56 protein-coding genes and 1 riboswitch (2 of these 57 running past the window's edge) are annotated in these 57,671 nt (G+C 64.2%); of the genes, 34 read left to right on the top strand and 22 right to left on the bottom strand.

Features of this window, described 5'->3' with window-relative positions:
• Window positions 1-181, bottom strand: partial view of a hypothetical protein gene (locus tag HMI57_RS10865; protein ID WP_171586031.1) — the 5' end (the start) only. The gene continues 1,355 nt to the left of window position 1, outside the view; 181 of the gene's 1,536 nt are visible here — the first part of the coding sequence; its start codon is at window positions 179-181; the stop codon falls past the left edge of the window.
• A gap of 453 nt (window positions 182-634) precedes the next feature.
• On the opposite strand from HMI57_RS10865, the gene HMI57_RS10860 reads away from it, so the two are divergent.
• The 6 genes from HMI57_RS10860 (at window position 635) to rsmD (ending at window position 8,452) form a co-directional block, all read left to right on the top strand.
• Window positions 635-1,291 (top strand): hypothetical protein, encoded by a 657-nt coding sequence (locus tag HMI57_RS10860; protein ID WP_171586030.1) that lies wholly within the window; start codon window positions 635-637, stop codon window positions 1,289-1,291.
• 132 nt (window positions 1,292-1,423) lie between these two features.
• Entirely contained in the window at window positions 1,424-2,623 is a 1,200-nt protein-coding gene (locus HMI57_RS10855; RefSeq protein WP_171586029.1) for a DUF6395 domain-containing protein, read from the top strand.
• A gap of 266 nt (window positions 2,624-2,889) precedes the next feature.
• Entirely contained in the window at window positions 2,890-3,855 is a 966-nt protein-coding gene (locus HMI57_RS10850; RefSeq protein ID WP_171586028.1) for a DAK2 domain-containing protein, read from the top strand.
• Window positions 3,848-6,070, top strand: a complete 2,223-nt coding sequence (locus HMI57_RS10845) for a helicase-related protein (RefSeq protein WP_171586027.1) — start codon at window positions 3,848-3,850, stop codon at window positions 6,068-6,070. The genes HMI57_RS10850 and HMI57_RS10845 overlap by 8 nt, the downstream gene beginning before the upstream one ends.
• 162 nt (window positions 6,071-6,232) lie before the next feature.
• A complete protein-coding gene (locus HMI57_RS10840) occupies window positions 6,233-7,717 on the top strand; it encodes an HNH endonuclease signature motif containing protein (RefSeq protein ID WP_171586026.1) in 1,485 nt (494 codons plus the stop codon).
• Window positions 7,718-7,873: 156 nt separating this feature from the next.
• Window positions 7,874-8,452: a 16S rRNA (guanine(966)-N(2))-methyltransferase RsmD gene (rsmD, locus tag HMI57_RS10835; RefSeq protein WP_171586025.1), complete on the top strand. Its 579-nt coding sequence runs from the start codon at window positions 7,874-7,876 to the stop codon at window positions 8,450-8,452.
• 151 nt (window positions 8,453-8,603) lie between these two features.
• On the opposite strand, the gene HMI57_RS19550 is transcribed toward rsmD, so the two are convergent.
• The 9 genes from HMI57_RS19550 to HMI57_RS10790 form a co-directional block, all read right to left on the bottom strand.
• A complete protein-coding gene (locus HMI57_RS19550) occupies window positions 8,604-9,833 on the bottom strand; it encodes a phosphotransferase (protein WP_171586024.1) in 1,230 nt (409 codons plus the stop codon).
• Window positions 9,830-11,098, bottom strand: a complete 1,269-nt coding sequence (locus HMI57_RS10825) for a phosphotransferase (RefSeq protein WP_171586023.1) — start codon at window positions 11,096-11,098, stop codon at window positions 9,830-9,832. The genes HMI57_RS19550 and HMI57_RS10825 overlap by 4 nt, the downstream gene beginning before the upstream one ends.
• Window positions 11,095-13,008 carry an ABC transporter ATP-binding protein gene (locus HMI57_RS10820; protein ID WP_228721059.1) on the bottom strand — a complete coding sequence of 638 codons (1,914 nt, stop codon included), beginning with the start codon at window positions 13,006-13,008 and terminating at the stop codon, window positions 11,095-11,097. Before HMI57_RS10820 ends, HMI57_RS10825 begins: the two co-directional genes overlap by 4 nt.
• Window positions 13,005-14,138, bottom strand: coding sequence for a glycosyltransferase family 4 protein (locus HMI57_RS10815; RefSeq protein WP_216607353.1), 1,134 nt, complete (start codon window positions 14,136-14,138; stop codon window positions 13,005-13,007). Before HMI57_RS10815 ends, HMI57_RS10820 begins: the two co-directional genes overlap by 4 nt.
• Window positions 14,135-15,433, bottom strand: a complete 1,299-nt coding sequence (locus tag HMI57_RS10810; protein WP_228721058.1) for a glycosyltransferase family 4 protein — start codon at window positions 15,431-15,433, stop codon at window positions 14,135-14,137. The genes HMI57_RS10815 and HMI57_RS10810 overlap by 4 nt, the downstream gene beginning before the upstream one ends.
• The gene (locus HMI57_RS10805; protein ID WP_171586022.1) at window positions 15,420-16,718 is read right to left on the bottom strand and encodes a glycosyltransferase; all 1,299 of its coding nucleotides are present in this window, start codon (window positions 16,716-16,718) and stop codon (window positions 15,420-15,422) included. Before HMI57_RS10805 ends, HMI57_RS10810 begins: the two co-directional genes overlap by 14 nt.
• Window positions 16,719-17,014: 296 nt before the next feature.
• A complete protein-coding gene (locus HMI57_RS10800) occupies window positions 17,015-17,305 on the bottom strand; it encodes a DUF1540 domain-containing protein (RefSeq protein ID WP_171586021.1) in 291 nt (96 codons plus the stop codon).
• A gap of 184 nt (window positions 17,306-17,489) precedes the next feature.
• A complete protein-coding gene (locus tag HMI57_RS10795) occupies window positions 17,490-18,287 on the bottom strand; it encodes a fused MFS/spermidine synthase (RefSeq protein WP_346655191.1) in 798 nt (265 codons plus the stop codon).
• An 11-nt stretch (window positions 18,288-18,298) separates the two neighbouring features.
• On the bottom strand, window positions 18,299-19,537 hold the full coding sequence (locus HMI57_RS10790) for an aminotransferase class I/II-fold pyridoxal phosphate-dependent enzyme (RefSeq protein WP_171586019.1): 1,239 nt from the start codon (window positions 19,535-19,537) through the stop codon (window positions 18,299-18,301).
• A 78-nt stretch (window positions 19,538-19,615) separates the two neighbouring features.
• Between HMI57_RS10790 and coaD the strand changes: the two genes are divergently transcribed.
• A complete protein-coding gene (coaD, locus tag HMI57_RS10785; protein ID WP_171586018.1) occupies window positions 19,616-20,086 on the top strand; it encodes a pantetheine-phosphate adenylyltransferase in 471 nt (156 codons plus the stop codon).
• 54 nt (window positions 20,087-20,140) lie between these two features.
• The gene (locus HMI57_RS10780; RefSeq protein ID WP_171586017.1) at window positions 20,141-20,371 is read left to right on the top strand and encodes a hypothetical protein; all 231 of its coding nucleotides are present in this window, start codon (window positions 20,141-20,143) and stop codon (window positions 20,369-20,371) included.
• On the opposite strand, the gene HMI57_RS10775 is transcribed toward HMI57_RS10780, so the two are convergent.
• The 5 genes from HMI57_RS10775 to HMI57_RS10755 all read right to left on the bottom strand — a co-directional run bounded on the left by HMI57_RS10775 (window position 20,368) and on the right by HMI57_RS10755 (window position 24,063).
• The gene (locus HMI57_RS10775) at window positions 20,368-21,405 is read right to left on the bottom strand and encodes an ABC transporter ATP-binding protein (RefSeq protein WP_171586016.1); all 1,038 of its coding nucleotides are present in this window, start codon (window positions 21,403-21,405) and stop codon (window positions 20,368-20,370) included. The genes HMI57_RS10780 and HMI57_RS10775 overlap by 4 nt on opposite strands.
• On the bottom strand, window positions 21,402-22,211 hold the full coding sequence (locus tag HMI57_RS10770) for an ABC transporter permease (protein ID WP_346655190.1): 810 nt from the start codon (window positions 22,209-22,211) through the stop codon (window positions 21,402-21,404). The genes HMI57_RS10775 and HMI57_RS10770 overlap by 4 nt, the downstream gene beginning before the upstream one ends.
• Window positions 22,208-22,981: a molybdate ABC transporter substrate-binding protein gene (gene modA, locus HMI57_RS10765; RefSeq protein WP_171586015.1), complete on the bottom strand. Its 774-nt coding sequence runs from the start codon at window positions 22,979-22,981 to the stop codon at window positions 22,208-22,210. Before modA ends, HMI57_RS10770 begins: the two co-directional genes overlap by 4 nt.
• Window position 22,982: 1 nt before the next feature.
• On the bottom strand, window positions 22,983-23,387 hold the full coding sequence (locus HMI57_RS10760) for a TOBE domain-containing protein (RefSeq protein WP_171586014.1): 405 nt from the start codon (window positions 23,385-23,387) through the stop codon (window positions 22,983-22,985).
• Window positions 23,388-23,472: 85 nt separating this feature from the next.
• Window positions 23,473-24,063 (bottom strand): YdcF family protein, encoded by a 591-nt coding sequence (locus HMI57_RS10755; RefSeq protein ID WP_171586013.1) that lies wholly within the window; start codon window positions 24,061-24,063, stop codon window positions 23,473-23,475.
• Between the two features lie 268 nt (window positions 24,064-24,331).
• Here HMI57_RS10755 and HMI57_RS10750 point away from each other — a divergent pair, with 268 nt between their 5' ends.
• The 5 genes from HMI57_RS10750 (at window position 24,332) to HMI57_RS10730 (ending at window position 28,438) form a co-directional block, all read left to right on the top strand.
• The gene (locus tag HMI57_RS10750; protein WP_024476177.1) at window positions 24,332-24,898 is read left to right on the top strand and encodes a YceD family protein; all 567 of its coding nucleotides are present in this window, start codon (window positions 24,332-24,334) and stop codon (window positions 24,896-24,898) included.
• A gap of 2 nt (window positions 24,899-24,900) precedes the next feature.
• Complete coding sequence (gene rpmF, locus HMI57_RS10745) at window positions 24,901-25,104, top strand: 50S ribosomal protein L32 (protein WP_024476178.1); 204 nt, start codon at window positions 24,901-24,903, stop codon at window positions 25,102-25,104.
• Window positions 25,105-25,166: 62 nt separating this feature from the next.
• Window positions 25,167-25,994, top strand: a complete 828-nt coding sequence (gene rnc, locus HMI57_RS10740; RefSeq protein ID WP_024476179.1) for a ribonuclease III — start codon at window positions 25,167-25,169, stop codon at window positions 25,992-25,994.
• A 9-nt stretch (window positions 25,995-26,003) separates the two neighbouring features.
• Window positions 26,004-27,071: a bifunctional DNA-formamidopyrimidine glycosylase/DNA-(apurinic or apyrimidinic site) lyase gene (gene mutM / locus HMI57_RS10735; RefSeq protein ID WP_171586012.1), complete on the top strand. Its 1,068-nt coding sequence runs from the start codon at window positions 26,004-26,006 to the stop codon at window positions 27,069-27,071.
• Between the two features lie 324 nt (window positions 27,072-27,395).
• Window positions 27,396-27,562: riboswitch (cyclic di-AMP (ydaO/yuaA leader) on the top strand.
• Between the two features lie 3 nt (window positions 27,563-27,565).
• Window positions 27,566-28,438: a LysM peptidoglycan-binding domain-containing C40 family peptidase gene (locus tag HMI57_RS10730; protein ID WP_171586011.1), complete on the top strand. Its 873-nt coding sequence runs from the start codon at window positions 27,566-27,568 to the stop codon at window positions 28,436-28,438.
• Between the two features lie 126 nt (window positions 28,439-28,564).
• On the opposite strand, the gene HMI57_RS10725 is transcribed toward HMI57_RS10730, so the two are convergent.
• The 4 genes from HMI57_RS10725 to HMI57_RS10710 form a co-directional block, all read right to left on the bottom strand.
• Window positions 28,565-29,731 (bottom strand): glycosyltransferase, encoded by a 1,167-nt coding sequence (locus tag HMI57_RS10725; protein ID WP_171586010.1) that lies wholly within the window; start codon window positions 29,729-29,731, stop codon window positions 28,565-28,567.
• 67 nt (window positions 29,732-29,798) lie between these two features.
• Window positions 29,799-30,770 carry an NAD-dependent epimerase/dehydratase family protein gene (locus HMI57_RS10720; protein ID WP_171586009.1) on the bottom strand — a complete coding sequence of 324 codons (972 nt, stop codon included), beginning with the start codon at window positions 30,768-30,770 and terminating at the stop codon, window positions 29,799-29,801.
• Window positions 30,767-33,502, bottom strand: coding sequence for an alpha/beta fold hydrolase (locus HMI57_RS10715; RefSeq protein WP_171586008.1), 2,736 nt, complete (start codon window positions 33,500-33,502; stop codon window positions 30,767-30,769). Before HMI57_RS10715 ends, HMI57_RS10720 begins: the two co-directional genes overlap by 4 nt.
• Entirely contained in the window at window positions 33,496-34,518 is a 1,023-nt protein-coding gene (locus tag HMI57_RS10710; RefSeq protein WP_171586007.1) for a 3-oxoacyl-ACP synthase III, read from the bottom strand. Before HMI57_RS10710 ends, HMI57_RS10715 begins: the two co-directional genes overlap by 7 nt.
• A 235-nt stretch (window positions 34,519-34,753) precedes the next feature.
• On the opposite strand from HMI57_RS10710, the gene smc reads away from it, so the two are divergent.
• On the top strand, window positions 34,754-38,389 hold the full coding sequence (gene smc, locus HMI57_RS10705; RefSeq protein ID WP_171586006.1) for a chromosome segregation protein SMC: 3,636 nt from the start codon (window positions 34,754-34,756) through the stop codon (window positions 38,387-38,389).
• Here smc and HMI57_RS10700 read toward each other — a convergent pair.
• Entirely contained in the window at window positions 38,386-39,651 is a 1,266-nt protein-coding gene (locus HMI57_RS10700) for an MFS transporter (RefSeq protein ID WP_171586005.1), read from the bottom strand. The genes smc and HMI57_RS10700 overlap by 4 nt on opposite strands.
• 64 nt (window positions 39,652-39,715) lie before the next feature.
• Here HMI57_RS10700 and ftsY point away from each other — a divergent pair, with 64 nt between their 5' ends.
• Window positions 39,716-40,918 (top strand): signal recognition particle-docking protein FtsY, encoded by a 1,203-nt coding sequence (gene ftsY, locus HMI57_RS10695; protein ID WP_171586004.1) that lies wholly within the window; start codon window positions 39,716-39,718, stop codon window positions 40,916-40,918.
• Window positions 40,919-40,994: 76 nt separating this feature from the next.
• Here ftsY and HMI57_RS10690 read toward each other — a convergent pair whose 3' ends face one another.
• Window positions 40,995-42,758 carry a hypothetical protein gene (locus HMI57_RS10690; protein ID WP_171586003.1) on the bottom strand — a complete coding sequence of 588 codons (1,764 nt, stop codon included), beginning with the start codon at window positions 42,756-42,758 and terminating at the stop codon, window positions 40,995-40,997.
• Between the two features lie 283 nt (window positions 42,759-43,041).
• Here HMI57_RS10690 and HMI57_RS10685 point away from each other — a divergent pair, with 283 nt between their 5' ends.
• Window positions 43,042-44,340, top strand: a complete 1,299-nt coding sequence (locus tag HMI57_RS10685; protein ID WP_171586002.1) for an ammonium transporter — start codon at window positions 43,042-43,044, stop codon at window positions 44,338-44,340.
• On the top strand, window positions 44,337-44,675 hold the full coding sequence (locus HMI57_RS10680) for a P-II family nitrogen regulator (RefSeq protein ID WP_019482927.1): 339 nt from the start codon (window positions 44,337-44,339) through the stop codon (window positions 44,673-44,675). The genes HMI57_RS10685 and HMI57_RS10680 overlap by 4 nt, the downstream gene beginning before the upstream one ends.
• Before the next feature lie 115 nt (window positions 44,676-44,790).
• Here the strand turns inward: HMI57_RS10680 and HMI57_RS10675 are convergent, their stop codons facing one another.
• Window positions 44,791-46,311: a glucose-6-phosphate dehydrogenase gene (locus tag HMI57_RS10675; RefSeq protein ID WP_171586001.1), complete on the bottom strand. Its 1,521-nt coding sequence runs from the start codon at window positions 46,309-46,311 to the stop codon at window positions 44,791-44,793.
• A gap of 26 nt (window positions 46,312-46,337) precedes the next feature.
• Between HMI57_RS10675 and ffh the strand changes: the two genes are divergently transcribed.
• The 17 genes from ffh to HMI57_RS10590 form a co-directional block, all read left to right on the top strand.
• Window positions 46,338-47,915, top strand: coding sequence for a signal recognition particle protein (gene ffh, locus HMI57_RS10670; RefSeq protein ID WP_171586000.1), 1,578 nt, complete (start codon window positions 46,338-46,340; stop codon window positions 47,913-47,915).
• Between the two features lie 163 nt (window positions 47,916-48,078).
• Window positions 48,079-48,783: an alpha/beta hydrolase gene (locus HMI57_RS10665; protein ID WP_171586096.1), complete on the top strand. Its 705-nt coding sequence runs from the start codon at window positions 48,079-48,081 to the stop codon at window positions 48,781-48,783.
• A gap of 64 nt (window positions 48,784-48,847) precedes the next feature.
• Complete coding sequence (locus tag HMI57_RS10660; RefSeq protein WP_216607349.1) at window positions 48,848-49,342, top strand: GNAT family N-acetyltransferase; 495 nt, start codon at window positions 48,848-48,850, stop codon at window positions 49,340-49,342.
• A gap of 209 nt (window positions 49,343-49,551) precedes the next feature.
• Window positions 49,552-50,454, top strand: a complete 903-nt coding sequence (locus HMI57_RS10655) for a VOC family protein (protein ID WP_171585999.1) — start codon at window positions 49,552-49,554, stop codon at window positions 50,452-50,454.
• 174 nt (window positions 50,455-50,628) lie between these two features.
• Window positions 50,629-51,048: a 30S ribosomal protein S16 gene (rpsP, locus tag HMI57_RS10650; RefSeq protein ID WP_171586094.1), complete on the top strand. Its 420-nt coding sequence runs from the start codon at window positions 50,629-50,631 to the stop codon at window positions 51,046-51,048.
• A 1-nt stretch (window position 51,049) separates the two neighbouring features.
• A complete protein-coding gene (locus HMI57_RS10645) occupies window positions 51,050-51,295 on the top strand; it encodes an RNA-binding protein (protein ID WP_019482920.1) in 246 nt (81 codons plus the stop codon).
• Between the two features lie 147 nt (window positions 51,296-51,442).
• Window positions 51,443-52,081: a ribosome maturation factor RimM gene (rimM, locus tag HMI57_RS10640; RefSeq protein WP_171585998.1), complete on the top strand. Its 639-nt coding sequence runs from the start codon at window positions 51,443-51,445 to the stop codon at window positions 52,079-52,081.
• A complete protein-coding gene (gene trmD, locus HMI57_RS10635) occupies window positions 52,082-52,903 on the top strand; it encodes a tRNA (guanosine(37)-N1)-methyltransferase TrmD (protein ID WP_171585997.1) in 822 nt (273 codons plus the stop codon).
• Between the two features lie 197 nt (window positions 52,904-53,100).
• Window positions 53,101-53,460, top strand: coding sequence for a 50S ribosomal protein L19 (gene rplS, locus HMI57_RS10630; RefSeq protein WP_171585996.1), 360 nt, complete (start codon window positions 53,101-53,103; stop codon window positions 53,458-53,460).
• 21 nt (window positions 53,461-53,481) lie between these two features.
• Window positions 53,482-54,147, top strand: a complete 666-nt coding sequence (lepB, locus tag HMI57_RS10625; protein ID WP_171585995.1) for a signal peptidase I — start codon at window positions 53,482-53,484, stop codon at window positions 54,145-54,147.
• A 32-nt stretch (window positions 54,148-54,179) separates the two neighbouring features.
• Window positions 54,180-55,007, top strand: a complete 828-nt coding sequence (lepB, locus tag HMI57_RS10620; protein WP_171585994.1) for a signal peptidase I — start codon at window positions 54,180-54,182, stop codon at window positions 55,005-55,007.
• Between the two features lie 5 nt (window positions 55,008-55,012).
• Window positions 55,013-55,726: a ribonuclease HII gene (locus HMI57_RS10615; RefSeq protein ID WP_171585993.1), complete on the top strand. Its 714-nt coding sequence runs from the start codon at window positions 55,013-55,015 to the stop codon at window positions 55,724-55,726.
• A gap of 7 nt (window positions 55,727-55,733) precedes the next feature.
• Window positions 55,734-56,060, top strand: a complete 327-nt coding sequence (locus HMI57_RS10610) for a DUF2469 domain-containing protein (protein WP_019482913.1) — start codon at window positions 55,734-55,736, stop codon at window positions 56,058-56,060.
• A gap of 113 nt (window positions 56,061-56,173) precedes the next feature.
• Complete coding sequence (locus HMI57_RS10605) at window positions 56,174-56,371, top strand: hypothetical protein (RefSeq protein WP_171585992.1); 198 nt, start codon at window positions 56,174-56,176, stop codon at window positions 56,369-56,371.
• 31 nt (window positions 56,372-56,402) lie between these two features.
• Window positions 56,403-56,942: a hypothetical protein gene (locus HMI57_RS10600; protein ID WP_171585991.1), complete on the top strand. Its 540-nt coding sequence runs from the start codon at window positions 56,403-56,405 to the stop codon at window positions 56,940-56,942.
• 51 nt (window positions 56,943-56,993) lie between these two features.
• The gene (locus tag HMI57_RS10595; protein ID WP_171585990.1) at window positions 56,994-57,344 is read left to right on the top strand and encodes a winged helix-turn-helix transcriptional regulator; all 351 of its coding nucleotides are present in this window, start codon (window positions 56,994-56,996) and stop codon (window positions 57,342-57,344) included.
• Window positions 57,341-57,671, top strand: the 5' portion of a protein-coding gene (locus HMI57_RS10590; protein ID WP_171585989.1) for an SRPBCC domain-containing protein. Its footprint extends 176 nt past the window's final position; 331 of the gene's 507 nt are visible here — the first part of the coding sequence; it begins with the start codon at window positions 57,341-57,343; the stop codon falls past the right edge of the window. The genes HMI57_RS10595 and HMI57_RS10590 overlap by 4 nt, the downstream gene beginning before the upstream one ends.

Genomic DNA, 57,671 nt, shown 5'->3' with positions numbered 1-57,671 from the left:
AGTTCTCTGGGCCCAGATCCATATCGTCGAGACAGTCAAATATGAGATCACGCACTGCTTTCTCTATGCGGAAATCCAAGCCATGGCAGAGATAATAGCTATTATGGTTATCGACAGAATCCTGTATCCAGAGAATGGCACCCTTTACGTCGTCTAGAGCTTTGCCGTCAAAGCCATACACGTCTGTACGACCTGGTTGGACTGCAGCGAAAACGACGACAAGGTGCCGTCGGTCTTGTTTAGAGGGGCGAAACCGATACCGAATATCTATATTTTCGCGAGAGAAGATTTTGGACTCGGACAATTCGTTCCTATCAGTTCATGATATGGGATTTACCGTGTCGGTATGCGTTAGCGCGGTGAACGACCGTAGTCCCCACGCCGGTCGATGAGTGGTGGCATTAGGCTATCAAAGTAGTCACTATTTAGCTCCTTCGCTTGCGGAACGTCGTCTGACGGAGTCGTTCCGTCAAGGCCGGCAGCCTAGTTGCTGGGGCTGTAGTCAGGGGCTTATGGCAAGGGCCGCGTGAAGTAGGATTGAACGATGCTGAACAGACCTTTGAAGGTACTTGTGATAGGAAGCTGTCGTGTGTCGCGACCGCTGAGCCACTTTCACAGGTCAGGTGAGGTCAACGTGGTCAACTACGACGAGAACATATGGTTCACCCACAGTTCGGCGGCGGCCAGGCAGGCGGTTGATGTTCTTCAGGGTCGCAAGGTTATCCCGCATGACCTGCGGAAGGCTGCGCTCGAGACACATCTGACCTTCCCAACCGACATGGCCTCCGCTTGCGCTGATGGGAATGACGTGGCGGTTGTCGAGGTGAGCACCCTCCGTCGGCACCACGTCCAGGGGGTGGAGCTGAATGCCCATAAGGTTTACGGAATTGCGGCCGAGAGCGGCGTCGCTGGCCGCTCCGTCGTACAGGGCAATGTGGAGCTTCTGCCTGATGGCCATATCCTGCGGGATATGCAAGTGGCCGTTACTTCGTATGATGACCTGAAGGCAGATTTGGTTTCGATCGCCTCACGGCTCGACTGCCCCGTTCTTGCCGTGGACCACCTATATTCCGAGTTACCAGATGGAAGCCCGGTTCCCGAGCGGCTGGCCCTTACTCAAGCTTTGTCAGGCGTGGCTTCGGAAACCAGCGTCGACTTTCTCTCAACGAAAGCAAAGATTCTCGAGATCGGACTTACTGAAGCCCTAACCGACCAAAATCATTATCGGCCCGGGGTTGAGGCTGATGTCGGTCGCTCCCTGCTGGACCGCATTCGCAGCCTGGTTAACTGAAGGCCTCGAAGTTTTGAACTCAGCGGTGGGCGGCGCCGAAACAAATCACTAGACTGTACTTTTTGATCACACCCTCAGGATGAGTGCGATTAGGTCGCGATCTAGATTCTACTTAAGAGAGAGTTTGCCAGGATGAGGAAAGTAACGCTCGACTCCTATGCGGGGGTGGACCGCCTTCGTATCGCCATCGGTGGCGACATCACGGGATCCGAAGTCCGACGGGATGAGGGCGGGGTTGCGATGAGGCTCGTGGACCCCGTGTTGTCGGTCGAGTGTGACGGCGTGGACTTCTCTTCCATCCACCCGGATATCATCGCGCTCATAGGTATCCTGGCCTTTCACCCGATCTTGCCCAACGAAGAGTTTGAGCTGAAACCCAGCTTCAGTGTTTCGCCGAACTTTGAGAAGGCTATCCGGCGGGCGTGGATACTTCCCTACATTCGGGTCAACTCTCCAGGTGAGGCGTCCCCTTTCACTCCGAAGCGTGGAGGAGTGTTGAGCTATGGCGGGGGAATCGACTCTCTAGCCGCCAGTATTATGTTTCCTGACCTCCCTCTTGTGCACGAGACACCATTGCCGTCGAGGCATGCCAGCTACTCCGACATCGTCAACAAGATTGTGACCGACGAGCGGGCCGAAAACTTTGTGGTGTTCGACAACTTGAGGCAATTGTTCACGGTATGGGGCCTTCCTTTGTGGGTATCCGTTTATATTGCCTCCCTTATCCTCGAGCCGAAGTATATTGTCTCCGGATCTGAGTTGACGGGAACGTACCTGCTGGCGGGTAAAAGGTACCTCCCTCGTCATCAGAATATTTGGTATAGAGTTTTTGAAACCATAGGTGTCGACGTCTTGCCCACATCCTTCCTATCGGAGGTGGGAAATGCGAAGATTGTATCGTATTCGAATCGCATGGACGACGCGGCCTATTGTCAAAAAATAGATCGCAAAGATTGCGGAAGATGTACTAAATGCCTGCGTCGGCGAATGATCAGAGCGATGTTCGATCCTTCGGAGATGCATTTAGTCGATGACTTTGTTCAATCTGATCAGATCCACGCCTTCCTCCGAACGCGTCCATTGTACTATGCGGATGTTTTCGTCCACGCAGCCGCGAGACAGGTGCGGCCGACATGGGTAAATGAACACATAAAGGATCTCCTGGAAAAGCACGAAAGCTTCCCTTTTCACGAGGCCTACTATTCGAAGGCGTTTGATCATTTTGGTTACCCCTTGGATCTTCGGGAACGGGCCGAAAGATCTATGGGTTTGGCCGGTCTGAAGGCGTTCACGGAAAGCGACGACGAAGAGTTCACGAATTTTCTGCAGTAAACGCTAGGGATTTGTGGCCGCTTATGGCTGCGAGTGCGGCCTCGGAGCGAAACCTGCCCCCTGGATAGCAAGTTGATGGAGAAGGATTACGACTGGCGCCCAGCTGGTACCCGCTACCAATACTTCGATTCGCTCTCTACCTGCAGAGCGCACTGCGGTAGGCTCGGTATGTGCCGGATTGCCCGGAGTGACCGCAGCGCCGCAGTCACATGCCTACGTGGGATGGGATCACTTTGCAGACGAAAATCACCGCTAACGCGACTGCGATGAAGCGATGGTTGAGCAAGGCCGAAGAGTCCCTGGGCAACCACAGCGACCGGCTGAACGCCATCAACATTTTTCCGGTGGCAGACGGCGATACCGGCACCAACCTGTACCTCACCGTCCGCGCCGCCTCCCAGGCCGCCAACGCGGCAGAGACCACTGACCTCGGCGAACTGTTGAAGATCGCCGGCCAGGCTGCCATGGAGGATGCGAGAGGAAATTCCGGCACTCTGTTCGCGGTATTCCTCTCAGCAGTCGCCGAGCCATTGCATCATCATGTGCGGCTTTCCGGCCCGTTGCTTGCCACGGCGCTGCAACGCGCACAGATCCGCAGCTGGTCAGCGCTCAGCGACCCGGTTCCCGGCACCATGCTCTCTGTCCTCGAAGCAACAGCCAGGGGAGCCGCCGTCGTCGACGGTGCCCAGAACGGCGACGACAGTAACCATGCTCTCGCGCTGACCCTTCAGGCGGCTGTCCAGGCAGCCCTTGAGGCAGTGGTCCACACGGAGAGCCAACTCGGTGTGTTGACCCAGGCGAAGGTGGTGGACGCCGGGGGAGTGGGATTCCTTCTTATTATGGACGCGCTGCGTGCGGCCTCCCTGGGCGAGGAGTTGCAGGACGAACTCCTCGACGGACTTCACGGTTACGACATTCAGGCCCCCCACATCCACAACGGTGGCGACGCCGATGGGGTGGAGGTCATGTGCACCATCAACCTCAGCCCCCTCGACGCCGCAACTTTGCGGCTCCACCTGGACGAGCTTGGCGATTCGGTCATCATGAGCGCAGTTACCGAGGTCGAGGAGGGTTACCGGTGGCGGGTGCACGTTCATGTGCCCACCCCTGAGCCCGCACTGAAGCTCATTCAGGAAGCCGGCAATCCCATCAATGTTTCGGTGACGCAGCTTGCTTCCCCACGGGCCGGCGACACGCCCCTGTACAGCGAAGTCCAAGAGGCCAGTGGATAGTTCAACTACCGGGGAACTTAACTCGCCCCTCGATGGGGTTGTCAGTCCCCAGGCCAAGGTCAGGGCCTTTGCCGAGACCCTCAATATTCACACCTTTAGCCATCTGCTCAACCATTTTCCGCGCGCCTACTTTGAGCGCGGTGAGCTCACTCCCGTGAGCTCCGTGCCGTTGGGTGAAGACGTAACACTGATAGCGCGGGTGCAATCCGCCAACCTGAGGCAGATGCGGAACCGTAAGGGATCCCTGTGCGAGGTAGTCATCACCGACGACACCGGCGGCAAGCTCGGCAGTCTCAGCCTCTCCTTTTTCAATGGACATCAAGCCGCAAGGGATCTGCGTCCCGGCGTCCACGCTATGTTCTCCGGCAAGGTCAGTGAATATCGGCACCGGCTGACCCTCACCAACCCCATCTATTCATTGCTCGACGACGACGGGCCCGTCGACCCCGATCTCCTCGAGGCTCCTCTCCCGGTGTACCCGGCGTCGGCGAAGGTTCCCAGCGAAACCATTAAGAAGGCCGTTGCCAAGCTGCTCGACAGACTCGTGCATTCCCAGTTCAATGACCCAATCCCGCCGGATATTGCGCGTCGGGACAAGCTGATGAATATCACCCAGGCCTATGAGCTGATTCATCGGCCCCACGCAATCGAAGACACCTACCGTGCCAAGCACCGCTTCCGCTACCAGGAGGCGCTGGTTCTGCAGACGGCACTGGCCCGACGTCGGGCGCTCACCTCGCAGGAAGAGGCGACGTCCCGGCGTCCACGCCCGGGCGGCCTGTTGGACCAGTTCGACTCCCAGTTACCCTTCACCCTCACCGACGGACAGAAAGTTATCGGGGAGACCCTTGCTGAAGACCTGTCCTCTTCCCACCCCATGAATCGGCTCCTACAGGGTGAGGTGGGCTCCGGGAAGACGCTGGTGGCGCTGCGGGCCATGCTTCAGGTGATCGATGCCGGCGGTCAGGCCGCGCTGTTGGCGCCGACTGAGGTGCTGGCCGCACAGCACCTGCAATCCATCACCCGTACGTTGGGGTCATTGGCCATGGGTGGAATGCTCGGGGGGGCAGCCGATGGAACCAAGGTGGTCCTCCTGACCGGCTCAATGTCCACGGCGCAGCGCAAGCAGGCAATGCTTGACGCGGCAACGGGCGAAGCCGGGATTGTGATTGGGACCCATGCCCTGCTGTCCGAGAATGTGAGCTTTTTCGATCTTGGGCTCATTGTGGTGGATGAACAGCACCGATTCGGCGTCGAGCAACGCGATGTGTTGCGGTCCAAGGCCACCAATTCGCCGCACGTGTTGGTGATGACCGCAACCCCTATTCCCCGGACCGTAGCGATGACGGTGTTCGGCGACCTCGACGTGTCGACCTTGACCGAGCTGCCCGCCGGCAGGGCGCCGATCACTACCCATCAGGTGGGGCTCACCGAACATCCCGACTGGATTCAGCGCATCTGGGCGCGGGCCAGGGAGGAGATCGACGCCGGGCGTCAGGTGTACGTGGTGTGTCCCAAGATCGGCGACCAGGAGGAGGACTCCACCGCGGTGGAGCTCTACTCGCCCGATGGACCGTCGGACAACCGGGGCCCCCAGCAGGAGTTGACCTCGGTCAACGAGCTATTCGAGGCACTCCAGGAGGTCCCGTCGCTCCAGGGGGTGTCGATGGGAATGCTGCATGGACGGCTGGATCCCGTCGAGAAGAGCGCCACCATGGCCCGCTTCAATGACGGCAGCATCCAACTCCTGGTCTCCACGACGGTGATCGAGGTCGGTGTGGATGTTCCCAATGCCACGCTGATGGTCATTATGGATGCGGACCGGTTTGGCATCTCCCAGCTGCATCAGCTGAGGGGGCGCGTTGGGCGCGGTGGGCATCCCGGAACCTGTCTGCTGGTGACGCAGCTTGACCCCGAGCATCCCAGCAGGGAGAGGCTAGCGGCTGTCGCGTCGACCACCGATGGCTTCGAGCTGTCGCAGAAGGATCTTGAGCTGAGGCGCGAAGGTAACATTCTCGGGGCCTCACAGTCCGGTGGGCGGTCGGCGTTGAAGTTCCTGCGCGTGGTGAAGGACGTGAAGATCATCGAGAAGGCCCGTGAAGATGCCCAACAGATTGTGGCGGACGATGTCGATCTGGTGGATCATCCAGACCTCGCCGACGCAATGGATCTCTACCTGAATCCAGAGAAGGAAGCCTTTTTGGAACGGGGCTAGCTGTCGGTTCGAAGGGGTCTGTTCGTGGCCGACTCTTGGTGGCGTCGGCAGTGGCTGGCTGTGGATAAAGTCGGGTGTTTCGGTGAGCAGAGGCGCCCACTTCTCCTCCACAATGGCAATATTTGCTGGCCCATTCGAATATGTGTTCGATAAAATTGATCTATGGCTATCGCACCCTTCGAGCAGCAGACAGATACCGCTCAGTATCTGGCCTGGCTGAACTCGGAACTGGCTTCGATCGCTGCGGTCCTCCGTGTGTCGGGTCTGGTGATGCCTACCAGCGAACTCGCCAAGAACGCGATCGCCATCGAAACGGTTGGCAGGACCGTGGAGCAGCTTCAGCTCATTAGCGCCCATGCGATCGAGCACCAGAATGTTGCAGTTGTTGGTGAGTCAGATAAGCGCTTGAACCTTTCGGCTTTGGGCGGCAAGGCTACTGACGGGTCCACGAATCGGACCGGGTGCAGGGACAATGCTGAATACCTTCGGAACACGCTGCGGGTCAGCCGAAGCGAGGCGAAGCGGCGCATCCAGTTATCCGGGCAGGTGCTGCCATTGTTGCAGCTCACTGGCGAGCCGGGTGTACCTAAACTTGAACATCTCGCCTCTGCAGTCGCACAATCTACCGTTAGCGGACAGGCGGCCACCCTGATCAGCGCGGCGGTTGAACGAATGAGGCCGTGTGCATCCGTTCAGGATCTTGGTGCCATGGAGTTGGCGCTCACGCGACACGCAGCTGAATCTGACCCTGATTTGCTGAGGGTACTGATTCGCCGCTGGGAGGACGTTCTCAATCCTGATGGTGCCGAGCCGACCGAGGAGATGCTGCGCGTTCGACAGGGCGTCTTTCTACGGGGGAAGCGGCGAGGGCTGCATTACCTGGAGATCGCAGCTACGGATGATCAGTTCGAAAGCCTTGCCACTGTAATGTATTCAGCAACCAACCCTCGGGCCAGAGCCGGGTTGTCTGTTGCCGACACCGAAAAACTATGTGGAACCGATCAGGTTCCGGGGCGGGGCGAACAGCATCAGGGCGCCGCTTCTGAGGATGAGTTGGATCGGTCAACCTGGGCGCAGCAGCTTCTCGATGGCTTGGTGGGTGCTTGTGGGATTGCATTGGCCAGCAACGACCTGTCGACAGCCGGCGGTATGAGGCCCCAGATTCTGGTCACCACTGACTACAAGGAGCTGGCCGCTGAGGTAGGCCGGGGAGGTAGCGCTGCCTTTGGCGGTTTGATGGGGGCACAGTCGATTCGGCGGATTGCTTGCGACGCGAATGTTCTCCCTGTTGTCCTCGGTTCCCAGGGCCAAATTCTTGACGTAGGACAGCTGCGTCGTTTGTTTACTCCTACACTCCGCAAAGCCCTTGTGGCGCGGGACGGTGGATGTGCTTTCCCGGATTGCATGATGCCCTCTCCGTGGACAGAAGGTCACCACATCACCCATTGGAGTCGCGGCGGAGCGACCAGCATCGACAACGGTGTGTTGCTCTGTAGCAGACACCACCATCTGGTCCATCAGGGGGACTGGGCCATTGAGGTAAAGGACCAGGTTCCCTGGTTCGTTCCTCCCCGGTACATTGATCCCGCCCAGAGACCGAGGCAAAACCACTATCACCGCGATCGACACCGAACCCTCCTGAGGTGAGCCCTGGCGAGAAGTTGCTATAGCGGTGAGGCGTGAGGGGTGGACGGACATGGGTGTCGGGTGAGCGGGTGGGGTCAGGCGTGAGGGGTGAAGGGTCAGTGTATGGGGAGGGTGAAGGCGCACGAGCAGGCCATCCCGAGTCGATAGAGTTGAATCATGAGTCGAATCATCGCTGGAGCTGCCGGCGGCCTACCCCTTTTGAGTGTCCCTGGCACCGCTACGCGACCCACCACCGATCGGGTGAAGGAGGCGCTCTTCTCCCGTCTGGATGCCTATGAGGTCATCGCGGACGCCCGGGTGCTTGACCTTTTCTCGGGGTCCGGATCACTCGGGGTTGAAAGCGCCAGCAGGGGAGCGAAGATCGTTGATTTGGTGGAGTCGGCCGACAAGGCAGCCGCAGTCAGCCGATCAAATGCCGACCTCGTCAACAAGACCCTCAAACAGCAGACCGTTCGGGTCCACCACCTGAAGGTGGAAACCTACCTTGACCGCGTCACTTCGGAGGATCAATGGGATCTGGTTCTGATGGATCCTCCCTATCCGGTGGAAAACGAATCGCTGACCACTATTCTCGCAACGCTCGTTCCCCATCTGGCAAAGGGTGCAGTTGTTGTTCTGGAACGCTCATCGCGCTCGCAGGAGCCAGACTGGCCCGCTGGACTGGAACGTTTCGCCGAGAAGAAGTACGGCGAAACCAGGCTATGGTTCGCCGAACCGACGGCAGCTCGTCTGTAGGCGATGGACGATCTCGCGGGTGGGGGGAGGCCGGCCGGACTTTCACGAAAGTAGAGGACCGGAGATGCAGAACAACCCGCGACCGACGAGATCAGCCTGACTCGTCCTGCTCAACCCGGCCTGACTCGTCCTGCTCAACCCGGCCGACAGACTAAGCCGCTGCTGTTCCTCCGAGGTCGGTCTCGAGATCCTCAAACCAACGGTGAGCCAGAGCCTGGTGCTGCGGCCTGAAGGCGTACAGGCACGCCAGTCGTAGCCTGGTCGACACCGCGTAGGCCTGCAGTCGCGCATCTGACACACCCATCGCCGCCGCAGCCGTGAGGACAGACTGTTCGGCTGTTTGTGCGGCCACAGCAGAGTAGACACCCTGCGCTCGCCGGAAGTCGACATGCACCAGAAGATTCGCCAGATCGAGTGCAGGCTCAGCGACAGCTACGGTGTCACAGTCGATCAACCCTATGGAACCCGAATCCGGATTGAACAACAGCTGCTTGTCGTGGAGATCGCGATGGGACAGCACTGCCTGTTGTGGTGCCCCGGAAATCAGCAAACGAGCTACTTGCGCCGACGCCCTTTGGAGCCGGGCAGGTTCAACAGGCAGCGCCTCAAACTCCTGCGCCTGGTTTACCCACCGTGCCATGGTGCGACACTCATCGCGCGCTGTGTGGGCTGGCAGAGCGACCCTGCTCTGTCCGGCGCTGCCTTGTCCAACACTGCCCTGTTCAACGACGTTGCCCCGTTCGACGCGCTCCTGTGCAACAGCCAACCGGGGCCACCGCTGGGCCCACTGATGCCAAGCGTTCTGCCAGGTGCCAGCCCCATCCCAAGTACCAGTTCCGGCCGGGCGGCCAGTCCCGCTGTCCTGACCGGGCCCGTTCCAACGTGCGTCCCCGTCTTCAGTGGCAGCACCGTCCGCATGTCCATCTGCAGTGGACCCGCGCCCCAGCTCGTGCAAACTGGTTCCATGCACCGCCGTCAACGTGACGCTGTCGTGATCTTGCACTACGACGTCGGGCACCACCATCCCTGACGGATACGCCAACGTGCGCATCAACCGGTGGGCAACTGCCACCCCCTCAGCCTTGCCGGGAGCCAGCAGCTTGGTGAATCCAGCATCATCGCGGACCACTGCGCGCCGCTTATACCGGTGGACCAACAACTGACCCAGCGCCGCAGCACCGGGTAGACCCGACAACACCGGATCTTCAGCGAATGGCGACAAACGCACCACGCCGTCAGCCCCGATGGTGCCTGCCCTGACCCGGCCGCAATCCGCGTCAGTCGCCTCAAAGGTCAGCCGACCACCGTCACGCGGCCATGCCCGGTGGACGTTTAGTTGTCGGCCAGCACGATCCGTCAAGGTTGCGGGGATAGTTGTCACCACAGGATGTCCTCCATCAGGTCTAGTTGGTTCACCATGTCCTGCCGCCAGGTGGGAGAACAGGATCGAAAAGGCTCACTCAGGCGGTTGAGCAAGTGAAACACTGTCCACCCCAGCACCTCCGTCTCGGTGGCCCCTGTGGGGCCAGCGCTGTAGCCGTCCAGCATCGCCGCAGTACGGGGAAGCGCCAACACATCGGTGCCCCTCGCCAATGGCATGCTGTGCAGGATCTCGACGGCGGCAAAACTACCCAGATCGGATGCGCCCGCACCGTAGGTGCATCGCTCCAGATCCGTCAGCCGGATGTCGCTGCCATCCACCAGTACCTGGTCGGCAGAAAAGTCACCGTGAATCAGCGCGGCCCGGCCAGGACGCCGCAACAGCGGTTCCAGTCCAGCACGCAGCCGCTCCAGCCGATCGGAAATTCCGGGAAGCAGGGACGACGTCTCCCGCACCAGATCGATCAGCGATCCGGCCGGTGCCCGCCACCGGTGTGACTCAAAGGCGGGTGGCTGTTGATGAAGCAACGCCAACGCCATTCCCGCTGCATAGGAGGCAGCACCGGCATCGGCCGCCGTCCCCGGGGAGGCAGCTTCAAGGGGATAAGGGTGGCTGGCGCCCACGGTGCTGAGGTCACCGGAACCGAACCAGCTGAAGTACTGCACATGACTCGAGGTGGGCAACCCCGACCTGTCAACGGTCTCCAGAACCGGAACACCACTGGACGCGAGCTTCGCCAACAGCTGGCCATCGGCGTGTGGTGGCGCCGCACCGAGTTTGCACACCAATCGTTCACCCCGATGGCGAAGCCCAAACACCACCCTGCGTTGCGGGTTGTAGTTGAGCACCTCAACTGCACGGTCGGCAAAGATCCAGCCGAACCCGGCTTCTCGGAACGGCCGCAGGGGGCGGTACAGCCGGTGATCCAGTTCGATGGGTCCCGACACCAGGCTGTGCTCCGGATAGTCGGGTAACGCGACGTGGTGGACCTCCAGACCGCTGCCGACCGCCCGGCTGAACGTCTTCTCCAGCTTTGCTGCGGCATCGGGACTGTAGGTGGCCAGCCAGCCGATACCGCCCCCGGCTTCCCGGAGACGGGCAACCGCCGACGTACCGGGCTTGTGCCGCAGCCGGTCAGCCCACACAGGATGACCCAGCAACTCGCTGAGCCGGTCACTATCGAAGAACTCGGCGAGTCCGGGAAGGGCTGGATCAACGGCCAGAGCCGGATGAGCGGCCTGGGACCGGACGGCGGTGGCCCTCATGCCCGGACTCCAGCAGTCTTCTCGGCGAGCTGCGCCTCATCGGCCGCCTGTTGTTGACGGACCCAGGTGGCGAACATCGGGTGGTCCATCAGTTCGGCGGGGCTCCCGTCGAGTAGGATCTGCCCATCCTGCAGCCACACCACCCGATCATGGGTGAGGGCTACGGACGCCTCATGGGTGATCGTGATGGTGGTGCGACCCTCGGTCAGGGTGGCCAGGCCGGCAAGGACTTCGGTCCGTGACGTCTGATCCAACCCGGTTGTCACCTCGTCCAGGATGACTACTGGCGAATCACGAAGCAACGCCCTGGCAATGGTGATGCGCTGCCGCTGCCCACCCGACAGGGTCCCGCCGCGCTCGCCGACCACTGTGTCATACCCGTCCTCGAATCCGGAGATGAACGTGTGGGCATTCGCCAGCACGGCCGCGCGTTCTACCTCGGCGTCGGTGGCATCCGCCCGGCCATACCGGATGTTCTCCCGGATGGTACCTGTGAACAGCACCGCATCCTGCAGGACCAGACTGATATTCGACCGCAGCGACTCAAGCGTCACCGTGCGCAGATCATGTCCGTCCACGTGGGCGGTTCCGGACACCGGATCCATCATGCGCACCATCAGCGACACCAGCGTGGACTTGCCCGATCCGGATGGCCCCACAATGGCGGTCTTGCGCCCACCGACCAGCGCCAGGTTCAGGCCCTTCAGGACCGGTTGCCCGTCACCGTAAGCAGCAGTCATGTCGCGGAACTCCACGTCGCCCCACACCTTGCCGAGCGACACGGCGTTCGGGGCGTTAACAATGTCCACCCGTTCGTCCAGGAGGTCAGCCACCCGCTCGCCCGAGGCCGTCGCGCGGGCAATCCGACCCGTGTACTTGGCCAGATCCCGCAGCGGCTTCATTGAAGTTTTCAGGTACATCAGGAACAGCACGAGGTCGCCGGGAGTCATCGCCCCCTGCACCACCCGCCATCCGCCGCCCGCCAGCACGATGGCGGTGGCGACGCCGACAATGACGTCGGTGCGGCGTTCCAATGCTGCGGCGAGGCGCCTGGATTGGACTCCGTCTTTGAGGGTCTTCTGGTTGCTGCTGCCGAACCGATCAGAAAGGGTCTTCTCCAGTCCGTAGGTCTGTACCACCCGGATAGCGCCCAGACTCTCCTGAGCGGTGTTGGCAAGTGAGCCCTCGCCTTTCCGGGTCCGGCGTGCCGCTACGGTGATCTTGCCGGTGCTGACACGCGACAGCAGCAGGAAACTGGCACAGGCAATGACCACCACGAGGGCGAGCAGCGGATCCAGCCAGAACATCACTCCGCCCATCACCACCAGGGTGATGCAGTTGGCGATCAGCGGCAGTCCGGCGCTCACCGCCACCTCCTGGAGCCGGCCGACGTCGCCCACCAACCGCTGGATGGTGTCGCCGGTCCGTGCCGATGAGTGATACCGCGTGGACAGGGACTGCACGTGCTCGAAGACCCGTGCCCGCAGCTCCGTCGCAACCCTCGAACCAGCCAGCGCGAACGCCACAGTGGCGAGGTAGTTGCACAGCGCCCGCATCCCAATGATCACCAGCAAACCCGCACCACACGCGAGGAGAAGGCCCTCGGTGGCCAACGGACCGGTTCCGGCCAGATCTGCTCCCAGGCTGCGTGAAATCGCGTCCACCACAAACTTGACCGGCCAGGGTTCGAGCACCCGGAAGATCACTTCAAAAAGCAACGCCACCACTCCGCCGCTCATCAGCATGCGGTGTTTGCGTAGATGTGGCTTCGCAATATTGATGGTCCGGCGGAGGGGGCTACGTCCCATCTTGGGGCCGATGGTCGGCAGCGTCGCCGGTTTGGGGGCCCTAACGATTGCCGGAGTCAGGGGAGCAGCAACGACCTCTGATGGAGTCTTCTCGATGGTCATGACAGGATCCCTTCGGTGATGCGCCCCAAGACGCCGTCCCAACTGTGATGATCGCTGGCCAGGCTGCGCGCGGCGTCGGACATCGCTGCCCTGGCCAGCGGAGCACCGGCAAGGTCATCGATGGCGGCTGCCAGCGCTGCAGGATCCGAGGGATCCACCAGCAGTCCGGTGACGCCGTCGTCAATGATCGAAGGCACCTGCCCCACCCGGGAGGCGACCACTGGCAGACCCGCCGCACAGTATTCGTAGATCTTCAGCGGAGAAAAGTACTGGTCGCTCGCGTCTTCCATCTCGGGATAAGGTGCAGCCGCCAGGGCACACCCTGCCAGCGCGGCCGGGATGAGATCGGGGGTGACGGCACCGGTGAACTCGACAGCCGCCCCGTGCGCGACCGCGAGCTCGCGGAGCCGCTGACCCTCCGGGCCGTCTCCCACGATCCGCAGAGCCCAGTCAGTCGACGCGACAGCCTTGGCCCGAATCAGGGTCTCCACCCCGTGCCACGGTTTCAATGTCCCGACGAACACCACCATCGGGATGCCTACCGCCTCGGCCGTGGGCCGGATCCGATCGACGTTGACCCCGTTGGGGACCACCAGCACCTTCGCCTGATCCTCGCTCGCCACCCGCTCCTTCACCCAGGTGGCAACGGGTTCTGAGACACAGACCGTCCTGGAGGCCGCAGCAACCTGACGAGTCAACACCGTGAGCGCTCCCTCTTCGTCCACGAGGGAGCGGTGGATACGCTGTTCATCGATCAGCGGGGCGTTTACCTCAAGGAACCCCGGGATGGCCAACGCTGACGTGATGCGGGCGAGGGCGTCACTGAAGAGTGAATACCGCTCGTAGACAGCCGTTGCGCCGTCGGCGATGGCCTGGGCCGCCAATTCGGCCGCAGCGGTGGCCTGTGCCTGTTCGCGGGCGGCACCGTCACCCTTGGGGATGCGGTGGACCACCACCCGAACGTCGGCGAGGTCTGCCGGGATGTCGGTTCCGGGCCGGGTGCAGTACACAGTGACCTCGGCACCGAGTGCCCGCCAGCTGCGGATAATCTCCTGCACGTGCACTGAGGCACCCTTCGAGCCGAATACCGGAACCCCGGGGTCCACGCAGAGATAGGCAAGACGAATCATGAGTAGGCCACCGCTTCCTCGATCTGGCGGACCGGTTGCAGGCTGGCTTCGAGTTCCTGCAACCTGACGGACTGTCGGTGCGAGTCAAAGAACTGTTCGATCACTCCGCGCGCAGCGAGTGCCACCGCCTGCCGGTCGAAGTCCACTGACGCCACCTGCTGGAGGGCGTCCACCAGGTCGCTGTGCACACCGGACCGGATCAGGATCCCGGTCCGGGCGCCGTCGCCGGTGGGCGTACTGGGGTCCAGGGCGCCGCCACCGTTGGAAATCACCTCGGGGATTCCGGTGACGTCGCTGGCGATGCAGGGCACCCCCATCGCCATTGCTTCGAGCAGGACGGTGGGCAGACCGTCGGCGTTGCCGTCCTGGCCCACCAGGCAGGGTGCGGCGAACACATCGGCCCATCGCAGTAGATCAATCACTTCGGCCTGGGTCCGTGGTCCCAGCAGGGTAACGGTCGTCCCCAGTCCGTGGCGGGTGATCTGGTCAGCGAGTTGGTCGTGAAGCTCTCCGCCACCAGCAATGCGGACGTCGAGTACGACGCCGCGGTGGACCAGTTCAGCCACGGCCTCAAGCAACTGGTTGAAACCCTTCTTCTCCACCAGACGGCCGACGGCGGCCACCCGCAGCATTGGTCCGGGCGCGGTGGGACTGGCGAAGGGAAACCGCTCCAGCTCAAGACCGTTGTAGACCCGATGGACCCGTCCCAGATGTTCGGGGAAGAGCCCGCCCAGGTAACTGAGGTTGAAATCGCTCACCGTCACCACGTGGTGGGCGGCACCGATGAGACTGCGGAGCACCTCCGGGTCCACCTCTTCATGGAAGATGTCCTTGGCGTGAGCGGTGAACGAGAACGAAATGCCCGTCAGCTCGGCTGCGGCCTTGGCGGTGCGGGCGGCGATCGACCCGAAATGGGCATGCACATGGGTGATGCCTCGCTGGCACAGGAGCATGGCGAGCTCGACACCCTGGTGGACCTCCACCGGGTCCATGGCGGCCAGCTGTGGCAGCAGCCGGGCGAACCGGTCAGCAAAGTCGGGGATCACGCCCTCGGCCGCTGCGATGATGGCCCAGCCCTCGGCCAGTTTTGCCGGTTTCGACACATACGTGACGGGCGCCTGGACCCTGCCCAGCTCGGGATGAAACCGGGGGTCGATCGGGGGCCTGAGGGAGAAGATCTCCAGCTCGTCTCCGGCGGCTTCCCGCGCGAGGATTTCGGTGACAATGAAGGTCTCGGAGAACCGGGGATAGATCTTCAGGATGTACCCGGTGCGGGACGGACTAGACGGCTGCAAGGGTCTTCCAATCGCTGCGAAGGTCGGTATGAGACGTTGGCACGGTGAAGCCGAGCAGTTCGGCTGCATACTCACCCACGGTGTGCAGACCGTTCAGGTCCACGTTGTGCCGCGGTGCTGGCGTCCCGACGACGGTCTCGAACCAATCGGTGAGAACCTGGGGAGTGAATCGGTCGGGGTGGCACATGTCCATCAGTTCGTGGCGGGCCAGGGATTCGGCGCGGATCAGCTGCTCCCGGCGGGGATGAACCCGGGGGACCACCAGTGCAGGGGTGTTGGTGCTCATGATCTCGCACACGGAGTTGTAGCCACCCATCGACACAATCGCCGAGGCTTCCCTCATCTCGGCGAGGCCGTCCCTCACCATCGAAATGACCCGGGTGCCGGGGGCCGCGGACTTCTCGATCAGCACCCGGTCCTCCTTGGGCATCTGTGGGCCCGTGACGATCAGGTGCTCATAGCCATGGGGGACCGTTGCCTGGGCCGCGGTGAGCAGCACCGCCCGTCCGTCGGATCCACCACCGGCCATGGTGAGCACATACGGCTTCGCCGTGGTGCCGGTGCGACGCCTCGACTGGCGACCGGTTGCGAGGTATCCGGTGTAACGGACCATCGAGCCCAGCTTGCCCGGAATCTCGCCGGATGCCACCGGGTCGTGGATGTCAGGATCCCCGTAGACCCACAGTTCGTCGAAGTAGCCACGGAGGCGGTCCAGGCTGCCCAATGCGTCCCATTCCCCGCGCGCCACCTTGGGGCTGTCGAGGATTTCGCGGAGGCCCAGGACCACCTTGCAGCTGGGCCGTGCCTTCTTCAGGTCCGACAGGGCGGAGATGAGTTCGCGGTCCACTCCGAAGGCGTGACGGTCCACCACCACCAGATGGGGTCGGAACTCCGAGAGCACGGCTTCCATAATCTGCGACCGCAACCGGATGAGTTTGCTTTGGTTGATGGCCAGGTTGCGGGGTACATAGCCGTCGCTGCCCTTGGAAATCCCGGGGAGCACCACCCAGTCCCAGCCGTCGGGGCTGTCGAACCGTGTTGCCTGGGATTCGCCGGTGACCAGCAGCCCGGTGACCTTGCGGTTGGTCAGCCCGGGGAGGTTGGCTGCCAGCGAGTGGGCGAGAGCCAGATTCCGTCGGGTATGGCCCAGGCCCTGGGAATCGTGCGAGTAGAGCACAACCCGGAGCTCTTTCGAGGAGGCTCCCTGTCCTGGAAGCCCCCGGTAAGGGAGCTCCTGTGCAGCGACGTCCTGCGGGTGATGCCCTAGAGGCGAATGCGTTTCCATAGCGGTGACCAGATCTTTCCCTGCGGTGATGTAACTGCTGCAGGTTCTCTATCTAGCCAGCCACCTATGAGACGTTCGTGAGGCGCTTATGAGAGAGTTCTCATCCAGGACTCCATGGGCACCCACCCGGGGGCAGTAGGCGGACGTCATGACGGTCGCGGACAACCAGCCGGCCGGCTCCTGCAATCCCCGTCGCCTGGACAGGCGAAGACCCGGCGGTCACAGAGGATCGCCGGGTCTTGAGAACGCAGTACCCCACCTTCAGATGCGGGGGAGCGATAGGGCGGAAGCGCAGCCTACTGGGGCTGGTAGGACAGGCAATCGGCTGTGTCAGCGCCGGAGCCGATCTTCACATCGGTCTTTCCGCACATGAGGTGGTCGTTGAAGGTGCACTCGGTGCGCTGGCAGGCACCCACGTGGGCCAGCACCATGGGGAGGCCGCCGGTCGCTGAGGTGTCAATGAAGGTGGAACAGGAGGCATGGTCCCGGCTACCACCAACAGTGATTGCGAAGGCTGTGCAACCGTCGTGGTTGAAAGAGCACGAATGGACACTGCAATCGGAAACGCTTGCAACTTCGGTTGTCATGGTTCCTCCTAATGGGCCCGTTGCTTTATACCCTCAACGGTACTGCTGAATGGAGGAAATAACACCGAATAAAACAACTTCGATAGCGCACATTTAATTAGCGCATTTATTGCTTTCGTATTGAAGCTTTCGATTGTATTGTCGTTCGGGCTTCATGGCCCACACCGCACAGCCCGGGGCAGGGCTACTGCTGTGCCGAACAGAAGGCATCCAGCTCAGGTCCGGCCACCACCACTCCCGGATGCGGGCCGGCAGCCACCAGGGACGGCGACCAGGCCGCGGGCCAGGAGAAATTGGTGCCCACCAACACGATGTTTCCTGCCATCTGCCCACTGATCATCCCGGCATCGGCCAGCACCACGACGTCGTTGGCGGTGGCACGTAGCCGACGTGCCTGGGCGCGTGCAAACGTCAGCGGCGGATCGTCGCCAACATTGACAAGCGCCACCCCTCCCGGTGCCACCACCCGGGTCAGCGCCCTGTAGAACGTTTCATCGGTCAGGTGGACCGGCGCATCGGCGCCGGCGAAAACGTCCAGCACTACCGCATCAAAGGATCCCGGATCACAGCGCTCCAGGGCTGCGCGGGCGTCATCGATCACGATTGAACACCGGGTGCCGTCCGGCAGCGGCAGATGCTCCAGCACAAAGTCCAGCAGCTCCCGCTCCAGTTCGACGGCTGTCTGCTCGGAACCGGGGCGCCTGGCCTGGACATAGCGCGCCAGGGTCAGCGCGCCCGCGCCCAGGTGCAGCACCCGGATGGGCTCGCCCGCCGGCCTGAAAATATCCAGCACATTCGCGATCCGGCGCAAATACTCATAAAAGACGTTCCCGGGATTCCGCAGATTCACATGGGATTGTTGTGCACCGCCGATACTGAGAATGAATGCACCCTCGGTAAAGGCATCCTGATCGATTTCAGCAAGCTCGCCAATTCCAGCCAGCTGCACAGTGGGCACCGAGCCGTCCTCGTCTGCGGCCACTTCCACACCCTTCACAGCCGGGCGCTCAGCGTCGCGAGCCGGTCCGCAGCCTCCTGCAGCACCGCGGTCTTCTTGCAGAACGCAAACCGCAGAAGCGAACTGGTGCGGGCTGCGCCGTCGGGATGGCAGAACACCGCCACGGGGATGGCAGCCACCCCCACAAGCTCCGGCAACCGCCGCGCCAGAGCGGTGGCGTCGCTGATGCCCAACGGTGCGGTATCGACGTTCACAAAGTAGGTACCCTGCGGGGAGAAGACATCAAACCCGGCGGCTTTCAACCCGGCGCTGAGGATGTCCCGTTTCGTTTGCAGGGTGGCGGCGGTTGCCTCGAAGAACCCGTCGTCCAGGCCCAGACCGTGGGCGACGGCGCTCTGGAACGGGGTGCCGGAGCTGTAGGTAAGGAACGTCTTGACCGTCCGCACCGCCGAAATGAGTTCCTGCGGCCCGGTGATCCAGCCGATCTTCCATCCGGTCACCGAGAAGGTTTTGCCGGCCGAGGAAATGGTGAGGGTGCGGTCCGTCGCTCCCGGCAGTGACGCGATGGGCAGATGCGCCACCCCGAAGGTGAGGTGCTCGTAGACCTCGTCGGTGACAATCACGGCGTCGTGTTTCACCGCGAGGTCCACAATCTTCTGCAGTACCTCCCGGGTGAACACGGTGCCCGTCGGGTTGTGCGGGTTGTTGAGCAGGATGATCCGGGTGGAGCCGGTCACCGCCCGTTCCAGCTCGTCGAGATCGGGCTGGAAATCGGGCGCCGAGAGGGCAACGGTGGTGTGGGTGGCCCCGCTCAGACCAATGATCGCGCCGTAGGAGTCGTAGAACGGTTCAAAGGTGAGCACCTCGTCGCCGGGTCCAGCGAGTGCCAGCACCGCGGATGCGATCCCCTCGGTTGCGCCGGTACTGACGATCGTCTCGGTATGGGGGTCGGGGGTCAGGCCGTAGAACCGTTCCTGATGGGCCGCGATGGCCTCCCGGAGCACTGGCAGACCCTGGCCGGGGGCATACTGGTTGGCTCCGGCGGCAATCGCTGCACGGGCTGCGTCAAGGATCTCGGCGGGCCCGTCTTCGTCAGGGAATCCCTGGCCGAGGTTGATGGCCTCATGCCGCCCCGCCAGCATGGTGATCTCCTCGAAGATTGTCACACCCAGTCGCCCGTCAGAGGCCAACAGGTTGGCGCCCGACGCCGTCCGTTGCCACGGCGTGGGAGTTGCGGCAGTGTCGGTCACCAGCGAAGAAGTTGATGTACTCATGGACTCAAGTATTACGGTTTTCTCGCCCCGTCGTTCAGCCCGGCTGTGCCACACCGCAATGCCCTGTAGATTCGAAGCATGCGTCGAGCAGTGTGCCCCGGATCCTTTGACCCCATCCACAACGGACACGTGGAGGTCATCGCCCGTGCAGCCAGCCTCTTCGATGAGGTGATCGTTGCAGTATCGACCAACCCGGCCAAGAACTACCGGTTCGATCTGGAGGAACGGCTGGCCAGCGCACGCGAAACCCTCACCTATCTCCGCGGCGTCTCGGTGCTGCCCATGGGGGAGGGACTGCTCGCCGAATTCTGCCGTTCCCACGGCGCGAACCTGATCGTCAAGGGACTGCGTTCCAGCCAGGACTTCGACTATGAGCTGCCCATGGCCACCATGAACCGCCAGCTCACCGGCGTCGAAACCGTGTTCATTCCGGCGGAGAACAGCTACACCCATCTCTCCTCGACGCTCCTCAAGGAGGTCGCTTCGCTGGGCGGCGACATTTCTCCGTTCGTCCCCAAGGGTGTGCTGAAACGGCTGAATCGTCAGTAGTCCTAGCTGGCCTGGTGCGCTCTGCGGGGAAGACTGATGAAGTAGTCTGAACCTATGAACGACAAGACCCGCCTGACGCCCGAAGATCCGTTTCCCGAGGACCTTGACCCCCTGGCTGACGGGGAAGTTGAAGTGCTTAACAGCAAGGTCCACCGCCAGATTGACGAGGAATACGTCGAACAGGGCCAGCCCAACCCCGAAACGGAGTTCCGCAAGGAAGAGCTCGATGAGGAGCTCGACGAGCGCGACGACGAAAGTCAGGGCGAGTCCGAGAAGGAAGCCTAGCCCGCGTACAGTGCGACTTCGGTGGACTTGACCACGAAGAACACCTTCATCCCGGGAACCAGGTCAAGGTCTGCCGCGGCTGCGGCGGTGATCTCGGCGCTCAGGTGACCGGCGCGGACGCTGACCAGACGGCCGCGCTGTTCCAGATCGCTGACCACTACTGGCAGCACATTGCGCGGACTGCCGGACGGTTCCACCACAAATACCGACACCGCGCGGGGGCTGAATACCGCTGCGGCCTCCTGGCCGTCAGGTAGCGACTCCTCAGCGATCGCCGACAGCCGGAGACCATCCCCGGTGACCAGGCCGCCGGTCGTGCTGGTGCCGCTCACCAGGTTCAACCCGGCGAGGCTCGCGCCGAAAGCACTGCGCGGCCGTTCGAGCACGTCGCGGGTGGGTCCCGCCTCAACAACCCGTCCTGCCTGGATGATGATGGTGCGGTCCGCGAGCATCAGGGCGTCCAGCACGCTGTGGGTGACGATGATCGCGCTGCGTCCTGCCAACACCCGTTTCAGGGTCCGTCGCATCGCCGGGGTCACTGCGATATCCAGGGCAGCCATGGGTTCGTCGAGCAACAGCAGTCGCGGGTGGGTCGCCAGAGCACGTGCCACTGCCACCCGTTGCGCCTGCCCACCGGACAATTCCGACGGACGTCGGTCAGCAAACTCCGTCGCCTCCACCTCGCCCAGCCACCTCAGAGCTTCTGCCCGGGACTCCTCCCGGCTGGCTCCCTGGCTGCGCGGACCGAACGCCACATTGTCCAGCACGCTCAGATGCGGAAACAACAGCGGCTCCTGCGCCAACAGAGAGACACCCCTGGCATACGGTGGCAGCCAGATTCCCTCTGCAAACAAGGTGGTGTCGTCCAGGGTGGCGCTGCCCCCGTCGGGACGCAGAAGACCGGCGAGCACGGCGAGCAATGTCGACTTGCCGGCGCCGTTGGGACCGAGGACGGCAACCGTTTCGCCCTCCTCCACGGTCAGCTGGACCGCCAGGCTGCGGGCTGCCACCTGCACATCTGCCGTGAGGCTCATTGTGCGCCGCCGCTCTGGGGGCGGCTGCGGTGTGCAAGACCGACCACCAGCACCGCCACCACCACGAGGACCAGTGAGAGCGCGACGGCGGCATCCGGGTCTGCCTCGCGCTGCAGATAGATTTCCAGGGGAAGGGTACGGGTAATCCCCTGCAGGCTGCCCGCAAAGGTCAGGGTGGCTCCAAACTCGCCCAACGCCCGCGCGAAGGACAGCACCATCCCGGAGATCAGGCCCGGTAACACCAGGGGCAGGGTAATCCGGCGGAGCACAGTTCCGGGCCGGGCACCCAGCGTCGCGGCGACCGCCTCGTACCGGCTGCCGGCTGATCTGATGGCCCCTTCAAGGCTGAGCACCAGGAAGGGCAATGCCACGAAGGTCTGGGCAATGACGACAGCGGTCGTCGAGAACGCAATACTGACTCCCAGCACCTCGAGGCTGGACCCCACCAGTCCCTGCCGGCCAAAGGTGTAGAGCAACGCTATGCCGCCGACCACTGGCGGGAGGACGAGCGGCAGGAGCACGAGCGCCCGCAGGATTTGCTGGCCGGGGAAGTCGGTGCGCGCGAGCACCAGTGCCATCGGCACGCCAAACACGACGCACAGCACGGTGGCGATAGCCGAGGTACGCAGGCTGAGACCGAGCGCCGCCACCGAGGACTCCGAGGTGATCAACTGGACGAACTGCGACCAGTTCACCTGCGCGATCATCGCTACCAGGGGCAACGTCACGAACAGGGCACCGCCGGCGGCGAGCACAAACACCCACCGCGGGATTTCATGCCGGATCGCCCGGGTCGTGGTGCTCACGGTGCACCGAAACCTGCGTCGGTGAGCAACTGCTGGCCCACCGGAGACGTCACCAGGTCAATGAAACCCTGGGCATGCTCGCTGTTCCCGCCTGCCACGGCGGCCACCGGGTAGGTGGTGAGAGCGTCCATCGCCTCGGGGAACGCTATCCCCTCCACGCTGTCACCTGCAGCGAGCACGTCGGTGACATAGACCAGACCGGCATCGGCTTCACCGGAGCGGATCTTGCCCAGGGTGTCGGTGACCGACGCCTCCTCGCTGACCGCGTTCACCGTTATTCCTGCAGCCTCCTGGGCCGTCGCTGCAGCGGCCCCGCACGGCACCTGCGGCGCGCACAGGACCACCCGGGTGCCGGGGTCGGACAGGTCCTCGAAGCTGGTGATGCCTGCAGGGTTGCCCTGGGGCACCCCTATGGTGAGCGTGTTAGTGGCAAAAGGTTCAGGTTGCCCGTCAATCAGCTCTTCGGCCGCCACCCGGTCCATCGTGAGGGTGTCTGCCGAGGCAAACACATCAGCGGGGGCGCCAGCCATCAACTGGGTGGCCAGATCAGAGGACCCGGCAAAGCTGAAGGTGACGGTGGTGCCCGGGTGCGTTGCCTCGTACTGCTCACCGAGTTCAGTGAAAGTGGACTGCAGCGACGCTGCAGCGAACACGGTCAGGCTCTGGTCAGCATCTGCCGCTTCGGAGGTATCAGCTGAGGTTCCGCAGGCGGTCAACCCCAAGACTGTTGCCAAGGACAAGACGGCGAGAATCCCGTGGGGGAGCCGCATCTCAGGACTTCCTTCCGGGAGTTTCGACGATGACGGTGGTCGACTTGACTACCGCGACGGCTACCGAGCCCGGCTCTAACTCCAACTCACGGACTGCTTCGGCGCTCATCAGTGACACCACCCGGTGGGGCCCGCACTGGAGTTCCACCTGGGCCATCACTTTGTCGGTCACTACCCGGGTCACCAGGCCCACGAACCGGTTCCGGGCGGAGCTCTCCATCCCTGACGGGTCCTCGGGCAGGACAGCTCGGCGACGGGCCAGGTGGGCGAGTTCCAGGCCGTCGAGCATCGTGATGCCGGTTGCGGATTTGGTGCTGGTCAGGGTGCCGTCTTCCACCCAGCGCCGCACCGTGTCGGTGCTGACTCCCAGGTAGTGGGCTGCATCTTTGACCCGTATCTGCGTCATGAACGCCAGTCTATACCTGCAGATGCGGGAAATTGGGCTCTATCAGGCGGTCATCAGCCTTCGCCGGCGAGCCTTGAATCCCCGGCTAGATCTGGTTTGCGCAGACAGGCCGCAGGTGGGTGGCCGCCAGCGCGGCAGTCTCCTCGACAAACCGGGGCAGCCAGCCGACCAGCCCATGATCCGGCGTTGAGGGCACCATGACCATCCTGGTGTCCGAGCATTGACGAAGGTTGGTGAACGCCCGCAGGGCGTGATAGTCCGAGGTCACCACCAGGACCGTGTCCCAGTTCCGGTCGGCTGCGAGCCGCGCGAACGCCCGTGCTTCGCCGCGGGTGGTGAGGGGGTCGGGTTCAAAGCAGACCCGGGAGACGTGTGCCGGTCGCCTGCAGAGCCGGTCGGCGTCGACGTTCCCCGGGGTGTCTGTCCGGGAGATCGCAAGAACCGGTGCGTGCCCTGCCGCCACCAATTCCTCGGCAAGGGGGAGTCGCTCGGAACTGTCGCCACCTAGGACCACCACCGCATCAGCGTCAACGCTTGCCACATAGTCCGGGCTGTACACCGGGGGATTGATGAAGAGGGAATAGCAGGAGAGTAGCCAGACGCAGGTCAGCGCCACCAGCACCGCCGTCGACCGTTGCAGCGATCGCCACAGCACGCGGGTCGGGGGGATTCTCACCGGATCAACCTTACGGGCAGGCGGACACGAGCGTACTGAACCTCCCGCAAAGCCCAGCAAAGACCGGACCACACCCGCGTGGCGCGTTTGGCTCTGCCCCCAATCCGTGGTGAGGTGGGGCATGAGCGGCACTAGCCGTCGTCGTCGGCGGCTGTCGCTTGCCGGACCCGTTGGCTCTGGTTTGAGCCGGACGGGCTTATCAGGCTAAGATGATACGTCGGTCATATGTTCTACAGGAGTTCCCATTAAGAGCGATCTCAGTTCGCCTTTGATTTTCAACGTCAAGGACCTCGGGCGCAGCCCGGGCAGCATGCGAACAATCGAAGAACATGTACCCGCACCAAAGGATTTCGGTGTGGTTCTCATCGGTGTTCAGGAAGGTTCCCCCGTGGAGCTGGATCTGAGACTGGAGGCTGTACACGAAGGAATCCTGGTATCAGGTACCGCAGACGTCGAGATTGTGGGCGAATGCGGCCGGTGCCTGGATCCCATCAAGTACAGCAGCAGCGTCGATGTGCAGGAGCTTTTCTACTACGACGACGTCGAGTTGTCCGAGGGAGAAGAACCTGTTGAAGAGCACCGGGTTGATCGGGATTCAATTGATCTTGAGCCGGTGCTTCGGGACGCAGTGGTAACGTCACTGCCGTTCCAGCCGGTGTGCCGGGAGGACTGCGAGGGTCTGTGCTCTGAATGTGGAGCCCGCCTCGCGGATGACCCCGATCATCAGCACGAAATTTTGGATCCCCGCTGGGCGGCCCTTACCGGGCTGACCGGCACTGCAGCGTCAAGCGACGCGGCAGCAAGTACAGAGTCTGTCGAGAGAGAAGAGAGTTAGTCGTGGCTGTTCCTAAGCGGAAAATGTCCCGCTCGAATACCCGTGCACGTCGGTCCCAGTGGAAGGCAACTGCCCCCAAACTGGTGAAGACCGTGGAGAACGGCCGCGTTACCTACAGCCTGGCTCACCAGGCCAAGGTAGTCACCGACTCCGCTGGCACTGCACTGTTCCTTGAGTACAAGGGACGCAAAGTAGCCGACGTCTAACGACCGCTGCGTGCCCGGCATCGCCGTGCCTGTAGCGTTCTTATGCGAATGCGTAAGTAGACGTGGCTAATACTGAAGACCTTTTGAAGCGTCTCGGTGTCTCTATTGACGCCGAGACGCTTCGTCTTGCCCTGACACACCGCTCCTTTGCCTATGAGCACGGGGGCATTCCCACCAACGAACGCCTCGAGTTTCTCGGCGATTCGGTGCTGGGCCTGGCGGTCACGGACGCGCTGTACCGGGACAACCCTGACCTGTCCGAGGGCGACCTTGCCAAGCGGCGCTCCGCCGTCGTCAGCACCCGTGCTCTGGCCGGGATTGCCCGCGACCTGGAGTTGGGCCAGCATGTGCTGCTGGGTCAGGGGGAGAAGCTGACCAACGGTCGGAACAAGGCATCGATCCTTGCCGACACCATGGAAGCGGTCATTGGCGCGACCTACCTGAGCAACGGGATCGAAGTAGCCCGGGCGATGGTGATGCGCCTCGTGGGTCCCCTGCTGGGAAGCGCTGCCGCTATGGGAGCCGGCACCGACTGGAAGACCAATATCCAGGAGATCGCCGCCGCGCGCCGGCTGGGCACCATCGACTACAAGGTCACGGGGTTCGGCCCCGACCACGCCCGCACCTTCGAAGCACTCCTCACGGTCGGCGGCAAGCCGTACGGCTCCGGATCGGGGCCATCCAAGAAGGAAGCCGAACAGGAAGCTGCAGCGGCGTCCTGGCAGATGCTCCGGGTCCTCGCCGCCGAGCCCAAGACGGCCGTCCACACGGTAATGGTTCCGGTTGAAGTGGCCAACGTCGATCACGACGGAAGTCGCCCCAACGGCGCTGCTGCTGTTCCTGACCCCGTCATCAGCTCCTCCGACGCGGCCTCCGCTGCGTCGGCCTAAGCACACACCATGCCGGAGCTCCCCGAGGTCGAGGTGGTGCGCCGCGGCCTCGCCCGCTGGGTCCTGGGACGCACCATTGACGACGTCGACATCCTCGACCCGCGATCAATCCGCCGCCACGCCCTCGGCGGTGAGGACTTCACCGGCAATCTGGTGGGCTCCCGTGTCCTGGACGTCGTGCGCCGGGGCAAGTTCCTGTGGCTCCCGCTGGCCGCCGGCACAGACTCTCAAGGGTCCACTGGCCTGTTGGACGCTTCCGGCGTGGCCGGCGCAACAGGCACCGCGGCGACAGCTGGCGCCGCAGACGCTTCTGCAGCTTTAGGAACCGCTGCACCCCCGGTGGCTCTGATGGCGCATCTGGGAATGAGTGGCCAACTGCTGGTCCAGGACGCCGAAGCCGCTGAGGAAAAACACCTCCGGGTCCGGCTGACGCTCTCCGCGGCGTCCTCGGCCGACGGGGGACCGCTGCCGCGTGAATTGCGGTTCGTCGATCAGCGCATCTTCGGCGGCCTTTTCGTGACATCGATGATTCCCACTGCCGACGGGCACGCCGGTGGCCTCGGTGAAAGCCCGCTGCCGCTGATCCCTGTCGAGGCTGCCCACATTGCGCGCGACCCGCTGGACCCGGCGTTCTCTTTTGACGACTTTTTTGCGTTGGTGCGCCGGCGCAAGACAGGCATCAAGCGGGCACTGCTGGATCAGTCGCTGGTCTCGGGCATCGGCAATATCTACGCTGATGAGGCTCTCTGGGCTGCCCGCGTGCACTACGCCCGACCCACCGACACGATGCGACGGGGCGACGCGCTCCGTCTGATCGACGCCTGTCGCGAGGTCATGCTGCGCGCACTGGACGCCGGCGGCACCAGCTTTGATTCCCTGTACGTCAACGTCAACGGGGCCTCGGGGTACTTCGCGCGGTCCCTCAACGCCTACGGAAGGGAAGGGGAACCGTGCCTCCGCTGTGCCTCGGACCCGGATTTCCACGGCAGCTCCCTGATCCGGCGTGAAATATTCATGAACCGGTCCTCGTTCAGCTGCCCCCGATGCCAGCCGAAGCCCCGGAACGGGCGCTGGTAAACAGAACATTCCGGATCCCCGCCTCCCATCCGGGGGTCCCCGCGTCTCAAGCGGGACCAACTGATCCTCCACAGCCGGTGACTTGCCCACATAGGTGACTTGCCCACATAGTGGGCAATCCCCTCCCGCGGGCATCGCGCCTGCGGGACTAACGTGCAATGGAAACCTCCACGCAGCCAGAGCGTGATTTATCACCCCGCCGTCGGTTATCGGATCGCTACCCCGCACCTCCTCCCTGTGACACAAATGTGACAAATCTGTGCGGGCCTCTGTACTGTAGACGGCACGCCGGGTTCCGTTCAACTCAGCGTCCTCCCGACAGATTGCCAAGTTCTGCCGTTGTCGTGAGGTCCGTTCGCATTCATCCGGCAGAAGCGGAGGAACCAGTAGCGGCCGTCGATAGACGGCCTCGGGGTGAAGACTCATTATCGAGTCCGGGTGGCTCCCATCCGAATCCGACAGCTAACTTCGTAGGCATTGGGAGAGGCAACATCATGTCCAAGAACCGTCACATTGCGCGCCACCGCGCAACCCCGCCAAGCGCCTTCAAGACCGTTTCCAAGGCGGTCAGCTCACACGCCGGATCCTTCGGCCGCCCAGCAGCAGTCCTGGTGGCAGCCTCCGGTCTGATGCTCAGCGCCGGACTCCCGGCCAACGCGTCCGGTGAAATCACCGCTCAGCCCACCGCCGCGGCACCAGCCGTCCAGAGCGCCGGCTCCGCAACCTACACTGTCCAGGTTGGAGATACCCTCGGCCACATCGCTGCCGCTCAGGGTGTCAGCCTCGATTCGATCTTTGCGCTGAACGGCCTCACCTGGGACTCGGTCATCTTCCCCGGTGACGTCATTTCCCTCTCAGGCAGTGCCACCCAGGCCACTCAGGTAGCTGCTCCAGCACCAGCTGCTGCACCAGCCGCTGCGGTGACCGCTGCCGCTCCCGCGCCGGCTGCTCCTGCTGAGACCAGCACCCTGGGCATCACTACCGCCTCCGAGGCCATCACCCCCATTGCAGCTCCCTCCACCGGCGGTCAGGCGTCCACTTCCGGTATCGTCGGCACCGCAATGTCGCAGATCGGTTCCGGCTACGTCTACGGCGGCACCACCCCCGGTGCTTGGGACTGCTCAGGCTTTGTGCAGTGGGTCTACGCCCAGCACGGCATCGATCTGCCCCGCACCAGCCAGGCACAGATGGCGGCCCTGACCCCCACCAGCAACCCTCAGCCGGGTGACCTCGTCATCCAGAACGGCGGCGGACACGTCGGTATCTACATCGGTGGTGGCCAGATGGTCAGCGCTCTGAACCCCAGCCAGGGCACCCTGGTCCACGCGGTCGACGCCATGCCACTGGTCGGGTACTACACCCGCTAGGACGCAGCCCGCGCCAGCCCAGGATGCGCCATCGGAGAAATCCGATGGCGCATTCGTGCGTTCACCGGCCCTATCCGGGGTGTCCGGCGGTGGCAACATGGATCGGACGAAAGGAGCTGTCCGGGTTCAGGACTGCGGGAGAAGCGCCTCGAAAATAGCTTCCCACTGGGGGATGACGTTCTCCAGCGAGTACTGGCTAATCTCCTGAGCTGCACGCTCTCCAAGGGTGCGGCGCAGTTCACTCGACCCCATGAGAGTGGACAATGCCTTGGCGAAATCTTCCGGTTGATACGTGGGGACTATGATGCCTGTCCGTGAGTCGGCAATCAGCCGTTGCAGCCCGTGTCCAGCGTCATACGCCACGGTTGGGATCCCACAGACCGCTGCCTCGGCGACCACGAGAGGCCATCCCTCCCGATGTGAAGTCAGAACATTAATGCTCGCCTTACCCAGCGAATCGGCAAGATCGGTCGCCACCCCGCAGAACTTCACCGACCCTGCGATTCCCAGCTCGGCCGCAAGCAGCTCCAGAGCGGACCTCTCAGGTCCGGCTCCGTAAAGAGCAAGGGTCCAGCTAGGAAATTCTTCACTAATCAATGACCAGGCGGTCAGGAGTTCGTCCAAGGACTTCTCCTCATGGAGCCGAGACAGGGAGACCACGGTCTGCTCGCGTTGCGCAGCATCGAAGGTCTGAGGCGGAAGGGTGTTGGGATTGTGAACATACCCCGCGTCAGGCAGCCCGGCTTCAGCGAACTGTCGCGCGTACTCTTCGGTCAGAAAGAGTTGCAGGTCCACCGCGCTGAACTCGTCAACGATGCGGGGGAGCACCCCCCTGGCTTGGGCGTAGTCGAAAGAACCGTGATACTGGGCAATCACCCTTGGACGATCCGGTCTGGTCTCGAGGAGACCCGCTTTCTGAAGTGCTATCAACGCGCTGATCTGCAGAACGACAACGATTGTCTCTGGACCCCAGGATGCGATGTGCTGTTGAAGCCTGAGTTGGCCTGCCTCGGTGGCCAGTCTATGCTCATGCCAGATTTCGGCTTCGTCCTCATGGGTCGTTGAGATATTGTCGACCCGCTGCCGGAAATGCGAATAGGGAAGAGCGTAAATTGAGTCCGTCTGAACTGACGAATGTCTGCGGTACTGCATCGGATCAGTACTCTTGTTGATTCCAAGCAGTGAGACTCGATGCCCGCGCTCCGCCAGCCCTGTGCTGAGAATGTTGGCGAACCGCTGAACACCGCCGAGTGCCTCAATGTCGTCGGCAACGAGAACTATTGAATAGGGCATCTAGGGATTCTCCTGGCTCTGATGGGAAGGACGCCGCCTCCTAAGAAGCGGGGTTGAAGCTGATCTGTTACAGCTGCTGGTAGTGCTCTGAGAGTCTTGCCAGTCCCTCATCGAGTGACACTCCGGGCGTCCAGCCAAGCAGGTCGCGGGTCCGTCGTTGATCGAACCAGTGGGCCGTGGAGAGTTGCTCCGCCAGAAAGCGGGTCATCGGTGGTTCCCCGTCGGCGCCGCTCCGCTGCCACACAAACTCAACCAGGGACCCGGCTACCCGTGCCACCCTTCCGGGAACGCTCCAGCGCGGCGGGCGAACCCCACCAGCCTCGCAGATGCCTGCGATCAGTTCACCGATGGGCCGGGGCTCTCCGTTGGTGACCACGACCGCTAAGCCCGCCACCTGATCCATCCGGGCGAGGGCCGCGCCAATCGCTTCCGCTGCATTGTCGACGTAGGTGGTATCGACGAGTGCGGTGCCAGCGTCCAGGACTGGAAGACGTCCCGCCCGTGCCCGCTGCAAGACCCGTTCGACCAGTTGGGTATCCCCTGGCCCCCACACGATATGTGGTCTGACAGCCGCGACACGGAAACTGTCACTGTTTGCCGCCAGCGCGATGAGCTCTGCCTTGGCCTTCGTCTGGGCGTAGTGGCCCAACACCTTCTCTGGCGTGGCATCGGTGGCAGCCTGCCCCACGATCGAGGTGCCCACGTGCGCCACCGAAGGGGAGGAAATGAACACGAAGTCCCTGACCCCTGCTGTCCGTGCCGCATCTAACAGGCATCGGGTGCCCTCTACATTGACCGCTTCGAAGTCAGCTGCCGCTCCAGCAAACGAGACTTTGGCTGCCAGATGCACCACAGCATCCATGCCCAGGACCGCCCGCTCGACGGCTGCCGGCTCGGTGATCGATCCCAGGCTGTCCTCAACCCCTGTCAGCCCTGATGGACGCCGTTGAAAGGTGTGCACCTCATGGCCTTGCGCCCTGAGTAGCTCGGCGGTCACCCGGCCCAGCATCCCGCTGGCACCGGTCACCAGAACCCTCACAGTTTGCTGATCTTTCCGCCAGCCAGCACGCCGGTTGCCCACTGCGCCACGGCGGTCCGGTCAATCTTGGCATTGTGCCGGATATCAGTGGGCAGGGCGGGAACAACCAGCACCGCTGACAGTTCCGCGCCTGCGGAGCGCGCGGCGCTGCGTGCTGCGGACGCCAGAGATGCCGGTGCGAGCCCTGGTTTCGCCGTTGCCGGGGTGGTCTCGACCACTGCGACCACCGCCTGGGTACCAGCTGGTCCCACGCCGACCACCGCTGCGAGCCCGACGGCGTCGACCGCCTCAAGTGCCTGTTCCACACCCACCGGGGTGAGTACGCCGGCGGCCGGGGTGACCAGATGCGGAAGCCGTCCCTCGACCCAGAGCCGGCCATTGCCGTCGAAGTGGCCGATGTCGCCAGTGCGGTGCCAGCCACCGGTCCGCGAGCTTTCGCTCTCGGTGAGCCACAGCCGATGGTAGCGGTCTTTCACATGGGGAGCATCGATGAGGATCTCTCCGGTCACCCCCGCCTCAGTAGTGGGGGCGCCGTCGGCGGTCCCCGCCCGGTTGAGGGGACTGACAGTGATCCGTGCGCCCGCGACCGCCCGGCCCACGCAGACACCGTTCCCGGCGCCGATGACGTTCCCGGCTGCAGCGTCAGCTTCGGCCGAGAGAATCACCCCGAGATCGACGTCGGTAACAGGCAACGCTTCGGTCATCCCGTAGGGCGTGTGCAGCGAGGCCGCAGGAAGAATCCCCAGCAGCTCGGTCAGCAGCCGCGAGGGGACGGGAGCGCCGGCTGAGAGCAGCAGTGAAACCCCTGCCAATGCCTTCCGGCCGGCATCGGTCAGCTCACCTTGAGTCGTCAGAATGTTCCGTAGTGCTGCGGGGGAGGCGAACACGGTGGTCGCCTCGATGGCGGCGACGGCATCGGCGAGGGCCGACGCTGAAAGGGTCTTAGGTCTGGTGACGTCCATGTCGGGCGTGATCGACGTCGTCCCGAGGGCTGGACCCAGCAGTGCGAAGGGTGCGAAGCCCGCCACCAGTCCGTCACCGGGGCGGATGTCGAAGGTTTCTGCAACGGTATCCCGCATGGCGGCGAGCCGGCGGTGGGTGTACACGACACCCTTGGCCGGGCCGGTGGATCCGGAGGTGAACAGAATGGCGGCGTCGGCATCAGGATCAAGGACGTCAGGGTCAAGGACTGCAGGATCGAGGACTGCAGGATTGGGAACGTCCGCTGGTCCCGTGTCGCCGGAGGCGGCCGTCGTCTTACCCAGGCGAAGCTCGGCGAGTGAGGACTCCACCCCGAGGAGCCTCCGTTTGGCGGCGGGCAGCGTTGCAACGCTGATGCGACGGCCGGGCCAGGAAAACAGCTTCGCCGCAGTGAGCGCCAGGTCGATGCCGATCAGGAACTCCGGCACCGTGCCGCGAACAGCCTTGCTGAGGCCCTTTCGGCCCAGACCGGCGTCGGCGACGATGATCACGGCGCCGATCCGCAGGCAGGCGTAGAGGAGTACCGTGAGCTCCACCCCGGGCGGAACCATCAGGCTTACCCGGCTGCCGCGGCGCAAACCGATCCGTCGCAGCGCGTCGGCGAGCGAACTGACCTCGCGTTCGAGATCACGCCAGGACAGGGACCGGCCGATCCGGCCATCCGCGCCCATATCGGCAACGGCCAGCTGGTCGGCGTCGGGACCCTGCGCGCGCTGGGTCAGCTCATGCTCCAGCGGGGTGAACGGCGCGGTGGTGTCGGTTTCCAGGGCGCTGGCTGCTGGGGCGCCAGGAGCAGTGGCATCACCGTCCGGGGATCCGGGAGACGACGTCGCGGCTGACGTTTTCAGGGCGCCGTCGAGCCACCGGAACAGGGGGCCGGCGATGTCCCGGTCCTCGCCCACGAGGTGGCTGGCACCCTCGAACCGGTGGATATCGGCCTGCGGGAGCCGTGCCGCGAGGTCGTTGAGGTAGGTGTCCGAGAAGATCGGGTCCTCGGGTCCCCACAGCATCAGCGCGGGTACGTCGAGGGTACGGATGCCCTCGGCGATGTTCCGGAGCGCCGGGTAGCTGGGGTGTGACGGGCTGGCGGGAATATCGGCAACGAAGTCCGCAATACCCTGGCGTCGGGCGCCACCTCGGTAGGGCAGCAGGAACGCCTTCCGCACCTCCTTGGGCAGCGCGGGCCGGGCCAGCGCGTGGGTGACGTCCAGGAATGCCGACGTGTCCTTCGTCCCCCACCGGTGCACCAGTGGGTGGAGCGCCAATCGCAGGGGAGCAGGGATCGCACGGTTGGGATCCTGGTGGATCGCTGTGTTGGTGAGCACGACGGCGTCCACGAGGTCGCGGCGCTGGTGGGCGAAGCCGAGGCTGACGACACCGCCCCAGTCGTGGCCCACGGTGATGACCGGTCCGGTCAGGTCCATGGACCCGACGAAATCGTTGAGGTCCTGCACCCGGTCCGCGAGCCGCCGGAACCGGCCGGTGCGTTCGGACAGGCCCATGTTCAGCTGGTCGACGGCGATCACCCGCCAGCCGTGCTGAGCCCCTGCGGCGAGCACGCTCCGCCAGAGGTAAGACCAGGTGGGGTTCCCGTGCACGCAGAGCAGGGTGCCGCGGGGCGGCCCGGTGAGCTGTGCCTCATTGTCCAGGTAATGCCAGCTGTTGGTGGTTCCCGCTGGGTCTACTGCCGCATGGGAGGGGACGTCTCGGTAGGCCGGCCACGAGGGGTCGACGCCGGGAAGTGCTACCACGCAATCTCCAGCATCGCGGTGTTCAACCCGGATCCGACGCCCATGCAGAGCACCCGGTCACCGGAGGTCAGCGTCTGGGCTTCAGCGGCCAGGGTCATGGGCAGTGACGCCGGGCCCACGTTGCCCCACTTCTGGAAGGTCATGGGCACCCGGGACGGATCAAGGTCAATTGCCTCGACGATCGCGTTGGTGTGGGTGCTGCTCACCTGGTGGGTGATGTACCGGTCCATTTTGGTCCAGTTCCACTCCTCCTGGGCTTCATTCCACGCATCAACCACCAGTTCGAGGCCGCCGTCCAGCAGTCCCTGCGCATCCGTGTACATGCCGTCGATCCCGCCGACACACAGTTCATGATGCTCGGTTCCGGCCCGTGCCACGCCGCCCAGGACGCGGTGGGCGCCGGGGTGGGCATCAGCAGGGCCGAGCACTGCGGCTGCCGCGCCGGACCCGAGGGTGAGGGTGGCAAATTCCTGGAGGAAGCTGGCCCGCGTGGCCTCCGGCGAGTTCAGTCGCCTCAGGGTGGCTTCCTGGGTGGCCTGGGAGTCTTCACCGTTGACCACCATCGCGTACTGGATCTGTCCGGCCTCGATCATGTTCGCGGCCAGGGTGATCCCGTTGACGAACCCGAGGCACGCGTTGGCGACGTCAAAGTTCATTGCCGAGGAGGGCAGGCCGAGCCCGTTGTGGATCTTCACTGCAACCGAAGGTTCCAGGTTGGTCCGGGTGACCGAGGTGTTGATCAGGAGGCCGATCTGCGACGCCTCGATGCCCGAGGACGCCAGCGCTTTCGCTCCCGCCTCGATGGCGGCGTCGTCGAACCGGGTGCCGGGTGCCCACCAGCGGCGTTCGGTGATCCCCGCCACTCGTTGAAGCAGCCCGGAGGAGAGTCGGAGGCGCTTAAGCGCCGGAGCCAGTACACGGTCGAATTCGTTGGAGGTGACGATGACCGGAGCCTCAACACTTTCGACGCCCAGAAGCGCGGTGTTGTGGTGTCGGAAGTTGAAATTGCCGGTCAAATTTCCTGCCTTGTCGACTGTTCAGTGCGCCTCGATAACCTGCGCTGGATGGCCCTGAGGGCACTCGGACGCACAAACGAATCTAACGATTCGTTATAAAGCCTACTTGGTGTAGCTTTCCAAGGACCGCATCGAACGTGAATTACGCGGTCCGTGAACCAGCACAATGCTGCTGTACAGGTCCCGAACGCAGTAGATTGGGGGAAACCGACATCTTCTGGAGACCCTGAGAACTGTGCATCTGAAAAGTCTAACCGTGCGCGGCTTCAAGTCCTTCGCCTCCGCGACGACGTTCGACTTCGAGCCGGGCGTGACGGCAGTGGTGGGTCCCAACGGCTCGGGGAAATCCAACGTGGTCGATGCCCTCGCCTGGGTGATGGGTGAGCAGGGGGCCAAGACCCTTCGCGGCGGCAAGATGGAGGACGTCATCTTCGCCGGGACATCCGGCCGCCCGCCGCTCGGCAGGGCCCAGGTCTCCCTGACCATCGACAACGCCGACGGCGCCCTACCCATCGAATACGCCGAAGTCACCATCTCCCGCACCCTGTTCCGGACCGGTGGGTCCGAGTACGCGATCAACGGCAGCACCTGCCGGCTCCTCGACATCCAGGAACTGCTCTCGGATTCCGGGCTGGGCCGGGAAATGCATGTGATCGTGGGTCAGGGGCAACTGGACAAGGTGTTGCACGCCACCCCGGAGGACCGCCGCGGCTTCATCGAGGAAGCGGCCGGCATCCTGAAACACCGGCGGCGCCGTGAAAAGACGGTGCGCAAGCTGGAGGCCATGCAGGCTAACCTGACCCGGCTGACCGACCTCACCGGTGAAATCCGCCGCCAGCTCACTCCCCTGGGGAAACAGGCCGACGTCGCCCGCCGTGCCAAGACCGTCCAGTTCGACGTCCGGGATGCCCGCGCCCGGCTCATGGCCGACGACCTGGTCCAGCTGATGAGCTCGTTCGAGCAGGAGGTGGCTGACGAGACAGCGCTCAAGGAACGCCGTGCCGACGTCGAGAAACTCCTGGCCGCCGGCCGTTCCCGGCAGGCGGATCTTGAGCGGCTCGCCGCCGAGGCGACGCCGCGGCTGAACACCGCCAGGGACACCTGGTACCAGCTAGCCAGTACCCGGGAACGGTTCAGGTCGCTGGGGAGCCTCGCCGACGAACGCACCCGGCTGTTGGGCAGCGGCGCCGAGGACGACGCCTCACGGACCGGCGGCAGGACCCCTGACGAGCTGGATCAGCAGGCAGCCCGGGTACGCGCCGAAGAAGCTACGCTGCGCACGGAGGTTGAGGATCGGCGGGAAGCCCTTGAGACGGCGGTTGAGTTGCGCGGCGACGCCGAGGAGGCGGCAGCGCTGGAGGACAAACGCCTCACCGGGCTGCTCCGGGCAGCGGCCGACCGGCGTGAGGGCCTGGCCAAGCTCACCGGTCAGGTGGGGGCGGTCAGGTCGCGGGTGGAATCGGCGGAAGCGGAGCTGGGCAGGCTCCGGGCCTCGGTGGCCGACGTCGACGTGCGCCGCGCAGCAGCCCAGCAGGAGTTTGCCGCTCTGGAGGTCCAGGTGGCTGGCGCCGAGGAGGGCGAGGAGAACCTCGACGAATCCTATGAGACGGCCAGCGCCGCCCTGGCGGCCGTCCAGGGCGAGCTGGAGGACCTGACGGAGCAGGAACGCGCGGCAGACCGCGAGCGTGAATCGCTCCAGGCCCGCCGGGAGGCCCTGCAGACCGGGCTGCAACGCCGCGACGGCAGCCAGGCGGTGCTCGACGCAGGCCTGGACGGCGTACTCGCTGCCGTTACGGAGCTGATTACCGTTCGGCAGGGGTATGAGACAGCCATTGCAGCGGCGCTCGGCCCCGCAGCGGAAGCGGTCGCTGTCCACGATTTGCAGTCAGCCGACCTCGTGTTGCGGCGGGTGATCGACGACGACGCCGGGCAAGTTGCGCTGCTCATCGCCGGAGGGACTGATGCTAGCGGAGTGTCTGCGACGGTGGGGAGTTCCGATGGATCGAAAGTCGAAACCACCCGAGTTCCTGCTGAGGGACTTCCTCCGGGTGCTGCGTGGGCGGGTGACCTGGTGCGGTGCGACGCACGGGTGGCCGACGTCGTCAGGACACTGCTGGCCCAGAGCGTTGTTGTCGACCTCCTTGGTGAGGCATTCGACCTGGTGGAGTCGCGCCCCCACCTGACCGCTGTGACCCGTGACGGGCATGTCGTCACCGTGGCCTCCGTCCGGGGCGGCTCGGCCGCGGAGCCGGGAGTACTGGAAATTCAGGCGGCAGTTGACGAGACCACCGGACGGCTGGAAGCGGCCGCCAACCGGATGGAGCGGGCACGGTTCGAAATGGCTGGGGCCTCGTCGCGGCTCCAGGACGCACAGGCGGCTGCCGACGCGGCGCTGGAGCAGCTCCACGAATCGGATGCACGACTGGCGGCTGTCGCCGAGAAGCTGGGCCAGCTGGGCTCCGTGGTGCGCTCCGCGGCAGGGGAGACTGAACGGTTGACCCGACTGGCTGACGCCGCCGCCGCCAACCTCGCCGCCGAACAGGACCGGTTGCGCGAGGTCACCCAGCGGCTCGCGGCCGCCCAGGACCTCCCTGCCGAGACCGAGCCGTCGACCGAGCACCGGGACCTGCTCGCGCTCGGTGCCGCACAGGCACGGCAGGCCGAAATGGACGCCCGGCTGTCGCTGCGGAGCGCGGAGGAGCAGCTCCGTGCCATCGCCAACCGGGCGGCGTCACTGGAGCGGGCGGCAATCGCCGAACGGCAGGCGCGGGTGCAGGCTGCGGAGCGGGCACGGATCCGCCGGGTTCAGGCCCGTCGGGCGGCCGCCGTCGGGCAGGCGGCCCGCAGCGCGCTGGCCTACCTCGACGTCTCGGTGGATCAGGCGGCACGCCACCGCGACGCCGCCGAGGAGTTGCGCGCCCAGTGGGATGCCGAACTCGGCGGGGTCAGGACCGGCAATGACCGGCTGGTAGCCGAATTGGCGGAACTGACCGACTCGGTACACCGCGACGAGTTGGCTCGCGCCCAGCAGCAGGCCCGCATCGAGACGCTGGAGAACCGGTCAATCGACGAGTTGGGGCTGACCGCCGATCACCTCGTCGCCGAGTACGGCCCGGACATCCCGGTACCCATACCTGCCGCCGCCGCTGATAAGTGGGCGGAGCTTCGTGCCCCAGTGGACAACGACGGCAATCCGGTGCCCGCCGGGGTGCCGTTTGTCCGCGAGGAGCAGGAGAAACGGCTCAAGCGCGCCGAGAAGGACCTCGCGTCACTGGGCAAGGTCAACCCGCTGGCCTTGGAGGAGTTCGCCGCACTGGAGGAACGCCATCAGTTCCTGAGCACCCAGCTCGAAGACCTCAAGGCGACCCGGAAAGACCTGCTGGACATCATCAGGGAAGTGGATGAGCGGGTGGAGCAGGTGTTCACCGCGGCCTACCGGGACACAGCGGTTCAGTTTGAACGGGTGTTTGGCCGGCTGTTCCCCGGTGGGGAGGGACGGCTGGTCCTCACCGACCCGGAGAACATGCTCACCACCGGCATTGAGGTGGAGGCCCGGCCCGCCGGTAAACGGATCAAGCGGCTCTCCCTGCTCTCTGGGGGAGAGCGCTCGCTGACCGCCGTCGCGCTGCTGGTGGCGATTTTCAAGGCGCGGCCATCGCCGTTCTATGTGATGGACGAGGTGGAGGCTGCGCTCGACGACACCAACCTCGGCCGGTTGATCACCCTGTTCGAGGAGCTTCGCGAATCCAGTCAGCTCATCATCATCACTCACCAGAAACGGACCATGGAGGTGGCGGACGCGCTGTACGGCGTGACGATGCGGGGCGACGGCGTTTCCACAGTCATCAGCCAGCGGCTGGTGGAAGCCTAGGCGGTTCGTTCGGGAAGTGTTTCGCGGGCACCCAGCCACACCAGGAACGCCGCGAAGGCTATGGCACCGGTCAGAGCGAACGCCCACCCGAAGGACAGCGCGTCCACCAGGAGCCCGGCAATAATCGGGCCGATGATCGCGCCGGTGTCGGCACTCATCTGGAAGGCAGCAAGCACCTTCCCGCCGCTGCGCTGGTTCCCAATCACATCGGCGATCACTGCCTGTTGGGCGGGGTTGAGCAGCCCGGCGCCCAGCCCGGCAACGACAGAGACGGCAAGGAACATCACCAGGTCGGTGGTGAATCCCAGAGTCGCCATGGCCAGACCATTCACCACCAATCCGGTCAGGACCATGGGCTTCCGGCCCCATTGGTCGGCTAGCCGACCGGAGAAGGTCAGCGCCAGCGCGGTACCTGCGGCAAAGAAGGTGAGCGCAACGCCGGCCATTTCCGGGCCCTCCCCAAGGACGGCCACCACAAACAGTGGAACCAGCGCCATCCGCACACCGAACGAGGACCAGCCATTGGCGAATCCCGACGCGAGGGCAGCCCGATAGGCAGAATCGCCGAGGGCTTCGCGAACCGTCAGTACCGGCAGCGGAGCGGCGTTGGCCGCCTTGTCGCGGAGGGCCGAGTCGCGCAGTTTGATGAACACCACTGCCGCCGCGATGATGAGCGCACCCGCATAGACGAGGAACGGGACCCGCAGGCCGAACACCACGAGCAGCCCGCCGATCAGCGGGCCGAAGATGCTGCCAAGCAGAAACGCCGAGGCATACGTACCGGACACCCGGCCACGCAGACCGGGTGGTGCCAAGCGAACGATCAGGCCCATCGCGGAAACGGTGAACATGGTGGAACCGATGCCTCCCAGCCCGCGGAAGATCAACAGCTGCCAGTAGTCGGCCGCAAAGGCACAGGCACCCGTCGAGAGGGCCACGATCAGCAGACCGGACACGTAGACCGGCCGCTCGCCGAGCCGTTCAACGAGCTTGCCGCCCGCCGGTGCAAAGACCAGCCGGGTGAACGCGAAGGCGCTCACGATGATTGCCGACGCTGTGACGCCGAGATCGAGGCGTGCCACGATGGGCGGCAGGTCGAAACTCTGCGCGAACTGTGGCAGGACCGGGGCCACCAATCCAAAACCGATGGCGATGACGAAAGCCGCCGCAATCAGAACCCAGATTTCCTGCGGGATTTTGATGCGTTCGGGGGGGTCGACAGCGGGCGTACCGGTGGCTGGTGAGCGTCTGAGGCTGAACATGATGCGTTCAGTCTTTCACCAGTTCCGCCCGGGCAGCGCCAGACGCGTATGAGAAGCTAGGTCTGTGAACGAGACGACGCTCCAGATAGTAATTTACGTAGCCATTTCTCTCGCGGTCATCGGCTCACTTGCCGTGCTGCTGCTGAAGGGACGGAAAACACCGCCGGGTACCTACACCAGTACCCGCGACGACGACGACCGGGTTGCCAGCGGCACCGCGGGAACCTCCACCGACACGTTGGAACGGCCGACCGGCACAGCCGACGATGTCATTGTTCCTGACGATCTGCGCGACCTCGACGAAACCACCATCGGCACCGAAACGGTGCCGGTCGAAACCCCCGCCGAGGTGCAGGGCCGCCTGGCCCGCCTCCGTGCCCGGCTGATCCGTTCGAACAACGCACTCGGCAAGGGCCTGCTCGCCCTGCTGTCCCGCGACAACATCGATGAGGACGTCTGGGACGAGATCGAAGAGACCCTGCTGCTCGCCGACCTGGGCACCGAGCCCACAATGGAACTGGTGGACGCGCTCCGCGCCCGGGTGAAGGTGGCAGGCAGCCGCAGCCCCGCCGAGGTCAAGGACATGCTTCGGGAGGAGCTGATCAAGCTCGTCGATCCCACCATGGATCGGTCCCTCGCAACCGACCGGCACGCAGACCGCCCCGCAGTGGTGCTCGTGGTCGGCGTCAATGGCGTCGGAAAGACCACCACCGTCGGCAAGCTGGCCCGGGTGCTGGTTGCCGATGACAAGGACGTCCTGCTCGGCGCAGCTGATACCTTCCGCGCCGCAGCCGCTGAGCAGCTGGCCACCTGGGGGCAGCGCGTGGGGGTCCCTACGGTCAGGTCCGACGTCGACGGCGCCGACCCCGCGTCGGTTGCCTACGAGGCAGTCAAGGCCGGGATCGACGGCGAGGTGGATGTTGTCATGATCGACACCGCAGGTCGCCTGCAGAACAAGGTTGGCCTGATGGACGAACTCGGCAAGGTCAAGCGGGTCATCGAGAAACTGGCCACCGTTGACGAGGTGCTGCTGGTGCTCGATGCCACCACCGGGCAGAACGGCCTCAACCAGGCCCGGGTGTTCGCCGAAGTGGTCAATGTGACAGGCATTGTCCTGACCAAGCTCGACGGCACCGCCAAGGGCGGCATCGTCGTCGCGATCCAGCGCAGCCTCGGGGTGCCGGTCAAACTGGTGGGTCTCGGCGAGGGCGCCGACGACCTGGCACTGTTCGAGGCCGAGTCCTTCGTGGACGCGATCCTCAACTAGCTGAACCCAACGCAGAAGCGGCGCCCCACGATGCATCGTGGGGCGCCGCTTTGCGTTCAGGCTAAGAGGTGCTGGGTTAGAACGTGAAGGTAAGTACCGACACGGTGCCCGCCGTCACCGGAAGCTCCACCGACTCTGCTCCCGGAACGAAACCGGGAACGGCTGGACGGTCGGCCGCGGGCACCGGTGGGGCGGGCTGCCCGTCGATGACCGTGGCATCCTCGGCACCGTAGGACGGCCCCGCGAGCTGGGTCATCGCGCTGGTGCGGGCCCCTGCGGGCAGCTGCACCGTGACGTCGGTCTGGGCACTGACCTCGGGGTCATTCTGGTTCACGAGCACCACGCTGATGCTGCCGTCCTCGTGCTCGATCGCGTAGCTGTACGCCAGCCCACCGCCGTCGACGGTGTTCTGCAGGAACGCTCCCGGTGGCAGTTCGGCAACCATCGACAGCCCGTAGTAGTTGGCCCGCTCGTTGAAGGTCGCATCCGGCTGCAGGTACGGCCCGCCGGAGCAGATGGCGGACATGGGGGGTCCGCCCACGCAGGTCAACAGCGAGCTGTGGAAGCTCAGCCGGGCAATCCCGATTTCGGCGGCGCTCAGCGCATAGTCGACGCTCCAGAGTGCCGACGCATGCGTCTTGGTGGTCTCGTTGGATCCGGGGCAGGCCGAAATGCCGGTCTCGGGGATCCACGTTTCCAGTCCCGCCTCTTTGGCCGGAGCCATGGCAGCGTCGCGGTAGTTCTGCGCCCGGTCATGAATTGGCCCGGCCATCAGGTTTTCCATGATGGGCTCGCCCAGGGGGTCGTTAGCGCCGTCGCACTGGGAGAGCGGGTAGTGGTGGAAGGAGAGGATCTTCTCCTGCGGTAGGTCGGCCTGCGCGAACGGCTCCCACCAGGCTTCGGCGTAGGTGCCCGGGCCGACGATCCGAACCTCCGGTGCCACGGCGTACATAGCTTCCGCGTATGCCGAGAGCTCGGTCAGGTAGTCGGAGATCCCCCAGCTGGATGGCCGGAGGCCGTTGGTGGGGTACCCGTTGGGTTCATTGCCCACCGTGATGCCCACCAGCCGGTCCCCGAAGATCTCGCTGGCGTACCGGGTCATGTCAGCGGCGCGTGCGGGATCATAGTTGCCCAGGTCCACGGTGAGGCTGATCGTGGCGTCGGCTGCTTCGAGGAGCCTGTTCACGCGCTCCAGGTCAGCCGGGCCAGCGGCCCGCACCGGGTGGGCGTCGTCGCCGGAGAGGTTCCCGGGGATGGGCTCATCGGTTGACGTCCAGAAGAACCGCCGGTCGACGGCGTTCCCTCCGAAGCGCAGCATCGGCCGTCCCAGCCCGGTCAGGCTGCTCACGATCTCCTCGTTGTCCCCGGACATCCGCGGGTCGGCGAGGTCGGTGGCTTCAAGGGACAGGCCGATCAGGTTCGAGGGCAGCTCAGTTCCGGTTGGTTCGGCCGAGACAGCGATGGTCATCGGTTCCACGGCCTCCAGCGGTGAGCCGTCCGGGGGCCCTGCCTGTTCGTAGAACGCCGTGGGCGCCGCGGGCAGCGGGTCTGTGGGTTCAGGAGCGGGCTCGGTAGTGGGCGCAGGCGCGGTGGTCGCGGCGGGTGCGCTGGACGTCGTCGTCGTTGACGGCGACGGCGACGCCGAGATGCTGGGGGTCGCAGCCGGTTCGTCGTTGCCGGTGAGTGCAGTAATGCCCACCCCGGCGCCGATCAGCACGACGACGGTCGCCAAGCCGGCGGCAATCATGACCCGCGGAGTCGGCCGGGTGCGTGCCGCAGCAGGCTGGCTAGTGTCCTCGGGTAGGGGGTCGGGAGTGGGGCGAGAGGGGTGGTCGGACATTATTCTCCATCGTTGTCAGCTCCAAGCAAGTCTAGCCAGCCCACGACTCGCTCTCCGGACACCTCCCAGGTGCATTCCGTATTACTCTCCGATCGCGGCCGAGTCCAGTTAAGGGGGCAAAATCAGGTGCGGTTAACACAGCTGAAACATATCCGTCATGCACTCTTTACCAACGTGCGAGTTCTGTAACCTGCGCGCAATCAATTGGCTCACGGGCCCGAAACACAGCGCGTGCAGACTTTTGATTGCGGGAACTGCCCGCCACTCGCGAGAGGATGTGACGATGGATCTGACAGCAGGTCACGTCTGGGTTTTGGTTTCGGCCGCTATGGTGCTTCTGATGACACCGGGGCTGGCATTTTTCTACGGCGGCATGACGCGCGCCAAGGCCGCACTGAACATGATGATGATGAGTTTCATCGCCGTCGGTTTGGTCGGCATAGTTTGGGTTCTCTGGGGATACTCGATGACCGGGGGCGACGGGGTCGCCCAGCTGTTCGGTAACCCCTTCGCTTCCTTCGGTCTCGAAGGACTGATCGGCACAGAGGACATGATCGGCGCCGGCTACGGCGTCACGTTCGCCATCATCACCGTCGCCCTGATCAGCGGCGCCATCGCCGACCGGGCGAAGTTCGGTGCCTGGTCGCTGTTCGTCCCTATCTGGGTCACCCTGGTCTACTGCCCGCTGGCTTTCATGGTCTGGGGTGGCGGCCTGCTGAGCGCTGATGGCGCTGTCGGCGGCGCCGTGGGCGAGGCAATCGACTTCGCCGGTGGCACAGTGGTCCACATCAGCGCTGGCGTTGCGGCGCTCGTGCTGGCCATCATTCTCGGCAAGCGTCAGGGCTTCGGCAAGGACCCGGCGCAGCGCCCCCACAACGTTCCCCTGGTGATGCTCGGTGCAGCACTGCTGTGGTTCGGCTGGTTCGGCTTCAACGGTGGCGCCGCTGGTACCGCCGAGGAAGCTGGCCTCATCTGGATCAACACCATGGCAGCTCCCGCCGCAGCAATGGTCGGCTGGCTGGTCCTGGAACGCTTCCGCGATGGCCGACCCACCTCGCTCGGTGCGGCGTCGGGTATCGTCGCCGGCCTGGTCGCCATCACCCCGGCCTGCGCCAACGTCAGCCCCATTGGTGCTATCGGTCTCGGTCTCGTGGCTGGTGCACTCTGCGCCCTGGCGGTTGGCCTCAAGTACAAGCTGGGCTTCGATGACTCGCTCGACGTCGTCGCGGTGCACCTGGTCGCCGGCACTGTCGGCACCATTGCGCTCGGCTTCATCGCCATGCCGGTTGACGGCGAGGGCGGTGGCCTCTTCTACGGCGCCGGCGGCGGCCAGCTGCTGGCACAGGTTGTCTCGGTCCTGGTGGCCATCACGCTCTCCGCTGTGATGACGGCGATCATCGGCCTGGCCATCCACAAGACCATCGGATTCCGGATCACTGCCGACAACGAGGTATCAGGTGTCGACCTGTCGGAGCACGCTGAGACGGCCTACGAGTTCGGCGGCCTCGGTGTCGGCGGACAGTTCCACCCCACTAACAACGTTGCAGCCAAGGACAGTGTGTCGGAAAAGGTGAACTCATGAAGCTGGTAACAGCAATCGTCCGCCCGGATAAGCTCGACGGCGTCCGCGGGGCTCTGGAAACGTACGGCGTCCAGGGACTCACTGTCAGCGGGGCCAGCGGCTACGGAAGACAACGCGGCCACACCGAGGTTTACCGTGGTGCTGAATACACGGTGGACCTGCTGCAGAAGATTCGCGTGGAAGTCCTCGTGGCGGACGCCTGGGTCACCGACATCGTCGATGTCCTGGTCTCAACAGCCAACACCGGACGGGCCGGCGACGGCAAGGTCTGGGTTATCCCGGTGGAGGACGCCGTCCGCGTCCGCACCGGAGAACGCGGCGACGCCGCGCTCTAGCCCGCCCCTGTTCCTCCCGGACGCACCCACACCGGACGCACCGGTCGACGTCACCCTTCGCTTCCTGCATCACCACCGTCTAGCGGTGGTTCGGAAGCGGAGGGTGACGTCGGCTTTAAGCCAGCGTGTCCCAGGAGGCAGGGCCGGAGGATCCTGCCGGGTATTCCTCCAATGGCACCTCGTTGGCGGCCCACGCGTCGAGCACCGGGTCGACAATCCGCCAGCAGTCTTCGGCGGTGTCTCCGCGGACCGACAGGGTAGGGTCGCCGGTCAGGACGCCCTCAAGCACTTCACCGTACGGCAGCAGCTCTGACGCGTTGAGGTCGGCCTCGAGCACCGCGCGGTCGAGGGTGAAGATATCACCGGGACCATTGACATCGATCTCCAGCCGCAGGGTCTCGGGCCCGAAACCAATCCGCAGCCGGGTGGGCAGGTCGTGACCACTGAACCCGATGGGGAGGTGGCTCACCGGTTTGAAGGTGATCACAGCTTCCTTGCGCTTCCCGCCGAGTGCCTTCCCGGACCGCAGGACAAATGGCACACCCGCCCACCGGGCATTGTTGATCGACACGGTGATCTCCGCGAGCGTCTCGGTGCCCAGCGATGGGTCGACGCCGGCTTCCGCCGCGTAGTCGGGAACGTCCCGACCGCCGATGGTGCCTGCGGTGTAGCGGGCACGCCGCGTGCTCTCGTTGAAATCAGGGTTCACCTTGCTGGCGCGCAGCACAGCCCCGATCCCGTCCCTCAGGTCCCGCTCGTGCAGGCTCACCGGGGATTCCATCGCGAGGATCGCCATCGCGTGCAGCAGGTGGCTCTGGATCATGTCGCGCAGGGCGCCGGCGCCGTCGTAATACCCGGCACGGCCCTCGAGCGCGAGATCCTCGTCGTAGACCACCTCAACCCGCTCCACATGCAGGTTGTTCCAGACGGGTTCCAACAGCCGGTTGGCGAACCGCAGGCCCAGAATGTTCAGAACTGTCGCCTTCCCCAGGAAATGGTCCACCCGGTGAATGTGGTCCTCGGGTACGAGTGCCGTCAGGGTCTCGTTGAGCGAGAATGCCGCCGCCTGGTTCGTCCCGAACGGTTTCTCCATCACCAATCGGGTGCCCGGCGGCAGATCGTCGGCGGAGAGCAGCTCGCACGCCTTTTCCGAGATCGCCGGTGGAAGGGCGAAGTACACAGCCACGGGACCCTGTAGCGACGAGATCAGCTGGGCCAGCTCACCCGGCGCGGTGACGTCGACCTGCCGGTATTCGCTGGTGGTCTGCAGCAGCTCGAGGGTGGCCCGGGCGTCGTCGTCGGCGGTTTTCACCGCGTCGGCGAAGGATTCGCCCACCCGGTCCGACCATTGCACGGCACTCCAGTCGTCGTAGCCGGCACCGACCAGGTGCAATCCTTTCGCCCGGCCGTGGCGGACCAGGCGCGCCAGCCCGGGCAACAGCAGCCGGCCGGTCAGGTCTCCCGAAGCCCCCAGTATGAGGAGCGTGGCGACCTCCTGATCGGGAGAAAAGGGGGAGCTGTCCTGGACTGAGTTTGTATGCGTATCCACAGGGCCTACCCTGCCACCTTGGCCTCGTGTTGTCCCGCGAGCCACCAGCGGCCCTAGTTGGTACCCTTGATAACTGAGCCCCACCATCCATCGAAGAAAGCAGTTCACGGCACGTGTTCAATTCACTCTCTGACCGGTTGACAGAAACTTTCAAGAACCTCCGTGGGAAGGGCCGGCTCTCCGAAGCCGACGTTGACGCCACGGTGCGCGAAATCCGCCGTGCCCTTCTCGATGCCGACGTCGCGGTCAGCGTGGTCCGCGAGTTCACCGCCAAGGTCAAGGAACGCGCGCTGGGCCTGGAGGTGTCCCAGGCGCTGAACCCGGGCCAGCAGGTCGTCAAGATCGTCAACGAGGAACTCGTCGGCATCCTCGGCGGGGAAACGCGCCGGATCCGTCTCGCCAAGAACCCGCCGACCGTCATCATGCTGGCCGGCTTGCAGGGTGCGGGTAAGACCACCCTCGCCGGCAAGCTCTCCAAGTGGTTGAAGGGCCAGGGGCATAGCCCCCTGCTGGTCGCGTGTGACCTCCAGCGTCCGAACGCCGTCAAGCAGCTGCAGGTAAACGGTGAACGCGCCGGAGTGCCGGTGTTCGCGCCGCACCCCGGTGTCAGCTCGGAGTTCGAAACCGCCACCGGCGATCCGGTCGCCGTTGCCCGCGCCGGTGTTGCCGAGGCACGGACCAAGCTGTACGACGTCGTCATCGTCGATACCGCCGGCCGCCTGGGCATCGACGCCGAGCTGATGCAGCAGGCCTCCGACATCCGCGACGCCATCAATCCCGACGAAGTGCTGTTCGTCATCGACGCGATGATCGGCCAGGACGCCGTCAACACGGCGCAGGCTTTCAACGAGGGCGTCAACTTCACCGGCGTGGTCCTGACGAAGCTCGACGGCGACGCTCGTGGTGGCGCAGCACTTTCCGTGGCCTCCGTTACCGGCAAGCCGGTCATGTTCGCGTCCACCGGTGAGGGACTGAACGACTTCGAACTGTTCCACCCCGACCGGATGGCCTCGCGCATCCTCGACATGGGCGACATCCTCACCCTGATCGAGCAGGCGGAGAAGTCCTGGGATAAGGACGAAGCGGCCCGGATGGCGCAGAAGTTCTCCGACCAGGAGGACTTCACCCTCGACGACTTCCTGGCGCAGATGCAGCAGATCCGCAACATGGGCTCCATGAAGAAGATGCTGATGATGATGCCCGGCGCCGCCGGGATGCGCGAGCAGCTGGAGAACTTCGACGAACGCGAGATCGACCGGGTGGAAGCGATCGTGCGGTCCATGACCGTCCACGAGCGTGTGGCACCGAAGATCATCAACGGCTCCCGGCGCGCCCGCATCGCCAAAGGCTCGGGCGTCCACGTGTCCGAGGTTAACGGTTTGCTGGAGCGGTTCGGCCAGGCCCAGAAAATGATGAAGAAGATGGCTTCGGGCGGTGGCATTCCAGGAATGCCCGGCATGGCCGGCCCCGGCGGATTCAACGGCGGCGCCCGCAAGGGCAAGGCCGTTGCGAAGGGCAAAAAGAAGCCCAAGTCGGGCAACCCGGCGAAGGCAGCCCAGGAGCGGGCCGACGCCGAGGCACGGCGCAACCGTCCCTCGGTGCCCTCCGGCGCCGCGTTCGGCGCCCAGAACGACTTCGACCCGGCCTCCCTGAACCTGCCGAAGGGCTTCGAGAAGTTCCTCGGCAAGTAACACTCACCCCGGGACGGGTCAATTTCCACCCCGGGCCACTGACGTACCGCTTCAGGTGGTGTGTCAGCTCTACCCGGATCGGATCGACAGCCATGACGGGTTCATCGGGAATCCGGTGTCCCTGTTGACTCGACCCACCTTCGAGGACCCCGTGAGCACTGAAATGACCCCTGAACGACTCGTCTTTGTCCACGGCAGCGGTACCTTCGGAGCCGCAGCGTGGCCTACCCAGCATGCCCTGGCCAGCACCTACGACTGCCTGTTCCTCCGCCGTCACGGCTTCGAGGTTGGCGCAGACCCGTTGCCCACAGATTTCGCCGCGGATCAGCGGATCGTCATCGAAGCGCTGGGGGAGGGCGGTCATCTGGTGGCGCATTCACAGGGCGCCATCGCGGCGATGATGGCTGCGGTTGACCGGCCCGATCTGGTGCGCTCACTGGTGCTCGTGGAACCAGCGTGTCTGTCCCTGACCACTGACCTGCCCGCAACGGTTGCCCATCGTGCACTTGTGGGTGAGCTATACGACAGACGCGAATCCCTCTCCGACGAGGACTTCCTGCAGGAGTTTGTCCGCCTGGTCTTCTCCACCGATGCCCGGCCTCCCTCGACCACCGAGGATCGCCGCGCCGCCCGACGGCTCCGCCTGCAGTCCCCGCCGTGGGAGGCTCCCCTGGACATTGTCCCGGGAGTGCCCACCCTGATTGTGACCGGCGGCTGGGAGCCGCTGTACGAGGAGATCGCCGACTACCTGGCAGTGACCGGCGCCCGCCACGTGGTGTCGCCGGGTGGCCACCGGCCCCAGGACACACCCGACGGCGACGCCCTCATCCGTGAGTTCGTCGCCCTTCATGCGGCGTCCGGTGACTAGGGTTGGCCGGGAGCGTCAAGAGTAGGGTTCCACCGTGCGAGCTGGCCGCCCTACACTGGGGCGCATGATCAGCATCCGTGAGGCCGGGAGGCTGGACATCACCTTCCTGCCAGCCATCGAGGCCGCGGCCGACTCGCTGCTGACCGAGATCGGCGGATTGCCGCTTCCCCTGTCCCTTCCGCCTGGAGCGTCCCGGGCCGAGCTTTCGGCGTCCCTGAAGCTGCTGGTCACCGGGAAGCCATGCGTCGGGTTCGCCCGGCTGGAGGAGGTCGACAGCGGGGCCCACCTCGAGCAGCTGGCCGTGCTGCCGCAGCATTCGGGCCAAGGGATCGGCAGGGCCCTGGTCGAGGCATCGAAGGCCTGGGCGAGGGACCGCGGCTACCCCATGATGTCCCTGAGCACCTTCGCCGACGTGCCCTTCAATGCCCCGTTCTACGCCACTTGCGGCTTCGAGCCGGTCCGGGAACTCTCCCCGGGTTTGGCGGGTATCCGCCGACACGAAACCGAGGTCGGCCTCGACCGCATCGGCCGTCGTGTGGTGATGCGCGCCGTCCTGTAGCCGTGTCTCGTCGTGTTGGTGATTCGAGCGGGTGTAGCCGGGCAGGTTTCCCCACCTTCTACGTCCGAAGGGCTCCCAACGACGGCGTGTCGCGTTCCGACACCCTGAACTGGAGCCAGAACCTGGGGAAAGTTGAACAGCCACGTCACGGAATAACTTGAAGCTTCAAGTAGTTGAATCAGATACTGCGTCACGTAGAGGAGAAACCGATGACCACCACCCAGGATCTGCTGCCCGACGACCTGTCAATGGGCACCGTACTACTAAAGGTGGGCGACCTGCCCACCATGTCCGACTACTACCAGCGAGCCCTCGGCCTCGAGGTCATTGCCGAGGCCAGCGATGGCCTCCACCTCGGCCGAGGAAACACGCCGCTCATTCACCTAGCACCGGCCGCAGGACTCCAGCTCCCGGCCCAGGGGGAAGCGGGCCTTTTCCACACCGCGCTGCTCTTCGACGACCGCTCGGCCCTCGCCGCGACCGTCGCCGCAACGGCCCAATACGACGCCAGCCTGTACGTCGGCAGCGCCGACCACCTGGTCAGCGAAGCGTTCTACTTCACCGACCCCGAGGGCAACGGGATCGAACTCTACTTCGACAAGCCCCGCGACACTTGGCAGTGGAGCACCGACACCACCGGGCAGGCCGCAGGCAAGGCGCCAGGAAAATCGGTGGTCATGGACAGCCTCCGCCTTCCCGCGGACGCCTACCTCAGGGACCACCTCACCGAAGCGGCGGTCACTGGCCAGACCGAGGCAAGCGCCGTCGTCGGGCACGTCCACCTTCAGGTGGGCGACGTCGAGACTGCTGGGAAGTTCTACGTTGACACCCTGGGATTCGAGCGCACCGCCGGGTGGCATGGCCAGGCACTGTTTGTCTCCGCGGGGGGATACCACCACCACATGGCGATGAACGTCTGGAACAGCCGCGGCGCTGGGCCCCGCAAGGACACGCTCGGGCTCGGCGAGGTGCTCATCCATGTGCCCGCCGCAGACGACGTCGACGCCCTCGCCGACAGGCTCAGGGTTGCAGGCATCGGCAACCATCACACGGGCAGTGAACTGCGCTTCAACGACCCGTGGAACAACAGAATCCGGGTCGCGGTCAGCTAGCGTGGCGTGATTCGTGCTGGAGTCAGCTATCTGGCACAATAGACCTGTACTCGATCCGGGCAGCCCCTCTCTCTGCGCGCGCATCTTGTCCTTTTGAACCCTCAGAAGTGGCCCGCCCCACGGGAGCACTGAGTAGGGTTCACCCCTTTAGATCATCAAGGAGTGACCACAACAGTGGCCGTAAAGATTCGCCTGAAGCGCATGGGTAAAATCCGCGCACCTTTCTACCGTGTCGTCGTCATGGATGCACGCGCCAAGCGTGATGGCCGTGCCCTCGAGGAAATCGGTAAGTACAACCCCACCGAGGAGCCCTCGTTCATCGAGATCAACTCCGAGCGTGCACAGTACTGGCTCGGCGTTGGCGCACAGCCAACCGAGCAGGTTGCTGTTCTGCTGAAGATCACCGGTGACTGGCAGAAGTTCAAGGGCATTGAGGGCCAGGAGGGAACCTTGAAGACCAAGGCTCCCAAGGAAGCCTTCACCGCTCCTGAAAAGGGTTCGGTAATCGTTCCTGAAGCAATCACCCCCAAGGCCAAGAAGTCCGACGCCGAGGCACCAGCCGAAGCCGAGACGGAAACCGCCGAGGCCAAGTAAATTGCTGGCAGAAGCGCTGGAACACCTCGTCCGGGGAATCGTCGACAGTCCCGATGATGTCAAGGTTTCCCTGAAGAACAACCGCCGGGGCGAAACCCTCGAAGTACGGGTTCATCAGGACGATCTGGGCCGGGTCATCGGCCGCCAGGGCCGCACAGCTCGCGCACTGCGCACCGTTGTGTCAGCCCTCGCCGACGGCGAACCGGTACGCGTGGACGTAGTCGATACGGACCGCCGCCGGGGCTAACAGCGCTTCAGCACCCTGTCTCACAGCAGAGATGTTTCAGGGCATAAATGCCTCAGAGCATAGTTTCAATGAGTTTGGCCCCGCACCGGATAATGGTGGAGGGGCCAAATTTATGTCCACCTACCCCAGCAGCACCAGGAGTGTCAGATGGAAGTTCAGGTTGCCAGGATCGGCAAGCCCCACGGTATTCGCGGCGAGGTGACCGTGCAGCTGTTCACCGACGCGCCTGAGGACCGGTTCGAGGCCGGGTCTGTGTTCCGCGCCGAACCGGCGACGCTCGGATCCCTGACCGTCAGTGGCGCCCGCTGGAACAAGGACATCCTGATCCTTGGCTTCGACGGCTTCTCTGATCGCAACGCTGCCGAGACGCTGCGTGGCGCGAAGCTCTTCATCGACACCGACGAGGCCGACGATGATGACGACGACGCCTGGTACGAACACGAGCTGGTGGGCCTCGAGGCGCGGGTGGGAGACGACATCGTCGGGAAGGTCAGCGGCCTCCGCACCCTCGAGGTGCAGGACCTGCTCATCATCGAGACCTCTGCCGGCCACGAAACCCTGGTTCCCTTCGTCGCCGAGATCGTGCCCGAGGTCAACGTTGCTGACGGTTTCGTCCTGCTGACCCCGCCGGACGGCCTGTTCGAACTGAACCTGCCCGGCTCCAACCAGGCCGGGCCCGACGACGGCGAAGTGACCGAGCTCGACGACGACGCCCCCACCGGTCCTGCCGTGACCGATGACGCCGACAGCACTCCTGATTCCGACCCTGAGGGCAGCGGTCGCTAGGTGCGCATCGACGTCGTCAGTATCTTTCCCGAATACCTGGCAGCCCTTGACCTGTCCCTGATCGGGAAGGCACGGCAGGATGGGTTGCTGGACCTGAGGGTCCACGATCTGCGCAGCTTCACCACCGACCGCCACCGGACGGTCGATGACACCCCGTACGGCGGGGGAGCCGGGATGGTGATGAAGCCTGAACCGTGGGCGCTGGCGCTGCAGTCCATCGTTGACGCCTCGCCAGCGGAGACCCGCCCGGTGCTCATCGTTCCGTCCCCAGCGGGCGAGGTGTTCACTCAGCGGATGGCCCATGACCTCGCTGAGGAGCCGCACCTGGCCTTCGCCTGCGGCAGGTACGAGGGAATCGACGAGCGGGTACTTGAGTGGGCCAGCGACCACTTTGATGTCCGCCCGGTCAGCCTGGGGGACTACGTCCTCAATGGTGGTGAAGTGGCGGTGTTGGCGATGGTGGAGGCCGTCGGCCGGCTCTTACCGGGCGTCGTCGGAAATCCCGAGTCGCTCATCGAGGAGTCCCACTCTGACGGACTGCTGGAGTACCCCGTCTACACCAAGCCCTCCGACTGGCGCGGCCGCGGTATTCCCGACGTTTTGCTCAGCGGCAACCATGCACGGATCGCCCAGTTCCGGAGAGACGAGCAGTTCCGTCGCACGGCCCAACGCCGTCCTGACCTGCTCGAGGGGTTGCCGACGGAAGCGCTCAGCAAGGCAGACCTGGCGGTACTGGCCGACCTGGGGTACGTCGTCATCGACGGTGTCCTCAGATGCTCGACGGGGCGCGCGCACGGCGGCCCGTCGCCGGTGACCGACTGAGTCCATCAGTGTGGCATAATTGAACTTTGTGTCTACTGGGTTGTTCCCTGCCACAGGGGGAGAACTACCAACAGGCTGACACGCCGGCGGGCCACCTATGGTTCTGCCGGTCTCCTAAATTTCCGGCGGACTTTGCCTAGGCCTTGACCGCTGTGACCAACGTGAATGACCTGTGGCGTTCACCAGGAGCAATATCAATGCATATTCTTGACGCCGTCGACGCCGCCTCACTGCGGACCGACATTCCAGCATTCCGCGCCGGTGACAACCTCAAGGTGCACGTGAACATCATTGAAGGCAAGAACACCCGTGTTCAGGTCTTCCAGGGCTTCGTAGTGGGCCGCCAGGGCGATGGCCTTCGCGAAACCTTCACCGTCCGTAAGGTCAGCTTCGGTGTTGGCGTGGAGCGTACCTTCCCGGTTCACTCCCCAGTCCTCGACAAGATCGAGGTTGTTTCCCGTGGCGACGTCCGCCGCGCGAAGCTCTACTACATGCGCGATCTGCGCGGCAAGGCCGCCAAGATCAAGGAAAAGCGCGAACCCAAGACTGCCAAGTAACACCAGTTCTTGAACCGCACCATGCCGGAATCAGATCTTCCCCGGCAGCCTGCGGGAGCACGACCAGAACGCCGGCCCTTTCGGGGCTGGCGTTTTGTGCTGTCCGCCCTTCTCGTAGCGGTAGTGGTCGCCTCGGTGCTCCGTGCGACAGTGGCCGACATCTACTACATTCCCTCAGCATCAATGCAGCCGCTACTCGAGGAAGGCGACCGGGTTCTGGTCTCCCGGATCGACGACGACCCGCAGGTTGGCGACGTGGTGGTCTTCGATGGCCGGGGCTCCTTCGATCCGATCAGCAGCGGCGGTCCGGCCGAAATCCTCGGAACGATCGGCCACTGGCTGGGCATCTCCGGTAGCGATACCGTATACGTCAAGCGGGTGCTCGGCGTCGGCGGTGACACCGTGTTCTGCTGCGACGAGGACGGACAGGTGGAAGTGAACGGGAACCCCCTCGACGAGCCCTACGTTTTCCCCTCGGACGCTCCAAGCGACCAACAGTTCGAGGTGGAGGTTCCACAGGGTAAATTGTGGGTGATGGGTGATCACCGCTCCGCATCCTTCGACTCGCGATCTCTCCTGGGAGCTCCGGGTGGAGGTCTGGTCTCAACAGACCGTGTGATCGGACGGGCAGTCCAGGTAATCTGGCCGCCCTCCCGGTCCGGCCCCATCGAGCGCACCACCCAGTGACCGACTAGCAACCTTAGGTAGATGACCAGCAGATGGCAACGAGCATTCCCGGCAAGTCCAACGACGACGCTGACGCCCGTCAGGACACGCCCCGCCCGGATGCCCCCCGCTCGGAGGCCCGTGCTGCCCGCCGCGACGGCTCGTCGAAGAAAAAGGGCGACGACGGCGACCGTGGCCTGCTCGGGTGGCTCAAGGAAATCCTGATCATCGTTGGCATTGCGATCCTGCTGTCCTTCCTCATCAAGACCTTCCTGTTCAGGGCTTTCTTCATCCCGTCCGGCTCAATGGAGAACACCCTGGAGATCGACGACCGGATTTTCGTCAACCAACTGGTGCCCGCACCCTTCGAGCTGCAGCGCGGCGACGTTGTCGTCTTCCAGGACACCGAGGGCTGGCTACCCGCACCGCCCCCCGGGGTGGGACCCGGCGCCAACTGGGTCAAGGACGGACTGATCTTCGTGGGCCTGCTGCCCGATGATACCCAGCAGCACCTGGTGAAGCGCGTCATCGGCATGGCCGGTGACCGGGTGGTCTGCTGCGATGACGACGGACGGATCACAGTGAACGGCGAGCCCCTGGAAGAGCCGTACCTGTACCCGGGAGCCAGCCCATCCGATACCGAGTTCGACGTGACGGTCCCCGAGGGCAAGATCTGGGTAATGGGCGACCACCGGAACGCCTCCGCCGATTCCCGCGCCAACACTGACAAGCCCAACTCCGGATTCATCGACGTCGACGACGTCGAGGGCAAGGCGGCAGTCATCGCCTGGCCGCTGGACCGGATGGGCTTCCTTGGCAACTACCCCGATGTCTTCGACGGCGTGCCCGAGCCGGCAGCCGCCAGCGATTCGGCATCCTAACTGCGATGAAGTCTGTTGCACCCACCCTGCGGTACGAGCGCTCCTTCCGGGAAGCCGGCCACCGGTACCTTGCCGGTTGCGACGAGGTGGGCAGGGGCGCGCTGGCAGGCCCGGTGTCCGTGGGACTGGTGCTGATTGACCTTGATGAGATCAAGGGACTCCGAGGCGTGCGGGACAGCAAGCTGCTCTCGCCGGCCGACCGGGTCAAGCTGGTACCGAGAATCCAGAAATGGGCTCTCGCCTATGGGGTAGGCCACGCCAGCGCCGCCGAGATTGACGCCGTCGGGCTGATGAGTGCCCTCCAGCGGGCCGGCAACCGCGCCTGGGAGCAGGTTGTCGCCACCGCCCGGCCCGACGCGGTGATCCTCGACGGCAACCATGACTGGCTCTCGCCCCGCCAGCAGGCCACCCTGTTCGACGGCGAGACCGACGTTCTAGCCGCCGGCTGCGACGTGCCGGTCCACACGCGGATCAAAGGTGACCTGTCATGCCTCAGCGTCGCCGCGGCGAGTGTTCTGGCGAAGGTGGAGCGCGACGCCATGATGGTGTCCTACGCCGCCGACCATCCGCAGTACGGCTGGGACATCAACAAGGGCTATGCGACGGCGGGTCACCGCGCCGCAATTGACGGGCTGGGCCCCACGGGTCTACACCGCACCACCTGGCGCCTCGGTACCGGCGACGGAATGAACATTCCCCGCGTGGAAAATGGGGGATGATGGGGTCATGAGCGCTGAGGATCTTGAAAACTACGAAACCGACATGGAGCTGCAGCTCTACCGCGAGTACCGGGACGTCGTCGGGCTGTTCAGCTACGTGGTGGAGACCGAACGCCGGTTTTACCTGGCCAACCACGTTGACCTGCAGGCCCGCTCGGCCGACGGCGAGATCTACTTCGACCTGACCCTCCAGGACGCCTGGGTGTGGGACGTCTACCGTACGGCACGGTTCGTCAAGAACGTCAGGGTCATCACGTTCAAGGACGTCAACGTCGAGGAACTGACCAAGTCGGACGACATCGCCCTGCCGAAGGACGGACCGCTCGGGAACTGAGGCATTCCTGAGGTACGCTCTCAGTAATTTCGGCAGACCGCCGGATGTGGTCTCTCTGGGGGTAGCTGAAGCATGGGTAAAAAGTCTCGGGTCATCGTTGTCGGGGTAGCGGCTTGTCTGGTGCTCAGTTCGTGCACGGGGAACGCCGACGCAGGATCCACGGGGAGCCCTTCGGTGTCGTCTACTCCATCGGCGATCGAAACGGCTTCGGGAACTTCCGCTCCGTCCGTCACCCCGACGCCGTCGGCCAGCCCTACAACTACCCCGTCACCCTCGGCCAGCCCGACAGCCGCCCCTGCGGCGTCGCCTGACCCTGTCCAGCCCACAGCTGTCCCGGACGAGGTGGCTGGCTCGGTTTTCACTACCCCTGATGGCATCTACAGCTTCCTGCTTCCGACCGGGTGGGTAGCCGCCGCCGTCGAACCACTCGATCTGCCCACCTACGGGGTGGAGCTCAGCGCATCGGCCTACGTCATCTCGGACGCCTCGGGCCAACCAATCGCCCGGTTCGATGGCGGGGTCCCGGGCGACGGTGCCGACATTCCCAGCCCGGATCATCTGGTTTTCGACTCCGAGCTCCTTCCACAGGTCAAACCCGAATCCGACCTCCCGGTCTACTTCGTCTTCGAGTCCCTGCCCGACTACGAGGAGGGCGGACGGCTGTATCAGGCCCGGCTTCAAACGGGTGAACCCGCCTTCGAGGGGATGTCCAGCCAGATGGCCGGAAAGGTTTTCATGGAGCACAACAGCGTTTTCATCTTCACGAGCACCCTCGACGAAGCCGGACCTGCCTCCGAAGAAGAGGCACGGCAGTGGATGGACACCGAGCAATACTCCCAACTCCGGGCGATGTTCGTGTCCTTCACGGTAAATCCAGCCTGACCCGTCGCGACCTCTTGACGGCAACCCTCGTGTTCGCTAACGTACAACCTTATGGTTGTAGATGAGCTAAGCGACGCCGAGGTGGACCGCCTGTTCCAGGCATTCGCCGATGCTACCCGGCGGGATATTCTCGCCAGGGCGCTGGTCAGTGACTACTCAGTGTCCGGGTTGGCTGCCCACTACGCCATGAGTTTCGCCGCGGTGCAGAAGCACGTGGCAGTTCTGGAACGTGCCTCGTTGGTCACCAAGGAGAAGCGCGGAAGGGAGCAGATTGTGCGGGTTCATCTCGACGGATTGAGAAGGGCGCGGCGGCTGCTTGAGGAGTACGAGGTGATCTGGCGGCAACGCGTCGACCGGATTTCCGACATCCTGGCTGAGGAAGAAGGGAAATCACCATCATGACAGTTATCAGTTCACACAAGGACACCGAGGCGCTCAACCTCACCATCGTCGCCGAATTCGATGCGAGTGTTGAACGGCTCTGGCAGGTCTGGGAGGATCCGCGGCAGCTCGAACGTTGGTGGGGGCCGCCCACCTATCCCGCAACGTTCGACCACCACGATTTCGTCCCCGGCGGCAAGGCCGCCTACTACATGACCGGCCCCGACGGCAGCAAGAGCCGCGGCTGGTGGCAGTTCACCGCCATCAACCCGCCGACCCACCTCGAATTCGACGACGGCTTCGCTGACGCGAACGGCGACCCGATGGATGAAATGGGAATCACCCACG

This window comes from Arthrobacter sp. 260, assembly GCF_013116745.1.
In the GTDB taxonomy this organism is placed as follows: Bacteria; Actinomycetota; Actinomycetes; order Actinomycetales; family Micrococcaceae; genus Arthrobacter_D.
This window is presented reverse-complemented; position numbering and strand designations above follow the sequence as displayed.

Coding starts and splice junctions, on each gene's coding strand:
- HMI57_RS10730 (WP_171586011.1), top strand. CDS start 27,566: ATGTCCAAGAACCGTCACATTGCGCGCCACCGCGCAACCCCGCCAAGC.
- HMI57_RS10840 (WP_171586026.1), top strand. CDS start 6,233: ATGGCTATCGCACCCTTCGAGCAGCAGACAGATACCGCTCAGTATCTG.
- HMI57_RS10805 (WP_171586022.1), bottom strand. CDS start 16,718: ATGGAAACGCATTCGCCTCTAGGGCATCACCCGCAGGACGTCGCTGCA.
- HMI57_RS10800 (WP_171586021.1), bottom strand. CDS start 17,305: ATGACAACCGAAGTTGCAAGCGTTTCCGATTGCAGTGTCCATTCGTGC.
- HMI57_RS10700 (WP_171586005.1), bottom strand. CDS start 39,651: ATGTTCAGCCTCAGACGCTCACCAGCCACCGGTACGCCCGCTGTCGAC.
- HMI57_RS10660 (WP_216607349.1), top strand. CDS start 48,848: ATGATCAGCATCCGTGAGGCCGGGAGGCTGGACATCACCTTCCTGCCA.
- mutM (WP_171586012.1), top strand. CDS start 26,004: ATGCCGGAGCTCCCCGAGGTCGAGGTGGTGCGCCGCGGCCTCGCCCGC.
- HMI57_RS10610 (WP_019482913.1), top strand. CDS start 55,734: ATGAGCGCTGAGGATCTTGAAAACTACGAAACCGACATGGAGCTGCAG.
- HMI57_RS10855 (WP_171586029.1), top strand. CDS start 1,424: ATGAGGAAAGTAACGCTCGACTCCTATGCGGGGGTGGACCGCCTTCGT.
- HMI57_RS10680 (WP_019482927.1), top strand. CDS start 44,337: ATGAAGCTGGTAACAGCAATCGTCCGCCCGGATAAGCTCGACGGCGTC.
- HMI57_RS10850 (WP_171586028.1), top strand. CDS start 2,890: ATGAAGCGATGGTTGAGCAAGGCCGAAGAGTCCCTGGGCAACCACAGC.
- HMI57_RS10815 (WP_216607353.1), bottom strand. CDS start 14,138: ATGATTCGTCTTGCCTATCTCTGCGTGGACCCCGGGGTTCCGGTATTC.
- HMI57_RS10615 (WP_171585993.1), top strand. CDS start 55,013: ATGAAGTCTGTTGCACCCACCCTGCGGTACGAGCGCTCCTTCCGGGAA.
- lepB (WP_171585994.1), top strand. CDS start 54,180: ATGGCAACGAGCATTCCCGGCAAGTCCAACGACGACGCTGACGCCCGT.
- rplS (WP_171585996.1), top strand. CDS start 53,101: ATGCATATTCTTGACGCCGTCGACGCCGCCTCACTGCGGACCGACATT.
- HMI57_RS10790 (WP_171586019.1), bottom strand. CDS start 19,537: ATGAGTACATCAACTTCTTCGCTGGTGACCGACACTGCCGCAACTCCC.
- HMI57_RS10775 (WP_171586016.1), bottom strand. CDS start 21,405: ATGAGCCTCACGGCAGATGTGCAGGTGGCAGCCCGCAGCCTGGCGGTC.
- HMI57_RS10685 (WP_171586002.1), top strand. CDS start 43,042: ATGGATCTGACAGCAGGTCACGTCTGGGTTTTGGTTTCGGCCGCTATG.
- modA (WP_171586015.1), bottom strand. CDS start 22,981: ATGCGGCTCCCCCACGGGATTCTCGCCGTCTTGTCCTTGGCAACAGTC.
- HMI57_RS10675 (WP_171586001.1), bottom strand. CDS start 46,311: ATGGTGGGGCTCAGTTATCAAGGGTACCAACTAGGGCCGCTGGTGGCT.
- HMI57_RS10820 (WP_228721059.1), bottom strand. CDS start 13,008: ATGACCATCGAGAAGACTCCATCAGAGGTCGTTGCTGCTCCCCTGACT.
- HMI57_RS10655 (WP_171585999.1), top strand. CDS start 49,552: ATGACCACCACCCAGGATCTGCTGCCCGACGACCTGTCAATGGGCACC.
- lepB (WP_171585995.1), top strand. CDS start 53,482: ATGCCGGAATCAGATCTTCCCCGGCAGCCTGCGGGAGCACGACCAGAA.
- HMI57_RS10725 (WP_171586010.1), bottom strand. CDS start 29,731: ATGCCCTATTCAATAGTTCTCGTTGCCGACGACATTGAGGCACTCGGC.
- HMI57_RS10760 (WP_171586014.1), bottom strand. CDS start 23,387: ATGACGCAGATACGGGTCAAAGATGCAGCCCACTACCTGGGAGTCAGC.
- rimM (WP_171585998.1), top strand. CDS start 51,443: ATGGAAGTTCAGGTTGCCAGGATCGGCAAGCCCCACGGTATTCGCGGC.
- HMI57_RS10825 (WP_171586023.1), bottom strand. CDS start 11,098: ATGAGGGCCACCGCCGTCCGGTCCCAGGCCGCTCATCCGGCTCTGGCC.
- coaD (WP_171586018.1), top strand. CDS start 19,616: ATGCGTCGAGCAGTGTGCCCCGGATCCTTTGACCCCATCCACAACGGA.
- HMI57_RS10595 (WP_171585990.1), top strand. CDS start 56,994: ATGGTTGTAGATGAGCTAAGCGACGCCGAGGTGGACCGCCTGTTCCAG.
- HMI57_RS10690 (WP_171586003.1), bottom strand. CDS start 42,758: ATGTCCGACCACCCCTCTCGCCCCACTCCCGACCCCCTACCCGAGGAC.
- rsmD (WP_171586025.1), top strand. CDS start 7,874: ATGAGTCGAATCATCGCTGGAGCTGCCGGCGGCCTACCCCTTTTGAGT.
- HMI57_RS10665 (WP_171586096.1), top strand. CDS start 48,079: ATGACCCCTGAACGACTCGTCTTTGTCCACGGCAGCGGTACCTTCGGA.
- HMI57_RS10780 (WP_171586017.1), top strand. CDS start 20,141: ATGAACGACAAGACCCGCCTGACGCCCGAAGATCCGTTTCCCGAGGAC.